Annotated in this window: 45 protein-coding genes (1 of these 45 running past the window's edge); 14 read left to right on the top strand and 31 right to left on the bottom strand. The window is 70.1% G+C overall.

The window, feature by feature from the left end; genetic code table 11:
- Both ACFWZ2_RS33690 and ACFWZ2_RS33685 read right to left on the bottom strand, forming a co-directional pair.
- Nucleotides 1–888, bottom strand: partial view of a M16 family metallopeptidase gene (locus ACFWZ2_RS33690; protein WP_384552216.1) — the 5' portion only. It extends 498 nt beyond the left edge of the window; the window shows 888 of its 1,386 coding nt (coding positions 1–888); the start codon lies at nt 886–888; the stop codon falls past the left edge of the window.
- Nucleotides 885–2,225, bottom strand: a complete 1,341-nt coding sequence (locus tag ACFWZ2_RS33685; protein ID WP_384552236.1) for a M16 family metallopeptidase — start codon at nt 2,223–2,225, stop codon at nt 885–887. Before ACFWZ2_RS33685 ends, ACFWZ2_RS33690 begins: the two co-directional genes overlap by 4 nt.
- Nucleotides 2,226–2,445: 220 nt before the next feature.
- On the opposite strand from ACFWZ2_RS33685, the gene ACFWZ2_RS33680 reads away from it, so the two are divergent.
- Entirely contained in the window at nt 2,446–4,899 is a 2,454-nt protein-coding gene (locus ACFWZ2_RS33680) for a DNA topoisomerase (ATP-hydrolyzing) subunit A (RefSeq protein ID WP_384552214.1), read from the top strand.
- Nucleotides 4,900–4,909: 10 nt separating this feature from the next.
- Here ACFWZ2_RS33680 and ACFWZ2_RS33675 read toward each other — a convergent pair whose 3' ends face one another.
- Nucleotides 4,910–6,040, bottom strand: a complete 1,131-nt coding sequence (locus tag ACFWZ2_RS33675; protein WP_384552213.1) for a CobW family GTP-binding protein — start codon at nt 6,038–6,040, stop codon at nt 4,910–4,912.
- Between the two features lie 359 nt (nt 6,041–6,399).
- On the opposite strand from ACFWZ2_RS33675, the gene ACFWZ2_RS33670 reads away from it, so the two are divergent.
- Together ACFWZ2_RS33670 and ACFWZ2_RS33665 are read left to right on the top strand one after the other, a co-directional pair.
- Nucleotides 6,400–6,915: a DUF6082 family protein gene (locus ACFWZ2_RS33670; protein WP_384552211.1), complete on the top strand. Its 516-nt coding sequence runs from the start codon at nt 6,400–6,402 to the stop codon at nt 6,913–6,915.
- Nucleotides 6,916–7,045: 130 nt separating this feature from the next.
- Nucleotides 7,046–7,282, top strand: coding sequence for a hypothetical protein (locus ACFWZ2_RS33665; protein WP_384552210.1), 237 nt, complete (start codon nt 7,046–7,048; stop codon nt 7,280–7,282).
- A gap of 283 nt (nt 7,283–7,565) precedes the next feature.
- On the opposite strand, the gene ACFWZ2_RS33660 is transcribed toward ACFWZ2_RS33665, so the two are convergent.
- Nucleotides 7,566–8,741: a citrate synthase/methylcitrate synthase gene (locus tag ACFWZ2_RS33660; protein ID WP_384552208.1), complete on the bottom strand. Its 1,176-nt coding sequence runs from the start codon at nt 8,739–8,741 to the stop codon at nt 7,566–7,568.
- 106 nt (nt 8,742–8,847) lie between these two features.
- On the opposite strand from ACFWZ2_RS33660, the gene ACFWZ2_RS33655 reads away from it, so the two are divergent.
- The 4 genes from ACFWZ2_RS33655 to ACFWZ2_RS33640 all read left to right on the top strand — a co-directional run bounded on the left by ACFWZ2_RS33655 (nt 8,848) and on the right by ACFWZ2_RS33640 (nt 13,585).
- Nucleotides 8,848–10,104, top strand: coding sequence for a citrate synthase family protein (locus ACFWZ2_RS33655; protein ID WP_384552206.1), 1,257 nt, complete (start codon nt 8,848–8,850; stop codon nt 10,102–10,104).
- Nucleotides 10,105–10,140: 36 nt separating this feature from the next.
- Complete coding sequence (locus tag ACFWZ2_RS33650; protein ID WP_384552205.1) at nt 10,141–11,079, top strand: sucrase ferredoxin; 939 nt, start codon at nt 10,141–10,143, stop codon at nt 11,077–11,079.
- A gap of 191 nt (nt 11,080–11,270) precedes the next feature.
- On the top strand, nt 11,271–12,911 hold the full coding sequence (locus ACFWZ2_RS33645; protein ID WP_384552204.1) for an ATP-binding protein: 1,641 nt from the start codon (nt 11,271–11,273) through the stop codon (nt 12,909–12,911).
- Entirely contained in the window at nt 12,908–13,585 is a 678-nt protein-coding gene (locus ACFWZ2_RS33640) for a response regulator (protein ID WP_384552202.1), read from the top strand. The genes ACFWZ2_RS33645 and ACFWZ2_RS33640 overlap by 4 nt, the downstream gene beginning before the upstream one ends.
- Before the next feature lie 132 nt (nt 13,586–13,717).
- On the opposite strand, the gene ACFWZ2_RS33635 is transcribed toward ACFWZ2_RS33640, so the two are convergent.
- From ACFWZ2_RS33635 to ACFWZ2_RS33610, 6 genes are all read right to left on the bottom strand, one after another.
- Nucleotides 13,718–15,310, bottom strand: coding sequence for a cation acetate symporter (locus ACFWZ2_RS33635; protein ID WP_384552200.1), 1,593 nt, complete (start codon nt 15,308–15,310; stop codon nt 13,718–13,720).
- A complete protein-coding gene (locus ACFWZ2_RS33630; RefSeq protein WP_384552198.1) occupies nt 15,307–15,867 on the bottom strand; it encodes a DUF485 domain-containing protein in 561 nt (186 codons plus the stop codon). Before ACFWZ2_RS33630 ends, ACFWZ2_RS33635 begins: the two co-directional genes overlap by 4 nt.
- 110 nt (nt 15,868–15,977) lie before the next feature.
- Entirely contained in the window at nt 15,978–16,715 is a 738-nt protein-coding gene (locus ACFWZ2_RS33625; RefSeq protein ID WP_384552196.1) for a response regulator, read from the bottom strand.
- Nucleotides 16,712–17,854, bottom strand: a complete 1,143-nt coding sequence (locus ACFWZ2_RS33620) for a sensor histidine kinase (RefSeq protein ID WP_384552194.1) — start codon at nt 17,852–17,854, stop codon at nt 16,712–16,714. Before ACFWZ2_RS33620 ends, ACFWZ2_RS33625 begins: the two co-directional genes overlap by 4 nt.
- Complete coding sequence (locus ACFWZ2_RS33615; protein WP_384552192.1) at nt 17,851–18,363, bottom strand: DUF1453 domain-containing protein; 513 nt, start codon at nt 18,361–18,363, stop codon at nt 17,851–17,853. The genes ACFWZ2_RS33620 and ACFWZ2_RS33615 overlap by 4 nt, the downstream gene beginning before the upstream one ends.
- 192 nt (nt 18,364–18,555) lie before the next feature.
- Complete coding sequence (locus tag ACFWZ2_RS33610; protein ID WP_384552190.1) at nt 18,556–20,679, bottom strand: type IIA DNA topoisomerase subunit B; 2,124 nt, start codon at nt 20,677–20,679, stop codon at nt 18,556–18,558.
- A gap of 442 nt (nt 20,680–21,121) precedes the next feature.
- Here ACFWZ2_RS33610 and ACFWZ2_RS33605 point away from each other — a divergent pair, with 442 nt between their 5' ends.
- Nucleotides 21,122–21,352: a hypothetical protein gene (locus ACFWZ2_RS33605; protein WP_055544920.1), complete on the top strand. Its 231-nt coding sequence runs from the start codon at nt 21,122–21,124 to the stop codon at nt 21,350–21,352.
- A 166-nt stretch (nt 21,353–21,518) separates the two neighbouring features.
- On the opposite strand, the gene ACFWZ2_RS33600 is transcribed toward ACFWZ2_RS33605, so the two are convergent.
- From ACFWZ2_RS33600 to ACFWZ2_RS33570, 7 genes are all read right to left on the bottom strand, one after another.
- Nucleotides 21,519–22,349, bottom strand: a complete 831-nt coding sequence (locus tag ACFWZ2_RS33600; RefSeq protein ID WP_384552188.1) for a S1 family peptidase — start codon at nt 22,347–22,349, stop codon at nt 21,519–21,521.
- A gap of 140 nt (nt 22,350–22,489) precedes the next feature.
- A complete protein-coding gene (locus tag ACFWZ2_RS33595; RefSeq protein WP_384552186.1) occupies nt 22,490–24,034 on the bottom strand; it encodes an RNA polymerase sigma factor in 1,545 nt (514 codons plus the stop codon).
- 456 nt (nt 24,035–24,490) lie between these two features.
- Nucleotides 24,491–25,378, bottom strand: coding sequence for a FadR/GntR family transcriptional regulator (locus ACFWZ2_RS33590; protein WP_384552184.1), 888 nt, complete (start codon nt 25,376–25,378; stop codon nt 24,491–24,493).
- Between the two features lie 162 nt (nt 25,379–25,540).
- On the bottom strand, nt 25,541–27,559 hold the full coding sequence (locus ACFWZ2_RS33585) for an ATP-binding cassette domain-containing protein (protein WP_384552182.1): 2,019 nt from the start codon (nt 27,557–27,559) through the stop codon (nt 25,541–25,543).
- A 188-nt stretch (nt 27,560–27,747) separates the two neighbouring features.
- Nucleotides 27,748–28,509 (bottom strand): NUDIX domain-containing protein, encoded by a 762-nt coding sequence (locus ACFWZ2_RS33580; RefSeq protein WP_384552180.1) that lies wholly within the window; start codon nt 28,507–28,509, stop codon nt 27,748–27,750.
- Between the two features lie 119 nt (nt 28,510–28,628).
- Entirely contained in the window at nt 28,629–30,689 is a 2,061-nt protein-coding gene (locus tag ACFWZ2_RS33575) for a glycogen debranching N-terminal domain-containing protein (RefSeq protein WP_384552178.1), read from the bottom strand.
- A gap of 267 nt (nt 30,690–30,956) precedes the next feature.
- Nucleotides 30,957–32,339 (bottom strand): DUF4192 domain-containing protein, encoded by a 1,383-nt coding sequence (locus ACFWZ2_RS33570; RefSeq protein ID WP_384552177.1) that lies wholly within the window; start codon nt 32,337–32,339, stop codon nt 30,957–30,959.
- A gap of 133 nt (nt 32,340–32,472) precedes the next feature.
- Here ACFWZ2_RS33570 and ACFWZ2_RS33565 point away from each other — a divergent pair, with 133 nt between their 5' ends.
- Together ACFWZ2_RS33565 and ACFWZ2_RS33560 are read left to right on the top strand one after the other, a co-directional pair.
- Nucleotides 32,473–34,662, top strand: a complete 2,190-nt coding sequence (locus ACFWZ2_RS33565; protein ID WP_384552175.1) for a RecQ family ATP-dependent DNA helicase — start codon at nt 32,473–32,475, stop codon at nt 34,660–34,662.
- 217 nt (nt 34,663–34,879) lie between these two features.
- Nucleotides 34,880–35,518 carry a hypothetical protein gene (locus tag ACFWZ2_RS33560; protein ID WP_384552173.1) on the top strand — a complete coding sequence of 213 codons (639 nt, stop codon included), beginning with the start codon at nt 34,880–34,882 and terminating at the stop codon, nt 35,516–35,518.
- Nucleotides 35,519–35,683: 165 nt separating this feature from the next.
- On the opposite strand, the gene ACFWZ2_RS33555 is transcribed toward ACFWZ2_RS33560, so the two are convergent.
- The 3 genes from ACFWZ2_RS33555 to ACFWZ2_RS33545 form a co-directional block, all read right to left on the bottom strand.
- Nucleotides 35,684–36,361 carry a hypothetical protein gene (locus tag ACFWZ2_RS33555; RefSeq protein ID WP_384552171.1) on the bottom strand — a complete coding sequence of 226 codons (678 nt, stop codon included), beginning with the start codon at nt 36,359–36,361 and terminating at the stop codon, nt 35,684–35,686.
- 79 nt (nt 36,362–36,440) lie between these two features.
- A complete protein-coding gene (locus ACFWZ2_RS33550) occupies nt 36,441–37,142 on the bottom strand; it encodes a ribonuclease HII (RefSeq protein ID WP_384552169.1) in 702 nt (233 codons plus the stop codon).
- Between the two features lie 140 nt (nt 37,143–37,282).
- Nucleotides 37,283–37,897 carry a TetR/AcrR family transcriptional regulator gene (locus ACFWZ2_RS33545; protein WP_384552168.1) on the bottom strand — a complete coding sequence of 205 codons (615 nt, stop codon included), beginning with the start codon at nt 37,895–37,897 and terminating at the stop codon, nt 37,283–37,285.
- A 125-nt stretch (nt 37,898–38,022) separates the two neighbouring features.
- Between ACFWZ2_RS33545 and ACFWZ2_RS33540 the strand changes: the two genes are divergently transcribed.
- Nucleotides 38,023–39,579: an MFS transporter gene (locus ACFWZ2_RS33540; RefSeq protein ID WP_384552234.1), complete on the top strand. Its 1,557-nt coding sequence runs from the start codon at nt 38,023–38,025 to the stop codon at nt 39,577–39,579.
- 131 nt (nt 39,580–39,710) lie between these two features.
- Here ACFWZ2_RS33540 and ACFWZ2_RS33535 read toward each other — a convergent pair whose 3' ends face one another.
- The 4 genes from ACFWZ2_RS33535 to ACFWZ2_RS33520 form a co-directional block, all read right to left on the bottom strand.
- Nucleotides 39,711–41,465: a DUF4153 domain-containing protein gene (locus tag ACFWZ2_RS33535; protein ID WP_384552166.1), complete on the bottom strand. Its 1,755-nt coding sequence runs from the start codon at nt 41,463–41,465 to the stop codon at nt 39,711–39,713.
- A 280-nt stretch (nt 41,466–41,745) separates the two neighbouring features.
- Nucleotides 41,746–42,654 (bottom strand): ADP-ribosylglycohydrolase family protein, encoded by a 909-nt coding sequence (locus tag ACFWZ2_RS33530; RefSeq protein ID WP_384552164.1) that lies wholly within the window; start codon nt 42,652–42,654, stop codon nt 41,746–41,748.
- 12 nt (nt 42,655–42,666) lie between these two features.
- Nucleotides 42,667–43,326 (bottom strand): histidine phosphatase family protein, encoded by a 660-nt coding sequence (locus ACFWZ2_RS33525; protein WP_384552162.1) that lies wholly within the window; start codon nt 43,324–43,326, stop codon nt 42,667–42,669.
- A gap of 34 nt (nt 43,327–43,360) precedes the next feature.
- Nucleotides 43,361–45,022 (bottom strand): ABC-F family ATP-binding cassette domain-containing protein, encoded by a 1,662-nt coding sequence (locus ACFWZ2_RS33520; RefSeq protein WP_384552160.1) that lies wholly within the window; start codon nt 45,020–45,022, stop codon nt 43,361–43,363.
- Nucleotides 45,023–45,108: 86 nt separating this feature from the next.
- Between ACFWZ2_RS33520 and ACFWZ2_RS33515 the strand changes: the two genes are divergently transcribed.
- Nucleotides 45,109–45,831 (top strand): TetR/AcrR family transcriptional regulator C-terminal ligand-binding domain-containing protein, encoded by a 723-nt coding sequence (locus ACFWZ2_RS33515; RefSeq protein WP_384552159.1) that lies wholly within the window; start codon nt 45,109–45,111, stop codon nt 45,829–45,831.
- A gap of 4 nt (nt 45,832–45,835) precedes the next feature.
- Here the strand turns inward: ACFWZ2_RS33515 and ACFWZ2_RS33510 are convergent, their stop codons facing one another.
- On the bottom strand, nt 45,836–46,441 hold the full coding sequence (locus ACFWZ2_RS33510; protein WP_384552157.1) for a YdbC family protein: 606 nt from the start codon (nt 46,439–46,441) through the stop codon (nt 45,836–45,838).
- 33 nt (nt 46,442–46,474) lie between these two features.
- On the bottom strand, nt 46,475–47,296 hold the full coding sequence (locus ACFWZ2_RS33505; RefSeq protein ID WP_384552155.1) for an arylamine N-acetyltransferase: 822 nt from the start codon (nt 47,294–47,296) through the stop codon (nt 46,475–46,477).
- A gap of 132 nt (nt 47,297–47,428) precedes the next feature.
- On the opposite strand from ACFWZ2_RS33505, the gene ACFWZ2_RS33500 reads away from it, so the two are divergent.
- The gene (locus ACFWZ2_RS33500; RefSeq protein ID WP_384552153.1) at nt 47,429–47,992 is read left to right on the top strand and encodes a TerD family protein; all 564 of its coding nucleotides are present in this window, start codon (nt 47,429–47,431) and stop codon (nt 47,990–47,992) included.
- Nucleotides 47,993–48,175: 183 nt separating this feature from the next.
- Here ACFWZ2_RS33500 and ACFWZ2_RS33495 read toward each other — a convergent pair whose 3' ends face one another.
- Entirely contained in the window at nt 48,176–51,073 is a 2,898-nt protein-coding gene (locus tag ACFWZ2_RS33495; protein ID WP_384552151.1) for a vitamin B12-dependent ribonucleotide reductase, read from the bottom strand.
- 137 nt (nt 51,074–51,210) lie between these two features.
- Nucleotides 51,211–51,756 (bottom strand): transcriptional regulator NrdR, encoded by a 546-nt coding sequence (gene nrdR / locus ACFWZ2_RS33490; RefSeq protein WP_384552149.1) that lies wholly within the window; start codon nt 51,754–51,756, stop codon nt 51,211–51,213.
- A 496-nt stretch (nt 51,757–52,252) separates the two neighbouring features.
- Here nrdR and lexA point away from each other — a divergent pair, with 496 nt between their 5' ends.
- Nucleotides 52,253–53,038 carry a transcriptional repressor LexA gene (gene lexA / locus ACFWZ2_RS33485; RefSeq protein ID WP_030778599.1) on the top strand — a complete coding sequence of 262 codons (786 nt, stop codon included), beginning with the start codon at nt 52,253–52,255 and terminating at the stop codon, nt 53,036–53,038.
- Between the two features lie 167 nt (nt 53,039–53,205).
- Here the strand turns inward: lexA and ACFWZ2_RS33480 are convergent, their stop codons facing one another.
- The 3 genes from ACFWZ2_RS33480 to ACFWZ2_RS33470 all read right to left on the bottom strand — a co-directional run.
- On the bottom strand, nt 53,206–55,176 hold the full coding sequence (locus tag ACFWZ2_RS33480; protein ID WP_384552147.1) for an ATP-dependent DNA helicase: 1,971 nt from the start codon (nt 55,174–55,176) through the stop codon (nt 53,206–53,208).
- Nucleotides 55,177–55,216: 40 nt separating this feature from the next.
- Nucleotides 55,217–57,085 (bottom strand): IucA/IucC family protein, encoded by a 1,869-nt coding sequence (locus tag ACFWZ2_RS33475; protein WP_384552145.1) that lies wholly within the window; start codon nt 57,083–57,085, stop codon nt 55,217–55,219.
- 58 nt (nt 57,086–57,143) lie between these two features.
- Nucleotides 57,144–57,671 (bottom strand): GNAT family N-acetyltransferase (locus ACFWZ2_RS33470; RefSeq protein WP_384552143.1); only part of this gene is annotated, 528 nt, incomplete at its 5' end.

The raw sequence follows: 57,671 nt of genomic DNA, 5'->3' as shown, positions 1-57,671 counted from the left end.
GGTGAGGGTGCCGCCCAGGCAGTACGTGCCGAGCACCTGGGCGGGCCACACACGGTCGTGCCGGTCGGCGCCGACGCGGCCGATCAGGAGCTGCGTCTGGACAGCTCCGGGGCGGTCCACGATGACGACACGGCCGGTGTCGTCGGCGGTCACCGGGGGCACCGGGCGCGGCTGGGCCGTGTCGCCCGTCCAGGCGCCGACGGTGTCCGTGAGGACGGCGTCCAGGTCGGTGCCCGTGAGGTCGCCGACCACGACCAGGGTCGCCGTCGCGGGCCGAACGTGCTTCTCGTAGAAGGCCCTTACGGCCGCCGAGTCGATGGCCGAGACCGTCTCCTCGGTGCCCTGGCGCGGACGCGACATGCGCGAGGCCGCGGGGAAGAGCTGCCGGGACAGCTCCTTGGCGGCGCGGCGCGACGGGTTGGCGGCCTCGTGCGGGATCTCGTCCAGGCGGTTGGCCACCAGGCGCTCGATCTCGCTGTCCGCGAACGCGGGGGCCCGCAGCGCGTCGGCGAGCAGGCCGAGCGCCTTCGGGAGGCGCGATACCGGGACTTCGAGCGACACGCGTACGCCCGGGTGGTCGGCGTGCGCGTCGAGCGTCGCGCCGCAGCGGTCCAGCTCGGCGGCGAACTCCTCGGCGGAGTGCTTGTCGGTGCCCTCGTTGAAGGCCCTCGCCATGATCGTCGCCACACCGTCGAGGCCCTCGGGCTCGGCGTCGAGCGGCGCTTCGAGGTGGATCTCTACGGCGACGACCTGCTGGCCGGGGCGGTGGCAGCGCAGGACCGTGAGGCCGTTGGCGAGGGTGCCGCGCTCGGGGGCGGGGAACGCCCAGGGCTTCGCGGTGCCCGCCTGGGGCTGCGCGTGGAACTGCATCGTTGCGGCCTCGGTCACTTCGCCGCCTCCTCGTCGTCTTCGTCTGCACCGGCTTCGGGGGCCACCGGCTCGTACACGAGCACCGCGCGGTTGTCGGGGCGCAGGCGGGCCTTGGCGACCTCCTGGACCTCCTCGGCGGTGACGTCGAGGACGCGCTGGACGGCCGTCAGGGCGAGCTGCGGGTCGCCGAACAGGACGGCGTACCTGCACAGTTCGTCGGCGCGGCCCGCGACCGTGCCGAGCCGGTCGAGCCACTCGCGCTCCAACTGCGCCTGGGCGCGCTCCATCTCCTCCGGAGTGGGGCCCTCCGCGGCGAAGCGGGCCAGCTCCTCGTCGACGGCGGCCTCGATCTCCGGGACCTCCACGTCGCCCGAGGTCTTCACGTCGAGCCAGCCGAGCGAGGGCGCACCGGCGAGCCGCAGCAGGCCGAAGCCGGCCGCGACCGCCGTACGGTCACGGCGCACCAGGCGGTTGTAGAGCCGGGAGGACTCGCCGCTGCCGAGCACGGTGAGCGCCAGGTCCGCCGCGTCGCACGCGCGCGTGCCGTCCTCCGGCAGCCGGTAGGCGGCCATCAGGGCGCGGGCCGGGACCTCTTCCTCGACGACCTCGCGCAGCTCCTTGCCGATGCGCTCGGGCAGGGAGCCGTCGCGCGGCGGCTGCTTGCCGTCGTGCGAGGGAATCGACCCGAAGTACTTCTCGACCCAGGCGAGCGTCTCTTCCGGGTCGATGTCGCCGACCACGGAGAGGACGGCGTTGTTCGGCGCGTAGTACGTACGGAAGAAGTTGCGCGCGTCTTCCAGGGTGGCCGCGTCCAGGTCGGCCATCGAGCCGATCGGCGTGTGGTGGTACGGGTGCCCCTCCGGGTAGGAGAGGGCAGTCAGCTTCTCGAACGCCGTGCCGTACGGGACGTTGTCGTAGCGCTGGCGGCGCTCGTTCTTGACGACGTCGCGCTGGTTCTCCATGGACTCCTCGTCGAGCGCGGAGAGCAGCGAGCCCATCCGGTCGGCTTCCAGCCACAGGGCCAGCTCGAGCTGGTGGGCCGGCATCGTCTCGAAGTAGTTGGTGCGCTCGAAGCTCGTGGTGCCGTTGAGCGAGCCGCCCGCGCCCTGCACCAGCTCGAAGTGGCCGTTGCCGTGGACCTGCTTGGAACCCTGGAACATCAGGTGCTCGAAGAGGTGCGCGAGGCCGGTACGCCCCTTGACCTCGTGACGGGAGCCGACGTCGTACCAGAGGCAGACCGCGGCGACCGGGGTCAGGTGGTCCTCGGAGAGCACCACGCGCAGGCCGTTGGCCAGCCGGTGCTCGGTCGCTGTCAGGCCGCCGGAGCCGGCCTCGGCCGTGGCCGTGTGACCCATGGGCATGTACGTCCCTTCGATCGCTAAAACATTGCTGGTTCTGCCAGTCCTGCCACTGTATGCAAGCGAGCCGACACCCGAGGAAGTTCCCGGTCCGCCCTCGGCGTAGTCGGGCGATGACGGCGCCGGAGCACGGGTCGTGGTCGGCGTTGTCAGTGGGACAGTCCACAATGGTCGGCGTCAGAACCCGCACTTGCTTGGTGAAGGAGCCGCAGCAGCGATGGCCCGCCGCAGCACGAAGACCCCGCCGCCCGACGACTCGTTCGAGGAGAAGATCCTCGACATCGACGTCGTCGACGAGATGCAGGGCTCCTTCCTCGAGTACGCGTATTCGGTCATCTACTCCCGCGCCCTGCCGGACGCCCGCGACGGCATGAAGCCCGTGCAGCGCCGCATCGTGTACCAGATGAACGAGATGGGCCTGCGCCCCGACCGCGGCTATGTGAAGTGTGCCCGCGTGGTCGGCGAGGTCATGGGTAAGTTGCACCCCCACGGCGACGCGTCGATCTACGACGCCCTGGTGCGCATGGCCCAGCCCTTCTCGATGCGCCTGCCGATGGTCGACGGCCACGGCAACTTCGGCTCGCTCGGCAACGACGACCCGCCGGCCGCCATGCGGTACACCGAGTGCAAGATGGCCGACGCCACCTCCCTGATGACGGAGTCGATCGACGAGGACACGGTCGACTTCACGCCGAACTACGACGGCCAGGAGACGGAGCCGACCACCCTCCCGGCGGCCTACCCGAACCTCCTGGTGAACGGCTCGTCGGGCATCGCCGTCGGCATGGCGACGAACATGCCGCCGCACAATCTCGGCGAGGTCATCGCCGCCGCCCGGCACCTGATCAAGCACCCGGGGGCCGACCTCGAGACGCTGATGAAGTTCGTGCCGGGCCCCGACCTGCCCACGGGCGGCCGCATCGTCGGCCTGAGCGGCATCAAGGACGCGTACGAATCCGGCCGCGGCACCTTCAAGACCCGCGCGACGGTCTCCGTGGAGAACGTGACGGCGCGCCGCAAGGGCCTGGTCGTCACCGAACTGCCCTTCACCGTCGGCCCGGAGAAGGTGATCTCCAAGATCAAGGACCTGGTCGGCTCGAAGAAGCTGCAGGGCATCGCCGACGTCAAGGACCTCACCGACCGCGCGCACGGCCTGCGCCTCGTCATCGAGATCAAGAACGGCTTCGTCCCCGAGGCCGTCCTGGAGCAGCTGTACAAGCTGACGCCGATGGAGGAGTCCTTCGGCATCAACAACGTGGCGCTGGTGGACGGTCAGCCCCTCACCCTCGGCCTCAAGGAGCTCCTCGAGGTCTATCTCGACCACCGCTTCGACGTGGTGCGCCGCCGCAGCGAGTTCCGCCGCGGCAAGAAGCGCGACCGGCTGCACCTGGTCGAGGGCCTCCTGGTCGCCCTCCTGGACATCGACGAGGTCATCCGCCTCATCCGCTCCAGCGAGAACTCCGCGCAGGCCAAGGAGCGCCTGATGGAGCGCTTCTCGCTGAGCGAGGTCCAGACGCAGTACATCCTCGACACCCCGCTGCGCCGCCTGACCAAGTACGACCGCATCGAGCTGGAGTCCGAGCGCGACAAGCTCAACGGCGAGATCGACGAGCTGACCGGCATCCTGGAGTCGGACACCGAGCTGCGCAAGCTGGTCTCGGCCGAACTGGCCGCCGTCGCCAAGAAGTTCGGCACGGACCGGCGCACGGTGCTCCTGGAGTCCGCGGGCACCCCCGTGGCCGCGACGTCCCTGCAGGTCGCGGACGACCCGTGCCGGGTGCTCCTGTCGTCGACGGGCCTCCTGGCCCGTACGGCCAACGGCGAGCCCTTCGCCGAAGGCGACACCAAGCGCGTCAAGCACGACGTGATCGTCTCCGCCGTTCCCGCGACGGCCCGCGGCGAGGTCGGCGCGGTCACCTCCGGGGGACGCCTGCTGCGCCTCTCCGTAGTGGACCTTCCGCAGCTGCCGGAAACGGCGGGCGCACCCAACCTCTCCGGAGGAGCGCCCGTCGCGGAGCTGCTCTCCCTGGAAGGGGACGAGAAGCTGATCTGTCTGATGACGCTCGACGAGTCCTCGCCGGGCCTTGCCCTCGGCACCGAGCAGGGCGTCGTCAAGCGCGTGGTGCCCGACTACCCGTCCAACAAGGACGAGTTGGAGGTCATCACCCTCAAGGACGGTGACCGGATCGTCGGCGCCGCCGAGCTGCGCACCGGCGAGGAGGACCTGGTCTTCATCACGGACGACGCGCAGCTGCTGCGCTACCAGGCGTCCCAGGTCCGCCCGCAGGGCCGCCCCGCGGGCGGCATGGCGGGCATCAAGCTCGCCGACGGCGTGAAGGTCATCTCCTTCACCGCGGTGGATCCCGCGGTGGACGCGGTCGTCTTCACGGTCGCGGGCTCGCGCGGCACGCTCGACGACTCGGTGCAGACGACGGCCAAGCTCACGCCGTTCGACCAGTACCCCCGCAAGGGCCGGGCCACGGGCGGCGTACGCGTCCAGCGGTTCCTGAAGGGCGAGGACTGCCTGAGCTTCGCCTGGGCGGGCCCGACGCCCCCGCACGCGGCCCAGCGCAACGGCTCACCGGCCGAGCTCCCGGAGATCGACCCGCGCCGCGACGGATCGGGCGTCTCTCTGGCGAAGCCGGTGGCGGCGGTGGCGGGCCCGGTGTGATCGGGCCGCGCTAGCGCCCCAGGTCCGCTTCCTGCTCCGGTGCTTCCTGGACGTATTCCTGCTCCGGTGATTCCTGGACGTACCGCAGTACGCCCCACATGCCGTGTTCATCGGCCTGTGGGGCGTCCTCACGACAGGCTTCGAGCTCCTTCTCCAGGGCGGGTACGTCGATGCCGGACCCGATGAGTACGAGCTGCGTGAGGCGTGGCTCGCCCGGACCCCACGGCTCCGGGTAGAAGCGCAGAAACCGCCCCACGGCGTGCACCGCGTACCGGTTCCCCGGGTCGGACGGGCCGAAATCGACGTACCCCTTGATGCGGTAGAGCCCTTCGGGCCTGCTGTCGAGCAGGGCCATCAAGGGGCGGGGCCCCAGGGGCACGTCGGAGGTGAAGGAGAGGCTTTCGTAGGCGGAGTGCAGGTGGTCGTGGTGACCGCAGCGGCCGTCCGCGCAATCACCGTCGGCCTCTGAAGCGCCGTCGCCGTCCCGAAGATCGTCGAAGGAGAGCTGTCCCACCCTCTCCCCCACGGGCGCGCGGTCGAAGAACAGCTCCACGTCGACGCGCCCATAGGAGGCGGCGACCACGGACGCGCGCCCCGCGAGCCCGCGGACGGCGCCGAGCACGCGCTCACGCTCCGCGTCGGGCACCCGGTCGGCCTTGTTGACCACGACGAGATCGGCGATGCCCAGATGCCGGTCGACCTCGGGGTGCCGCTCCCTGGTGGCGTCGAACTCGGCGGCATCGACGACCTCGACGAGCCCGCCGTACACAATGTGCGGATTCTCGCTGGCGAGGAGCATCTTCACGAGCTCCTGCGGCTCGGCCAGCCCGCTCGCCTCGATGACGATGACGTCGATCCGCGCGGACGGCCGGGCGAGGCGCTCCAGGTACTCGTCCAGCTCGCTCGCGTCCACCGCGCAGCACAGACAGCCGTTGCCGAGCGAGACGGTGGAGTCCCCGAGCTGCCCGGCGACCGACATGGCGTCGATCTCGATCGAACCGAAATCGTTGACGATCGCCCCGATCCGGGTGCCGCCACTGCGGTGCAGCAGATGGTTGAGCAGAGTCGTCTTTCCGGAGCCCAGAAATCCGGCGAGAACGACGACCGGGATCTGCTGCTTGTTCACGTGGGCCTCTCGCATCGACGCTCGTTCCCGTCGCGCCGGATCCCGTCGGGCCTCGTCGGACCTCATCGAATCCCGTACGACGATTGAAGACCGCCCCAGGATATGTGTGCGTGGAGGGGGCTTGGAGTGAACGATTGTTAGCGGCGCTCGCGGGGCACACATTGTGCACGGCGCCCGGATGTGCGACCACTGCTTCCTTCCGTGCGCCTCCTCTCCGCCTCCCCGCCGATCAGAGCCGCTCGGCACCCTGGGAGACGGCAAGCGCACCGCCCATCGCTCGCCGGTCCGCTCCCTGTCGACCCGCACCGACGACCGGCGGAGGGTTGCCCGATTCGGGGGTTGACATGGCCACACAGAATATTTGGATACGGGGGGTGGGTCCGGCCGCGGTGGCGGGGCTCTCGTTCGCGACCGGCATCTGGGCGCTGCTGGCCGCCCAACAGCGGAGGTACGAGGAACTGCGCTCACGGATCGACCGCCTGGAGCAGACCCAGAACCGTCCCGCCGAACTCGCCCAGCAGCAGCGGCTTCAGTTCTACCTGCTCAGCAAGGCAATGGACGATCCCGACCTGGCTGCCGTGCTCAGCACCGTGGAGGCGCCGCCCACGACACGGCGCCAGTACCTCTTCGCCAACGCCCTGTACACAAACGCCCTTCTCGCCTACCGCGTCGGGGTCGTCAATTGGGAAGAGCTGCACGGGCATCTTCGGGTGATCTGCCGGAACCCGGTCTTCCGTGAGTACTGGGAGGCGACCCGTCACCATCGGGCAAGCCTCGGAGACTCGTCGGACGAGTCCAGGGTGGGCCACATGATGGACGGCCTCATCCGCGACCTCGAAGACCCGGACACCGAAGAGTGGTGGGTGGTGGGCGAACCTCCGCCGGAGTAAGGGCCTGTCAACGGGCTAACACCCCTACGGGTAGGACCAGTTGGAGCAAGAGGCGTAAAGAGCACGGTCCCCAAACGGTTAACGTGACCCCGTTCGCGCCCCTACTGTTCCAACAAGGACTGGGATTCCCTTGAAGATCGTGCGTCGTATCGGTGTGCCCCCACGCGCCAGAGGCAGTCTCTCCGGGGAGACATGCCCCGACATCTTCGAGCTGGCCGACGGCAACTTCGCGGTGATCGGCACAGAGGCAACAGATGTGCTCGACAGCGAGCTGCCGTCCGATGCCGCACGTGCCGACTACGAACGGATCGTGGTGGTCAGCCGTGAAACCCTCATCCGCGCCAAGGCCGACATCCCGGATGCGTGAGCAGCGACATGGCCCTCCAGGACATAACTGACGTCATTACGGCAGTAGGAACGTTGCTGATCGGTGCGGGTGCGACTGTCACAGCCGTGATGGCCATCCGCAAGAGCCGCAGCGACTCGCCTCCCGGTCCCGCCGGTCCGCCGCAGGATCCGACCGATTGACGGCCCAGGAAGGCTGATCGAAAGGTCCGACACCCCTCGGTGCCGGACCTTTCTCACACCTCACGGCCGCGCGGGTACCGGAACCAGCGGCTCACGGCCGCGTGGGAACTGGAACCAGCGGCTCACGGTCGCGCGGGTACCGGAACCGGCGGTACCTCCCCCACATAGCGCGCCGCGGGCCGGATGATCTTTGAATCCTCCGCCTGCTCCAAGATGTTGGCGCTCCAGCCGACCACCCGCGCCGACGCGAACGTCGGCGTGAACATCTCGCGCGGCAGCCCGCACAGCTCCATGACGACCCCGGCATAGAACTCCACGTTCGTGTGCAGCTCGCGCCCCGGCTTCAGCTCGGCGAGGATCGCCTCCACCTGTCGCTCCACCTCGACCGCGAACTCCACCATGTCGCCGCCGAATTGCTGCGCGATGCCCCGCAGCATGCGTGAGCGCGGATCCTCCGTGCGGTAGACGGGGTGGCCGAAGCCCATGATGCGGTCGCCCGCGAGGACCCGCTCACGGATCCAGCCGTCGATGCGGTCGGGCGTGCCGATGGCGTCGAGGGTGTCGAGGGCCCGGCTCGGCGCCCCGCCGTGCAGTGGACCGGAGAGCGCACCGACGGCACCCACCAGACAGGCCGCCACATCCGCTCCGGTCGACGTGATGACCCGCGCCGTGAAGGTTGACGCGTTGAAGCCGTGATCAATGGTCGAGATCAGATACTGCTCGATCGCGCGGGCCCGGGCGGGATCCGGCTCCGAACCGGTCATCATGTAGAGGTAGTTGGCGGCGTACGACAGGTCGTCACGCGGCTCGACGGGCTCGAGGCCCTGCCCGAGCCGGTACAGCGCGGTGAGCAGGGTCGGCACCACGGCGGACGCGGCCAGGGCGTCCGCGCGCCGCCGGTCGCCGTCGATGTCGTACACCGGACGGAAGCCCTTCGACGCCCCGAAGAGCGAAAGGGCGGTGCGCAGCCCGGAGAGCGGCCCGGACAGCACGCTGGCACGGGCTATCGCGGGCAGGGCGTCACGCACCTCGTCGGGCAGGTGCCGCAGCAGCGCGGTCTGCGCGGCGAAGGCGGCACTCTGCCCGGCGTCCGGCAGCTCGCCGTGGAACATCAGATGCCATACGTCCTCGAAGCCGCGGCTCTGCGCGAGTTCGACGGCCGAGTACTGGCGGTAGTGGTAGAAGCCCTCGTACCCCCTGACGTCCCCGATTGCGGTCTCGGTCACGACGACACCGGCGAGCCCTCGTGGGACCTCGACCGGCTCGGCGGGGGTGGCGGCGGAGCCATTGATCGGCATGTTCTTCCTCGACTTCCTCCCTGGACTTGATTCGACTGTCCATGCTTGACTGAAGTCCTGTCAATATTGATCCAATCAATATAAAGAAGCGGATACGGTGACGCCTATGACGGATCAAGGAGCCACGCAGGACCGGCGGCTGACCACCAAGGAAGCCGCCGAGCTGCTCGGCGTGAAGCCCGAGACCGTGTACGCGTATGTGAGCCGCGGCCAGCTCAGCAGCAGCCGCGGCGCCGGCTCACGGGGCAGCACCTTCGACGCCAAGGAGGTCGAGGCGCTGGCCCGCAGGAACCGACGGGAACCCGCCGCCCCGACCACCGCCAACGAACTCTCCGTACGCACCCGCATCACATTGATCGACAAGGACCGCTACTACTACCGCGGCGTCGACGCGGCACAGCTCGCCCTGGCCCACTCCTACGAACAGGTGGCCGAGTGGCTGTGGACCGGCGTGCTGCGCCCCGGCATCGGCTTCACCGCCCCCAAGGAGACCCTCGTCACGGCCCGCCGTGCCGTCAACGCGCTGCCCGAGCACAGCGGGCCGACGGACCGCCTGCGCGTCGCCGCCATCTCCGCCGCGGCCGCCGATCCGCTCCGCTTCGACCTCTCAGAAGAAGCCGTCATCGGCACCGCACGCTCCCTGATCCCCACCCTGGTCGCCGCGCTCCCGCCGGTCCTGTCCGGCCACCGGGACGAAGGACCGCTGGCGCGACGCCTGTGGGCGCGGCTGACCGGCCGCAAGCCCGACGCCGCCGCGCTGCACGCACTGGACACCGCCCTCGCGCTGCTCGTCGACCACGACCTCGCCGCGTCGACGCTCGCCGTCCGCGTCGCCGCCTCCGCCCGCGCCCACCCCTACGCGGCGGTCTCGGCCGGACTCGGCGTCCTGGAGGGCCCGCTGCACGGCGCGGCCAGCGGTCTGGCCCACCGCATGCTCCTCGACGTACTCGACCGGGGCAGCGCGACCCCCGTAGTGGCCGATGAACTCCGCGCGGGCCGCCGCGTTCCCGGCCTCGGCCACCGCCTCTATCCCGGCGAAGACCCGCGCGCGCAGGCGCTGTTCGCCCTCCTGGAGGAGATGCCGTCGGCAGGCCCCGCTCTCGCCGCGGCCCGCGACGTCGTGGCCACCACCGCCCGCCACACGAACCTGCACGCCAACGTCGACCTCGCCCTTGCCGTCCTCAGCACCTCCTCGGGGATGCCCGCGGAGGCGGGCGAGACGATCTTCGCGGTGGCCCGTACGGCGGGCTGGATCGCGCACGCCCTGGAGGAGTACGACGAGCGGCCGCTGCGGATGCGCCCCAGCGGCCAGTACGTGGGGCTGCGTCCCCCACAGCCCATGCCGTCCTTCGACGAGGCGTGAACGGCCGAGGACGCAGAGCGGGTTAGGCTCGCCTGCGTGAGTACGTGCGCCACCGCCTCGCGGGACCTGAACGAGCCTCTCGCGGGGACCGCGGCCACCGCCAGGACATGGCTCCTCCTTGAACAGCCGGGCCCCTGGGGCGCCAAGGCGCTGACCTCCAGCCATCTCGACCCGGAGGTCGGCCGCGCCCTGGAGAAGGCCGCCGAGGGCACCGGCGTACGCATCGCCCTCATCCGCCGCCCCGGGCGGCACGCCGACTGCCACGCACCCACCCGGCACCAGGTGTACGTCGCCCACACCGCACCGGGCCGCAGCTGGCTGCGCGGTCAAGTGATCGACGACCCACGGCAGTTGCTGGACCTGGACTTCCCTGCCCTCGGCAGCGGCGACCACGGCGGCTTCGGCACCCCGCACACGGGAGCCCCGCTCGCCCTCGTCTGCACCAACGGCAAACGCGACCGCTGCTGCGCCCTGCTCGGCAGGCCCCTCGCCGCCGAACTCGCCTCGCTCGGCGAAGAGGGCGCCTGGGAAGTCACCCACCTCGGCGGTCACCGCTTCTCGCCGACGCTGCTCGTGCTGCCGTACGGATACGCGTACGGCAGGACCGGGGCGCAGGCCGTCAAGAAGATCCTCGAAGCCGTACGCACGGGCCGCGTGGTCACCGAAGGGTGCCGCGGCAGTTCCGCCTGGGAGCGCCCTGGACAGGCCGCCGAGCTCGCGGTGCGCACCTCGACGGGCGAGGACGCCGCGGGGGCCCTGAGCGTCGTGCACACGGACGGCGCGGCCCCTCGCTGGCAGGTGACCGTCGCCCACGCCGACGGCCGCCGCTGGCGGGTCGTCGTCGCCCAGGGCGCCTCGCTGCCGCCCCGCCCGGAGAGCTGCGGCGCGGCCCTCGCGTCCCCGGCGCGGATGGACGTGGTGACCGTGCGGGAGATCACGCACGAGGCGACGCGGAAGGCCACACTCACTCCGTAGCGCGCTCCGTGGTCACCCCGTAGCTCACTGCATGACCACTCCGTAGAGCGATGCATGATCACTCCACAACGCGGTCCATGGAGCGACAACGCGATCCACGAAGCGCATCACCGGCTACGGAGACCTCGTCCACGAGATCCCCGCCACAGTGACTACGGAGTAGCCCGCCCGCCGCCGTACCGTTCGTATCCATGAGCCCGACCTCCCCTGCGCGACGCCTCCGCCTCGGCCTGCCCCGGCGCGTGTTCTCGCAGGTCCTGCTGATGCAGCTGGCGATAGCCGCCGGGGTCGCGGTGCTCGCCACGGGGCTCTTCCTCGCGCCGCTCAGTGATCAGCTCGACGACCAGGCGATGCGCCGCGCGCTCGCCATCGCACAGACCACGGCGGCCCAGCCACGCATCGCGGAGGATCTGCAGTCCTCGCCTCCCGCGCCGGACGGACCCGTGCAGACCGCGGCCGACCGGATCCGCCGGGCCAGTGGCGCCGAGTACGTCGTGATCATGAACAAGGACGGGGTGCGCTGGTCCCACACCGACCGGGACCAGATCGGCAAGGTCGTCTCGACCGATCCCAGCGACGCGCTCGCGGGCCGCGATGTCATGGAGATCGACAACGGCACCCTGGGCCGCTCCGCCCGCGGCAAGGTGCCGTTGCGGGACGCGGAGGGGCACATCGTGGGCGCCGTCTCCGTAGGCATCGAATACGACAGCGTGCGCGCCCGCCTGGTGCACTCCATCCCCGGTCTGCTCGCCTACGCGGGAGGGGCGCTCGCGGTCGGCGCGCTCGCCGCGTACCTGATCTCCCGAAGGGTGCAGAAGCAGACCCGCGACCTGGCCTTCTCGGACATCTCCGCCCTGCTCGCGGAGCGCGAGGCCATGCTGCACGGTATCCGCGAAGGCGTCGTCGCACTGGACCGAGGGGGCAGGATCAGGCTGCTCAACGACGAGGCACAGCGCCTCCTGGGCCTCGACGGCGAGGCGATCGGACAACCGCTGGATGAGGCACTCGGCGCGGGCCGCACGACCGACGTGCTCGCCGGCCGCGTCACGGGCACCGACCTGCTGACGGTGCGCGGTCAGCGCGTCCTGATCGCCAACCGCATGCCCACCGACGACGGGGGCGCCGTAGCCACCCTGCGCGACCGCACGGAGCTGGAACAGCTCGGCCGCGAACTCGACTCCACCCGCGGCCTCATCGACGCCCTGCGCGCCCAGGACCACGAGCACGCCAACCGCATGCACACGCTCCTCGGCCTGCTCGAACTGGAAATGTACGAGGAGGCCGCGGAGTTCGTCGGCGAGGTGGCGGGAGCGCACCGGGTGACCGCGGAACAGATCACCGAGAAGATCCACGACCCGCTGCTCGCCGCCCTCCTGGTCGGCAAGGCCACGGTCGCCGCGGAGCGCGGTGTGGTCCTCGCGGTGCCGCGCGACACCGCGCTGCCGGACCGGCTCGTCGATCCGGGCGGCCTCGTCACGATCGTCGGCAATCTCGTCGACAACGCCCTCGACGCCGCCGCAGGCACCCGCCACGCACGCGTGGAGGTCGCTTTGCGCGCCGAGGGGCGCGCCGTCGTCCTACGGGTGCGCGACACCGGCCCCGGAGTCCCCGCCGAGCAGCGCGAGACGATCTTCACCGAGGGCTGGTCCACCAAGGAGCCCCCGGCCCACGGAAAGCGCGGCATCGGCCTCGCCCTGGTCCGCAGGCTCGCCGAGCGGCAGGGCGGCAGCGCCCGGGCCGGCGAAGCCCCCGAAGGCGGCGCCGAGTTCACCGTCGCCCTGCCCGAAGCCCTCACCGAGCCCGAGCTCGCCACCCCGGAGGAAGCACGATGATCGAGGTCCTGGTCGTGGACGACGACGTCCGGGTCGCGGACGTCAACGCCGCCTACGTGGCGAAGATCCCCGGCTTCCGGGTGGCCGCGAAGGCCCACAACGCCGCCGAGGCGCTGCGGCTCGTCGATGACATCCCCGTGGACCTGGTCCTGCTGGACCACTATCTGCCCGACGAGACGGGCCTTTCGGTCGTACGTACGTTGCGTGAGCGCGGCCATCAGACCGACGTGATCATGGTGACCGCGGCGCGCGATGTGGCCACGGTGCAGGCAGCGATGCGGCACGGCGCCCTCCAGTACCTGGTCAAGCCCTTCTCCTACGCGGGCCTGCGCGCCAAGCTCGACGCGTACGCGACCCTGCGCCGCACCCTGGACGGCGGCGGCGAGGCCGAGCAAGCCGAGGTCGACCGGATCTTCGGCGCCCTCTCGGCGACCCCTGCGCCCGAGCTGCCCAAGGGGCACTCCCCCACCACGGCGGAGCTGGTACGCCGGGCACTGATGGCCGCTGAAGGGCCGCTCTCCGCCCAGGAGTTGGCGGACCACACACGACTGAGCCGTCAGACGGCACAGCGCTATCTGAAGCTCCTGGAGCGCGCGGGCCGGGTCAGGCTGAGCCTCAAGTACGGCGACACGGGCCGCCCGGAGCACCGCTACGAGTGGGCGGCGAGCGGCTGAGCGGATGCGGCCCGAAGGCGCGCGGGGAACTGCGCGACCAGCCACGACGCACCCGCAGATGCGAACCGAATTTCCCGCGGAGCGCTCAGGCACCCGCCTCCTTCGGGCGAATCGGCCCCCTCGGGGGAATCGTTACGCCGCCCCGGCGCCAGTCAGCGACCGCACTTCCGTCTCCGCATGCTTGGCCTCGTCCGCGGGCTCGCGCGAGGTCACGGTGCCGAGCCACCCGGTGAGGAAGCCCAGCGGGATGGAGACGAGCCCCGGGTTCTCCAGGGGGAAGTACTGGAAATCCACCCCCGGGAAAAGGGAGTTCGGCCCTCCGGAGACCACAGGCGACAGCACGACGAGGGTGAGCGCGGGCAGCAGCCCCCCGTACACCGACCACACCGCGCCGCGCGTGGTGAAGTTCCGCCAGAACAGCGAGTAGAGCAGCACCGGCAGATTGGCGGACGCCGCGACCGCGAAGGCCAGGCCCACCAGGAACGCGACATTGAGATCGCGGGCCAGCAGCCCGAGCCCGATGGCGACCACACCGATCCCGGCCGCGGCGACCCGCGCCACCGCCACCTCACTGCGCGGCTTGGCATTGCGCCGCCGCAAGGAGGCATACAGGTCATGGGCCACGGACGCCGACGAGGCGAGCGTGATCCCGGCGACGACGGCGAGGATCGTGGCGAAGGCGACGGCGGCGACGATCGCGAACAGAACCGTTCCGCCTGTGGAGTCCGCACCGCCGCCCAGATCGAGCGCCAGCAGCGGAACTGCCGTGTTCCCCGCGGCATTTGACCCGCGCACCGCATCGGACCCCACGATGGCGGCCGCGCCGAAGCCGAGCACGATCGTCATCAGATAGAAGCTGCCGATGAGGCCGATCGACCAGACCACCGAGCGACGGGCGGCCCGCGCGGTCGGCACGGTGTAGAAGCGGGAGAGGATGTGCGGCAGCCCGGCGGTGCCGAGCACGAGCGCGAGCCCGAGGCTGATGAAGTCGAGCCGCGCGGTCCAGTCGCCGCCGTACTTCAGTCCGGGCGCGAGGAACCGGTCCCCCTGGCCACTGCGCTCGGCCGCGGTCCGCAGCAGCTGGTCGAAGTCCCCGTGAAAACGCACCAGGACGAGCACGGTCAGCGCGATCGCGCCACACATCAGCAGGACCGCCTTGACGATCTGGATCCAGGTGGTGGCCCGCATCCCTCCCATCGACACATAGATCACCATGAGCGCGCCGACCCCGATCACCGTCCAGGCCCGCGCTGCCCCGCTCGTCCCGCCGAGCAGCAGCGCGACCAGCGATCCCGCCCCCACCATCTGCGCCACCAGATAGAGAACGGACACGGTCACCGAGGAGGTTCCCGCCGCGATCCGCACGGGACGCTCCCGCATCCGCGCCGCGACGACATCTGCGAGCGTGAACCGGCCGCAGTTGCGCACCAGTTCGGCCACCAGAAACAGCACCACGAGCCAGGCCACGAGAAACCCGACCGAGTAGAGCAGCCCGTCATACCCAAACAGCGCGATCAGCCCGGAAATACCGAGAAAGGAGGCGGCCGACATGTAGTCACCCGCAATGGCAAAACCATTCTCCATGGGCGAGAAGAGCCGTCCGCCCGCGTAGAACTCCTCCGCCGAGCCGTGCCGGTTGCGGCTCACCCATGTCGTGATCGCGAGGGTGACGGCCACGAACGCGCCGAACAGCAGCAGCGCGAGCGTCTGGTGATCGCCTCTCATCGCTCCACCCTCTGCTCCCACGCCACATCGCGCTCCCGCCGCTGCTCCTGCTCCCGCGCCTGCTCCCGTTTCTGCTCGAACACGGCCCAGCGCAGATCGAGCGCCGCACGATCCCGGCGCAGCCGCGCATGCCGGGCATACGCCCAGGTCAGCAGGAACGTCGTGAGGAACTGCCCGAGCCCCGCGAGCATCGCCACATTCACGGCACCCGTGACCGGCCGCGCCATCAGCCCGGGCGCCGTCGTCGCGGTCACGACGTACGCGACGTACCAGGTGAAGAAGACGGCCACACCCGGGATCACGAACCGCCGATACCGGCTGCGCACTTCCTGGAAGGCGTCGCTGCGCTGCACCTCCAGGTAGATGTCGGCCGGGCTCGCGCCGGGCTGCTGAGCTGCGGCCCGGGGCGGCGCCTCGAAAGCCGGCGCGCCCGTGCCGTCCAACTCCCCCCAACCGGATGCGAGCGCGTCGTACCAGGGATCCCTCGGATCACCGACCCGGCCCCGGCCCGCACCCGCCCGACCCGACCCGGCGTCGGGCCCGTCGTGCTTCTCCACCGAACTCTCCTTGTCCGCCGCCTTGTTCGGCCGCGTGCCCAAGGATGGGCAGAACAGGAAGATCCCTGACTCTTCTCTCCGCGCTCTTCACCCCTTCAGGTGAAGGGTCCTCAGCTGCGGGCCCTCCCCGGAGGCTTGGCGAGGCCGTGCCTGTAGGCGTAACGCACGGCCTGCGCCCGGTCCTTGAGGCCCGCCTTCGCGAACAGGTTGTTGATATGGGTCTTCACCGTCGCGGTGGAGACGTGCAGGGCCCGGGCGATCTCGTGATTCGTCATCCCCTCCGCGATCAGCACGAGCACCTCGGTCTCCCGCGCGGTGAGCCCATCGGGTGGCTCCGCCACAGGGGCAGGATCCGGCTCCGACAGCCGCTCCAGAAGCCGCCGTTGGATGCCAGGCGAGAGCCCGGCGTCTCCCGACAGCACGTCCTCGACGGCCCGCACGATCTCGTCCCCGCCCGCGTCCTTGGTGAGATATCCCCGCGCGCCCGCCTTGAGCGCGGGGAACAGCGAGTCGTCGTCGGCATACGTGGTGAGCACGACGACCTGCGTCCCCGGATACTCCGCACGAATACGCCGCGTAGCCTCCGCACCGTCGCAGCGGGGCATGCGCAGGTCCATCAGCACCACATCCGGGGCGAGTTCGGCCACCAGGCGGACGGCCTCCTCGCCATCGCCCCCTGACCCCACCACCTCGATACCGGGCAGCAGCCCCAGCAGCATCACGATGCCCTCGCGCACCACGGTCTGGTCGTCGACCACGATCACCCGCGCGGGCGGCTTCGCCCCGGCCGCTTTCGTCTCTCCCGCTGCGTCGCCCGCGGTCCCGGCGGCGCCGTCGTCCACTGTCATCCCGGCACCCTCAGTGTCACCACGAAGCCCTCCTCGCCCGGCCCTGCCTGCAGGGATCCACCCAGCAGCTCGGCCCGCTCACGCATTCCCAGCAGACCGTACCCGGCTCCGGAAGCGGCCAGCTCCCCCGCAGGCCCACCCGAATCCCTTACATCCAGCCTCACTTCACTCTCTCCGTACTCCAGGCACACCTGCACCTTCGCGCCCGGAGCGTGCTTGCGTACGTTCGTCAGGGCCTCCTGCGCGACTCTGCGCACCGCCTGGGACGCCTCGGCCGGCAGCGCACGCCGCTCCCCCGTCACGGTGACCGACGCGCGGTCCGCCGTAACCAGTTCGCGCAGGAAGTCCTCGACCGGGGTCATCTCCCCCCGCAGCGCGGAGAGCGCCTGTCTGGTCTCGGCGAGTCCCTCACGCGCCATGGTCCGCGCCGCCACCACCCGGTCCAGGATCTGCTGTCTGGTCGCGTCCCCCTCGATCAACAGCCGCGCCGCCTCCAGGTGGACGAGCTGCGCGGACAGGCTGTGCGCGAGCACGTCATGGATCTCCCGCGCGATGCGGGCCCTCTCGGCGAGCGCGGCCGACTCGGCCTCCGCGGCGCGCGCGGCCCGCTCCTGCGCCAGCAGCCGATGGGCGTTCCCTCGCGCCTCGGCGTCCAGTCTCAGGGTGTATCCGGCCAGCACGAGACCCACGACGGTGAGCGCCGTGACGAGCCAGCTGTCGTCGTTGTACACGGCGAACCCGGTCATCGCGGCGAGCACGCAGGGGGCGCCCGCGACCAGCGGCAACCGCTCCAGGGCGGAGACGGCCGAGCCGCACCACAGCACCACGGCGAGGACCCTCCACTCGCCGAGCTCCGCGACGAACGCGGCCCCCAGGAGCAGCGCCATCAGCGCCAACGCAGGCCACAGCCGATGGGCGAACGAGACCCGGAAGAACGCCCAGCCGATGAGGGAGACCGCCACGACCACGGTCACCCCGGCCGCCAGATGCCAGCCCCGGTCCTTGTGGAAGGCGTCCCACAGCAGGCTGGCGAGGATCACCACGCGCAAGACCCTGACAAACCACAGCCTGGCAAGGCTCAGCCCCGCCCAGGTGAGCGCCTCCCGCGAGGGCCATCTCGTCCATCGGTCCCAGGTCACACGGGGTCCTTCCGCAGGGGCTCGTACGCCGCGTCGGCAACACCGTACGTCCGGCGTCCCGCACCGGCCCGGTGCAGGAGCAGCCCGCTGCGCACCAGCAGTGTGGCCGCGAGCGCCAGCATCAGGGCGGCGCTGCCCTGGCGCACGTCCAGCATCACGCCGACCCCGAACAGGCCGAGCCGGAGCCCGATTCCGACGGCCCAGACCAGCGCGGTGGCCTTGGTGCCCTTGCTCCACACGGTGCCGTCCGCCTCGGCCCAGACGTGCGAGGTGCGCGCCCAGCCGACTCCCATGGCCAGACCGACGAACAGCTCGGCGACGAGCAGCGCCACGGACACCGCCTGGTGCCGGTGGTCGATCAGATCGGGCTCGCGCACGGCCATGAAGACCAGGACCGCCGGTATCAGCCACCAGCGCCGGTCCGTGTCGATCGGCTGCGCCTTGAACTGGCGCACGATCACCAGCAGCACAACGGCGCAGATCACCACAGCGTTGGCGAGCCCGGACATGTCAGCCTCCGCACGACGAGGAAGGACGAGGCCGATCCGAGGAGGATCGACGCCTTCGACGCTACGGAAATCGCCTGGTCGGGAGATCGGAGCAGGGGTGGAACATGGGTGGACCCGTGCGCTCCACCCACGGGTGGAGCGCACGGGTCGGACTACGCGGAGGACCGGACCGGCTCGGCAGTCCGGCCCACGTCACGCGTCGATGCGCGAGCGGTCCAGCGTCGCCGCGGACTTCGTGATGAACTCCTTGCGCGGCGCGACGTCGTTGCCCATCAGCAGATCGAAGACCTGCTCGGCCGAGTCCAGCTCACCGATGTTGATCCGACGCAGCGTGCGATACCGCGGGTCCATGGTGGTCTCGGCCAGCTGGTCGGCGTCCATCTCGCCCAGACCCTTGTAACGCTGGATGGAGTCCTTGTACCGCACGCCCTTGCGCTGGAACTCAAGCAGCGTCTCGCGCAGTTCGCGGTCCGAGTACGTGTAGACGTACTTGTCCTGGCCCTTCTTCGGCTGGATCAGCTCGATCCGGTGCAACGGCGGCACGGCGGCAAAGACCCGGCCCGCCTCAACCATGGGCCGCATGTACCGCTGGAACAGCGTCAGCAGCAGGATGCGGATGTGCGCGCCGTCGACGTCGGCGTCGACGAGCAGAATGATCTTGCCGTAGCGCGCCGCGTCGATGTCGAAGGTCCGGCCGGACCCCGCTCCTATGACCTGGATGATCGCGCCGCACTCGGCGTTCTTGAGCATGTCCGAAACGGATGCCTTCTGAACGTTGAGGATCTTGCCGCGGATCGGCAGAAGGGCCTGGAACTCGGAGTTCCGGGCGAGCTTGGCCGTGCCGAGTGCGGAGTCTCCCTCGACGATGAAGAGCTCGCTGCGCTCCACGTCGTCGCTGCGGCAGTCGGCGAGCTTCGCGGGCAGCGAGGAGGACTCCAGCGCGGTCTTCCGACGCTGGGCGTCCTTGTGCTGACGGGCCGCGATCCGGGTCCTGGCCGCCGCGACGGCCTTCTCCATGACAGCACGGGCCTGCGCCCTCGCATCCCGCTTCGTGGAGGCCAGGAATGCCTTCAACTCCTTGGCGATCACGTTGGCGACGATCCGATTGGCCGCCGAGGTGCCGAGCACCTCCTTGGTCTGCCCCTCGAACTGCGGCTCCGCAAGACGGACCGTGACGACGGCTGTGAGGCCCTCCAGGGCGTCGTCCTTGACGATGTCGTCCTCGGCCACCCGCAGCAGCTTCTGGCTGCGCAGCACCTCGTTCATCGTCTTGGTGAGCGACCGCTCGAAACCGGTCACATGGGTGCCGCCCTTGGGCGTGGCGATGATGTTGACGAAGGACCTGATCACCGTGTCGTACCCGGTGCCCCACCGCAGAGCCACGTCCACTCCGAGTTCCCGGGTGACCTCGGTCGGCGTCATCTGACCGTGGTCGTCCAGAACCGGCACCGTCTCCTTGAAGGTGCCCTGCCCGGAGAGGCGGAGGACGTCGCAGACCGCCTTGTCCTGTGCCAGGTACTCGCAGAACTCGCTGATGCCGCCGTCGAAGCGGAAGGATTCCTCACCCTTCGTGCCGCCCTCGCCGAGGCCGAACTCATCACGTACGACGATGGTGAGACCCGGCACCAGGAAGGCGGTCTGGCGGGCGCGCTGGTGCAGGTTCTCCAGCGAGAGCTTGGCGTCCTTGAGGAAGATCTGGCGGTCGGCCCAGTAGCGCACGCGCGTGCCGGTGCGGGTCTTGGGGATCTTCTTGACCTTGCTCAGCTTGGCCGACGAGTCGAAGGCCGCCTCGGGCCCCGGCTTGGCGAAGGCACCCGGGACGCCACGCCGGAAGCTGATCGCGTGGGTGTGCCCCGCGCGGTCCACCTCGACGTCGAGGCGCGCGGAGAGGGCGTTCACCACGGAGGCGCCCACTCCGTGCAGACCGCCGGAAGCGGCGTACGAGCCGCCGCCGAACTTCCCGCCCGCGTGCAGCTTGGTCATGACGACCTCGACTCCGGAGAGTCCGGTCTTGGGCTCGACATCCACCGGGATGCCTCGGCCGTTGTCCCGGACCTCCACGGAGGCGTCGTCGTGGAGGATGACCTCGATGTGGTCGCAGTACCCGCCCAGGGCCTCGTCGACGGAGTTGTCGATGATCTCCCAGAGGCAGTGCATGAGGCCGCGACTGTCCGTCGACCCGATGTACATGCCCGGACGCTTGCGGACGGCCTCGAGCCCCTCCAGGACGAGCAGGTGCCGCGCGGTGTAGTTGGAACCGTCCCGGTCTGCTCCGGTCAGCAACGCTGTGGACGGCACGGACGTCTCGGCGGTCACGCGGTTCGCTCCTCGCTGAATTTCAAAGGGAGTCCTTTGGGGTAAGGACGCGGCTTCGGTTGCCGGTCAGAGGGTACCGATGCCTGGTAGAGCCGTTGTCACGCCACCCTCGTCTCAACTCAGACTAGTCCAGACTCGCATACGTGTTCGATCCCTCAATGGAGTGAAGCGCACGTCACGTTCCCTTCGAGGCATGAACCATTTAGGCTCCGGGCACGTCCTCATGAACAACCGGCAAGCCAGCCGGGGAGGACCCGACCTGTACACCCAGCGCGAAACCGTAAGACACGTAAGAGACGCAATACGGCACATTCGCCGCCAACCGGCAACGGACAACCTCCTCGAAAAGAAACTTCGAGGAAAAGCCACGAGCGGGAACGTTTTCGGCCTGGTTGGATGTTGACCCTGGTACGACAGCTCGTCGAGCTAGAGAAGAGGCGACGTGACTACTGTTCTGACCCCCGCGAGCCCCCTGACGGCCGCTGATCGCTGCGACCGCTGCGGCGCCCAGGCATACCTGCGCGTCGTCCTGTTGAGCGGCGGTGAACTGCTCTTCTGCGCCCACCACGGCCGCAAGTTCGAGCCGGAACTCAAGAAGATCGCCGCTGAGATACAGGACGAGACGGAGCGCCTGACCGCCGTTCCCGAAAGCGCCACCGAAGAGGAACGCTGACACCTCGCATCCACGACGAGCCAGCACCGGCACACAGGCCGGCGAACGGGCGGCCGCCCCCACCAACAGGTAGGGGCGGCCGCCCGCTCTCGTTACACGGGCATCTGGGCCCCTTCTCGGGCGCCCTGGACCGGCCTCCTCGGCCGGTCCAGCACCAGAACCCGCTTCAGCCGTACACACGCATCACTCTGGCAACGTCCGAAAGCCGCGTATACACACCGGGACTCCCGGCACGCCCGCAGCCGCTCCCCCAGGACACCAGCCCGATCAGCCGCCCGTGCGCGACCAGCGGTCCTCCGCTGTCCCCCTGGCAGGCATCCCGCCGACCGTCCATCTCGCCCGCACACACCATCGTGGCGGCCGTGTACGTCCCGTCGGCACTGCCCGGGTACGCCTCCTCGCACACGGCGTCGGACAGCACCTGCACCCGCGCCGAGCGGAGCGTACGGGCGTAATTTCCCGACCCCGTGGTGTCTCCCCAGCCGTAGACGGCGGCACCCGTACCCGCCTCGTACGCAGGGTCCGCCCGTCCTGCCACGGGAATCACATAGCCCTCAGGGAGCGGCTCGGCCAGGGTCAGCGCCGCCACGTCGCCGGAGTTCGTGTAGCTGTCGTACTCCGGGTTGACCCAGACGCCGCGCACCGGGATCTCCGCACCGTCGGCCGCCCGCAGGTCACCGCGGCCCGCGATGACCTTCAGGTCCGTGACCTCACTCAGCGGCACGCCGAGCACTTCCTCGCTCACGCAGTGCGCCGCGGTCAGGACCGTCGAGCGCCCGATCACCACACCGCCGCAGAACTGCCCCGCCCGGGTACCCCCGAACCGGTCACGGCTGGAGAGGGCCACGGCCCACGGACTGTCGGACGCCTGCACCGGACCGCCCCCGATGACCACGCTGTCGGCTGACGCCGGGGCCGGGGAGGCCAACGGCAGCGCGGCGGCAGCTGCCATCAGGGCCAGTGCCCCCGTCCACACTCGGGCGAAGGGACGACGCATGCGATCTCCTCACTCTGGGTTGCCATCGCATACCCAGAGTCATTCAGTGCCGCACACCGCGCACCCGCGCGCGGAAGGCCCGAAGTCTCCTGTCTGGAGACTTCGGGCCTTCCGTGGAGTGCACCGGCTGCTGTCGCTGCCTAGTCGAGGTAGTCGCGCAGCACCTGCGAACGCGACGGGTGACGCAGCTTCGACATCGTCTTCGACTCGATCTGGCGGATGCGCTCGCGCGTCACTCCGTAGACCTTGCCGATCTCGTCGAGGGTCTTGGGCTGGCCGTCCGTGAGACCGAAGCGCATGGAGACCACGCCCGCCTCACGCTCGGACAGGGTGTCCAGGACCGAGTGCAGCTGCTCCTGGAGGAGCGTGAAGCTGACCGCGTCGGCGGGCACGACCGCTTCGGAGTCCTCGATGAGGTCACCGAACTCGCTGTCGCCGTCCTCGCCCAGAGGGGTGTGGAGGGAGATCGGCTCACGGCCGTACTTCTGGACCTCGATGACCTTCTCCGGGGTCATGTCGAGTTCCTTGGCCAGCTCCTCCGGAGTGGGCTCGCGGCCCAGGTCCTGGAGCATCTGGCGCTGGACGCGGGCCAGCTTGTTGATGACCTCGACCATGTGCACCGGGATACGGATGGTGCGGGCCTGGTCGGCCATCGCGCGGGTGATCGCCTGACGGATCCACCAGGTGGCGTACGTGGAGAACTTGTAGCCCTTGGTGTAGTCGAACTTCTCGACCGCGCGGATCAGACCGAGGTTGCCTTCCTGGATGAGGTCCAGGAAGAGCATGCCGCGGCCGGTGTAGCGCTTGGCCAGCGAGACCACCAGACGGAGGTTGGCCTCCAGGAGGTGGTTCTTGGCCCGGCGGCCATCCTCGGCGATGATCTCCAGCTCGCGCTTGAGCTTCGGCGCGAGCTTGTCGGCGTTGGCCAGCTTGTCCTCGGCGAACAGGCCGGCCTCGATGCGCTTGGCGAGCTCGACCTCCTGCTCGGCGTTGAGGAGCGGGACCTTGCCGATCTGCTTCAGGTAGTCCTTGACGGGGTCGGCGGTGGCGCCGGCCGCGGCGACCTGCTGCGCGGGCGCGTCGTCCTCATCCTCGTCGGAGAGCACGAAGCCCTGGGCGCCCTCCTCGGCCGGCTCGCCCTCGCCGGGCTTGCCGGTGGCGGGTGCCTCCTCGGTGCCCTCTTCGTCCAGGAGCTCGTCGGCGTCCTTCTTGGAAGCGGACTTCTTGGCCGCCGTCTTCTTGACAGCGGTCTTCTTTGCGACGGCCTTCTTGGCCGTCGTCTTCTTGGCAGCGACCTTCTTCGCGGGCGCGTCCTCGGCGGCACCGTCCGCGGTCGACGCCTCAGTGGCGGCAGTGGCGGTGGGCTTCACCGTGGCGGTCTTGGCCGCGACCGTCTTGGTCGCGGTGCGCTTGGCCGGACTCTTTGCTGCGACGCTCTTGCGGGGGCGCTTGGGCTCCGCGGCACTGACCATCAGCGTCACACCCTCTTCCTCGAGGATCTGGTTGAGGCTGCGCAGAACGTTCTTCCACTGAGTGGCCGGAATCTGGTCAGCTTCGAAGGCACGACGCACGTCATCGCCGGCGATCTGCCCATCAGCCTTTCCCCGCTCGATGAGCGCCATGACAGAGACGGATTCGGCGATCTCCGGCGGGAGCGTACGGGATGTGCTGGCCGACACGAACAACCTCTCGGAACGTTGGAAAACGACTTCCGGCCCCGTCCATTGTGGACCGGAGCCGACGACCGGCGGCTGGGGATTGGGCCGACGGCGCGGGCGGAGCCGGGGAGCTGCACAGCGTCACGAACGACCGCTGTATTCCCTCCTCGGCTATCACCTCTTAGGTCATCGCGCTGCTCCTAGGAGCGTTACGCCCAATCTACGTGGCCCGAGTCACACCCCGTAAGTGCTCAAAAACGGCTAGATACGGTCAGAAGCGACCGACGCATCTGCACGAATGGTCCCACGGTGCCCTGCACAGCACCCCTCACATTCGTGTCGCCGGATCCCCACCGAGCTCCTGAGGAGCCCGCGGGGATCCGGCGACACAGGCCGCGGCAGAGGAATCGTCGATGGCGTACGGGACGACGAAGCGATGCCGCGAGGCGCACACACGTCGGCCTCGCCGACGCGGATACGCGATCAGTGCTCGCGAGGGGCGGGCACTACTCGCTCCACCTCCGGGTGGACGGTGAGCAGCTGCCGCATGGCGGCCTCGGCACCGGATCCGTCGCCCGCCGCGAGGGCGTCGACGATGCGGGAGTGGTGCACGAGGGAGCCTTCACTGGGGCGGTCACAGCCGGTGATCGGCCCGCCCGAGACCTGGAGGGCGGCCGAGACGATGCCGGACAGGTGCTCCAGCATGCGGTTGCCCGCGACCTGGATGAGCAGTGAGTGGAACTCCGCGTCGGCGCGGGAGAACGTGATCGAGTCACCCTGAGCCAGCGCGTGGCCCATGATCTCGACCATGTCCGCGAGGCGCTGCTGCACCTCCTCACGACCGTGCCCGGCGGCGAGACGGGCGGCGAGCGGCTCGATCATCCAGCGCAGCTCACCGAGCTCGCGGCGCTGGTCGTCGCGCTGCGGCCCGAAGGCCCGCCACTCGATGATGTCCGGGTCGAGCAGGTTCCAGTCGCTGACGGGGCGCACGCGCGTGCCGACGTTGGGCCGGGCGCTGACCAGGCCCTTGGCCTCCAGTACGCGCAGGGACTCGCGTACGACGGTGCGGGAGACCTCGAAGCGCTGGCCGATCTCCTCGGGGACGAGCGGGCGGTCGGCGCCCAGGTCACCGGAGACGATCATCTGACCCAGTTGCTGGACGAGTTGGCCGTGCAGCCCACGGCCGCGGCTGCCGGCGGTGCGCCGGCCCACACGCCCCAGGTCCTGGTCGGCGCCGTCCCAGACGGGGGCGACGACGCGATCCCCGCCGGGGGCCTCGGCGTAGGGGTATCGGTCGAGTTCGCCCGGGCCTGCGAGACCGGAGTCGGCGGAGCGGGCGGTGGTCATCATGGTGTGCGCAAGGGTACTCACGGATCAGTTGTCGGCGTGGCCCCCAACTCCCTTGAGGTCTTTGGTGAAAAGCACACGAAAGGGTGATCGCTAACCCCGCCGCAATTGACGCCTTATCGGAAAGAAATGGGCGTTATCCGGGGAGTTGCGCACAGCACCGCAACGGAAGGCGCCGGACGGTCCTCAACGGACCCTGCCGCGCATCGCCGTGAGCAGATATGCGCAGAGCAGAGCGGTCAGCGACAACATCAGTGCACTGCCCACGGGTTGGGCGATCATGCGGACTCCACCGGCCAGATATCGCTCGGCCCCGAAGGGCCACTGCACCAGCGCGAGGTCGCGCAGCCTGGCCGGAAGCCCGGCCGCCGATCGCACAGATGGTCCCTCCAAGGCCTTCTGTACGAGGGGTACGACGATGATCGGCACCGCGAGCACCGCGGCGAGCCCCGCGGTGGTGGACCGGAAGACGCCGGCGGCCAGCACCCCCGCCCACGCACAGCCGGTCACCAGGGCCAGCCAACTGGCGCTCAACGAAAGCCAGTCAGCGGGAACTCTGGTGAGCTCTTCTCCGTATACAAGGTGGAGCAGCGCGGCGTCGGAGGCCACCGCGAGCAGGCACAGCAGCAGTGCCGTGGCGGCGGCGACGACCAGCTTGGCGCCGAGCAGTCCCAGTCGGCGCGGGACGGTTCCCCGGTCCGCGGCGAGGGCGGGGTGGCGGAACTCGTCTCCGAAGGCGAGGGCGCCGAGCAGTCCGGCACCAAGAGCCGCGGGCGGCAAGGGGAGTTCCTCGGGCCACGCGGCGAGGAGGCGCGCCTGCGGCGTGTGACCGGCCCTGGCCAGGAAGACGCAGAGCACGGCGGAGACGGCGACAACGGCGGCCGCCGTGAGATAGCCGCTGCCGACGCCCACGGCGCGACGCAGCTCGTAGCGCAGGGGCCGCAGAGGGCTGCGGCTCGGGCGGACCGTGATGGGGGGTGGCAAGGAGGACACCGGCTCCTGGGGAGCGGGAGAGGGCGCGGTGGCGTGCGGCGCGTCATCGGTGTCTTCGAGCGGGATCAGTGGGGTCAACACGATCTCGGCCTGGTCTGCGGACGCGGCGTCTTCGGAGGCTTGAAGCCGGGCGTCACTCCGGCCTGCGGGCACGTCTCGGGACGGCTCGTTGAGCTGCCCTCCAGCCAGACCTGCGAATTGCCCCGCGGCCCGATCTTCGGACGATCGCGCTGCAGCACGTGCTTCGCCGTCACCCTCGGACGACTCGGCCCCGGCCCCGGAGCCCACAGATCCGGATTCCGCACCCCTCCCACCTCTCGCGCCCAGCGAAGGCGACGGCCCCGCATCCCCGACCTCATCGGCGAGTTGGTGGACGAGAATGCCGTGCCGATACGCGGTCTCCCCCACATCGGCACAGTTGCTGCCGTACACGGAGAGCCTGTTGCCGTCCTCCTTGACCACCTCCACAGAGCGCCGTCCCGCGCGTGCCTCCTTGGCCAGCAGCGCGCCGAGACGGGCCGCGTGCGGGCTCTGGACGGCGACCCGGGGGCGGAGCCTGGTGCGCGCGAAGTCCGCGACCTCTTGGTCGGCGACGAGCCGCCCCGCCTCCAGCGTGACGACGCGATCGGCGGTCCTGGCGGCCTCCTTGGGGTCGTCCGTGGTGAACAGGACGGTGCCGCCCTGGCGCGCATGGGCCCGCAGAATGCCGTGCAGCCACGCTCCTTCTCGGGCGGAAAGCCCGTCGGCAGGCCCGTCGAGGACGAGTGTGTGCGGGTCGGCAAGCAACGCGCAGCCCAATCCGAGACGACGGTCCATGCCGCGCGAGAGCGTGCCGAGACGCTGATCCCGGAGGCTGACGAGACCGACGACCTCCAGGACGTCGTCGGCACGTTGAACGGGCACTCCACTGGCCGCGCACAGCATGCGCAGATGCCCGCGGACCGAGCGGGCCGGGTGCCCAGGGACGTCTCCCAGGAGGACGCCCACCTCACGCGACGGATGGGCGATGCGGTGCAGTGGGCGGCCTCTGAAGTACGTGATGCCGCGGCCCTGTTGGAGTTCGAGCATCAACCGCAGCGCCGTGGTCTTGCCGGCTGCCTCGGCGCCGAGCAGCGCTGTGACACGGCCGGTGCGTGCCTCGAAGGACACGTCGTCGACGGCGGGCGGGAGCTCCTGGCGGGGATTGCTGGTCAGTCCGATGGCCTGGATCATCGCTTCTCTCGCAGGATGTGCGACCGCTCGGCGGCCGGGATCCGTCCGCCGGATCGGGGACGGACGAACCCCGTGGGTACTTCAGCAAGATAACGCGACATTTCCGGCTTTTCGGGCAGGGCATGGGCCACCGGTGTCCCCGGGCCGCCCGGACCGACCGGATCAGCAGGTGGCAGCGAGCACGGGCGTCAGACCTCGGGACGCAGCATCGGCGGGTTGAGCAGCGTCGCGCCACCCGCGCGGAAGAGCTGCGCAGGACGGCCGCCCTGCCGGGTGGTCGTGCCGCCGGTGGGGACGAGGAAGCCCGGCGTGCCCGTCACCTTGCGATGGAAATTGCGAGGATCGAGGACAACGCCCCAGACGGCCTCGTACACGCGTCGCAGCTCGCCCACGGTGAACTCCGGCGGACAGAAGGCCGTGGCCAGCGAGGAGTACTCGATCTTGGAGCGGGCACGCTCCACGCCGTCCGCCAGGATCTGTGCGTGATCGAAGGCGAGCGGCGCGGCCTGTTCGTCCTCTCTGCCGTAACCACCCTGCTTGAGCAGTGCCTCGACCGGCGCCCAGCGCGCACTGTGCGCGTCGCCGCCCGCCCGGGGCGCGGGCAGGTCAGGAGCCAGGGCGAGGTGCGCGACGCTGACCACACGCATCCGCGGATCGCGCTTGGGGTCGCCGTAGGTGGCGAGCTGCTCGAGGTGCGCCCCATTCGCCTGGGCCGGGGCGTCCGGGTCGTGCGCGCAGAGGCCTGTCTCCTCGATCAGTTCACGCGCGGCCGCGGCCGACAGATCCTCATCGGGACGTACGAATCCTCCGGGGAGCGCCCAACGTCCCTGGAACGGCGGCTCACCGCGCCGGACGGCCAGCGCACAGAGCGCGTGACGGCGCACGGTCAGCACGACCAGGTCGACGGTGACAGCGAAGGGCTCGAAGGCCGACGGGTCGTAGGGCGACATGACGCGATCATAGTCGTCTGCCTGACGATAAACACCTCCTTCGCCATGCCCTCCCCAGCTCGGTTCACCGGGCGCGGACGACCGCTCCACGGCAGGCCCTCGCCCAGGTCGCATCAGGGTCACGCCCCCAACTGCAGCCCATCGGCTGCCTCCTCGACCATGGCCAGGCCGAGCCGGCTCACCCGTACCGAGAACGGACCGCCCGCGACGCTCAGCGCCGTAAGCCCCAGCTCCCCCAGCGGCGCGCTGCGGATCGGCCGCAGGGTCACCGTGCCCGTCGGCGCGTCGGGGCGGATCCCGGCGAGCGCCACGAGGAGGTGCACCCCGGCGGCCGCCGCGGTGGCAGCCGGACGACAAGCAGCGGGATGAGGCAACGGAACCGCCCCCTCCGTGCGCTGCTCCCCCGCGTACATCTCCGGCAGCCGATGCCCGAAGGACTCGGCTGCCGCCAGCACGCCCCGCAGGAGTGAACTCGCCTCCTTCTCGTACCCCGCGGCAGCCAGGCCCGCGACGGCGACCGCCGTCTCCTGCACACGAACCGCCCCGCCTCGATGCCCGAACGGGTTGTACGAGACCTCCTTCGCGCCCAGGCTGCGCAACCCCCAGCCGGAGTCCATGGCGGGCCCGCCGAGCAGCCGGGCGAGCTGTTCCGTCTGGACCTTGTCGAGCAGCCCGGGCGCCAGCGCGCCCGCTCCCAGCAGGCCGGTGTCCAGAAGGTGAGCGGCTCCCGAGGTGAGCTGCGGCAGCAGCCGTCCGTCAGCCAGGCGGGCCGCGGCCGGCCTGCCGCCCGCACGGTCGTCCGCCCAGAACTCCTCACGGAATCCGGATCGGAGACGCTCCGCCCACTGCCGCAGCCCTGCGGTATCCGTGCGGCCGTGCGCGTCGAGCAGGTCGGCGCCCAGCAGGGCCGCCCGATGCGCATGCGCCTGGATCTCGCAGCGAGCCAACCCGCCCGGGTGCGCATCCGGCAGGAACACCCCTTCGCCGACCGCGGTGCACAGCCACCGCAAGCACTTCTCCGCGGCGGGCAGCAATTCCTCGACCTCCTGCGCAGGCAACCCCCAACGCCAGGCCTCCGCGAGGAGCACCGGGAAGAGCAGCGTCGCCTCCGTGCCGGTGCAGCCGGGCGGCAGGTGCGGTCCGGAGTCCCGGAGCGGACCCGGAATCATGCCCGACCGCGGCCCCGGACCCGCGAGTTGGCTGCGCGCGAGGGTGCGCAGCGTCCCGGCGGCCAGCCGGGTCCCCAGCGGCAGCGCCATGCGGGCGGCGGCCAGCGCCTCGGCCGGGGCGAGTCCACAGCGCCAGGGGGCTCCCGCGGCCGGGTACATGTCGGTCGGGCACTCGGAGTCACGCAGCAACAGCGCTTGGAGATCCTCGACGGACCGGTGGAGAAGCGGCTGGACCCTCGGATCGTCGCCGACGGCTCGTGCTCCGGCAACGGAGCGCGTCGTGCCGTGCCCCACCCCGCGGATGGGTCCCGCGCCGTCGGGCCGCACCCGCAGTTCGACGCTCCGAGAGGCGCCGGGCGGCAGGTCCACCTCCCAGCGCAGCAGTCCGGCCGATGCCAGGGCGTCCTCGGGCGGCGGGTTGGCCGTGACCACGCAGTGGCCCGTGGCCGACGACCACCGCATGCCGGAGTCGTGGACGCTGGCGGGCAGTTCGGGACCGGCCCTGCCGGAGGCCACCATGCCCACCTCGGCCAGATCCGTGCCGAGTGACACCTCGACGGGGAGCCTCAGGTGGCGCCCGGCCGCGCTGTGCAGCGTGATCCGTTCTGTACCGTCCGCGTACCGGATCCGCTCGACGACGACCTCCGGGTCGGGGCCGCCGTCCGTCGGCAGGCACACGGTCGCCATGAAGCGGGCGCTGTCGGCCGACAGCATCCGGGCCTGCACCGCGACCGGCTCGCGCCCGGCCACCCGCACGTGGCAGCGCGAGAGGATCCGACGTCCCCCGCGGTAGAAGCCCTCCAGCCCACGCCCCGTCAACTGCCCCTGGTCCGTGGAGATCGCGAGGGCCGGCAGCGCGACGCAGATCAGCGCGGCATGCGCAGGCGGGAGCTCCACGGTGCGGCGCGACACCGGACCGGGCGTCGGCCCACTGGGCGGGCGCCCAGGGGCCGGCGCGGCCCGTGGGGGACCCTCTCTGCCGGAGACAGGAGACAGGGCGGAAAGAGACATGGGGCGGCTTCTTCTGCGTTGTCTGCGTCGACTGCGTCGTCTGCGCTGCGGAGGATCGGAGGCGGTGCGGCGGCGCGACCCGGCCACGGGTACCGCCACTCAGGTGAACGGACCGAACCCGCTCCAAGTCACGCCCGCGCATCGGGAAGCCGACCATAGGGCGCCAACTCCCCACGCGTGCCGCGGCCGTGTGGAGCCAATGTCCTATGAGCGCCACGCCTGCCGACAACCGCGCTGCCTGCCTCGCCCACCACCGGACCGGCGCGCTCATCGGCCGTTCCTCGCGCCGCGCCGGATCGTGCGACGACGGTTGCGCGGCCCCGTTCCCGGACCGCTTGAAGTCCAGGTGTCGCCCGAACCCCGACCACCACCGCCTCCGGCAGCACGCGGCAAACGGCGACGGCGCCGACGAGACGTGCCCTCTGCCGCCGCCGAGGACCCCAGAACCTCCGCACGCTCGGCGGCCGCCATCCCCAACACCTCCTCAGCACTGAGCAGTTCGGATTCCTGATCGTCGCTCCCCCTGCGCAGAAGGCGTCGAATCGGCTCCGGATCGAGGTCGTCGTTGCAGGCATGGCTCAGAAGCCGGGCGAAGAGATATCCCGGGTCGGCGCGGAGCGCCATCTCCAGCGCCTCCTGTCCCTCCCCGAGATCTCCGAGGGACCAGGCAACCCACCCGGCGAGCGCAAGCGGCGCGGCAGCGTGCTCTCCGTAGGCACCGACGCAGCGACGGGCCAGCGCCCGCCACAGTCGCAGCGCGGCAGGCGCGCCGTCACCCTCCATCCACGCCGCCGCGCGATCCCGCGTCGCCCTGACCTGGAGGCCGAGGATCAATGCGGCCGCCTCGTCGTGCGCGAGCAGCTCATCGTCCCTGTTGTCCGCCTCCAGCGTGCACGCTGGAGGCGGCGCGGCGGACAGGCGCGCCATGATTCGACGGGCCAGATCGAGTGTGCCGATGGCCACGTCGCGCCCCTCCTCGCCCAGCATCTTCGGGATGAGCGCGAGGCCGGCGGCGTCGAGCGCACGCTCCTGGTCGACAGCCGCAGCGGTTTGCCACGGCGCGAGCCGCGCCCTGATCTCGCTCTGTGCGCCGCCCACTTGGACTCCCATGTAGGTCGCGGCGGCGGCCAGGACCGAGGTGCCCGGCCTGAGCAAGGGGATTCCCTCCGGCGGGCAGCATCGGGTGTCCGGGCAGCAGTACGTCCAGAAGCGGCCCCCGGTGATGCACACGACTTCGATCACGGGGACGTCGAGGGCGCCGCACGCCGTGCGCAGCACCTGGGCCAGCGGCCGCAGGCGGGCCACGACCTGCTGCCCCGACTCGCCCTTGCGGGGTTCCTGGCAGAGGAAGGCAACAATGCCGTCGGGCCGGGCTCCCCTCCGCTCGCATCCGCCCACCAGGCACTGGGCCAGCTGGTCCGCGACGCACGGCCAGTCCTCCGCGCGCTCGGGAACACCGAGGCGCACCCGCCCGCCGAACTGCCCGCGCTCGCCGTGCAGGGCGATGAGCACGATGCTGTTCTCGGGCTTGAATCCGAGCAAGTACGGCAGGGCGTCCGCCAGTTCGGCGGGGGTGCGCAGAGTGACCACGGGCTCGTCGATCGATGCGCTGGGGTCGGTCGGACCGATGGCTTCGCTGTGATTCGTCATGCGCCGACTCTCCCGCGGATCACAACGCTCCGGTTGACCCTGTGGATAACTGCGATCAGGGGCACGCCAAGAGTTATCCACAGCCTCGCGGCCTCGTTCGCGTAATGTCCGACCCATCGGGTTGCATGGGGGCATGAGCAACGAAGAGCTGCGCACGGCGGCCGACGCCGTACTCTCCCGCCTGGTCGGCGGCCCCACTCCCGCATCCGGCGACACACCCTCGTCGAGCGGCGTCCGGCTGCGCGAGGACCAGTGGCGCGCCATCGAGGCACTGGTCGCCGACAAGCGCCGGGCGCTGGTCGTGCAGCGCACGGGCTGGGGCAAGTCCGCCGTGTACTTCGTCGCCACGGCGCTGCTGCGCGAGCGCGGCAGCGGCCCCACCGTGATCGTCTCCCCGCTGCTCGCCCTCATGCGCAACCAGGTCGAGTCGGCCGCCCGCGCCGGAATTCACGCGCGCACGATCAATTCCTCCAACACCGAGGAGTGGGAGACGATCCAGGCCGAGGTCGCCGCGGGCGAGGTCGACGTGCTGCTTGTGAGCCCCGAGCGGCTGAACAACCCGGACTTCCGCGACCAGGTGCTGCCCAAACTCGCCGCCGCCACCGGCCTGCTCGTGGTCGACGAGGCGCACTGCATCTCCGACTGGGGCCACGACTTCCGGCCCGACTACCGCAGGCTGCGCACCATGCTCGCCGACCTGCCGCCCGATGTCCCCGTCCTGGCCACCACCGCGACGGCCAACGCACGCGTGACGGCAGACGTCGCCGAGCAGCTCGGCACCGGCGGCGGCACGGACGCACTCGTGCTGCGCGGCGCACTCGACCGCGAGAGCCTGAGCCTGAGCGTGCTCCAACTACCCAACGCCGCACACCGTTTGGCCTGGCTTGCCGACCACCTCAACGACCTGCCGGGCTCCGGGATCATCTACACCCTCACCGTCGCCGCCGCCGAGGAAGTGACCGCCTACCTGCGCCAGTGCGGCCACACCGTCACCTCCTACACCGGAAAGACGGAAAACGCGGACCGTCAGCAGGCCGAGGAAGACCTCCTCGCCAATCGCGTGAAGGCCCTGGTCGCCACCTCCGCCCTCGGCATGGGCTTCGACAAACCCGACCTGGGCTTCGTGGTCCACCTCGGCTCCCCTTCGTCGCCGATCGCCTACTACCAGCAGGTGGGCCGCGCCGGCCGTGGCGTCGACCACGCCGAGGTGCTGCTCCTGCCGGGCAAGGAGGACGAGGCGATCTGGAACTACTTCGCCTCGCTCGCCTTCCCGCCCGAGGAGCAGGTGCGACGCACCCTGGACGCCCTGGCTCAGGCCGGCCGGCCCTTGTCGCTGCCCGCCCTCGAGCCCCTGGTCGAGCTCCGCCGCTCGCGGCTCGAGACGATGCTCAAGGTCCTCGACGTGGACGGCGCGGTCAAGCGCGTCAAGGGCGGCTGGATCTCCACGGGCGAGCCGTGGGCGTACGACACCGACCGGTACGCCTGGGTAGCCAAGCAGCGGCAGGCGGAGCAGCAGGCGATGCGCGAGTACGCGTCGACACCGGGCTGCCGCATGGAGTTCCTGCGGCGTCAGTTGGACGACGAGGGGGCGGCACCGTGCGGGCGTTGTGACAACTGCGCGGAGGCACGGTTCGGCGATGAGGTGTCCCCTGCGGCCCTGGACGCGGCGCGCGGCGAGCTCGGGCGCGCGGGGGTCGACGTGGAGCCGCGAAGGATGTGGCCCACCGGTCTGGCCGCGGTCGGCATGGACCTCAAGGGACGCATCCCTGCGGGCGAACAGGCAGCGCCCGGACGGGCCTTGGGGCGGCTCTCCGACATCGGCTGGGGCAACCGGCTGCGCCCCATGCTCGCTCCGCAGGCCCCGGACGGACCGGTGCCCGACGACGTCGCGAAGGCCGTGGTGGGCGTGCTCGCGGACTGGGCGAAGGGGCCCGGCGGCTGGGCGTCGGGCGGGAGTGAGGCGCAGCCGCGCCCGGTCGGCGTGGTGACCATGGCCTCGCACACGCGGCCGCAGCTGATCCAGACGCTGGGCTCGCGGATCTCCGAGATCGGCAGGCTTCCGCTTCTCGGGTCCATCGAGTACGCCGCGGGGGCCGAGTCCGCACGCGTGGCGAGGAGCAACAGCGCACAGCGCCTGCGCGCTCTCGACGGCACGCTGACGGTGCCTCCGGCGCTCGCCGCCGCGCTCCAGGAGGCGGACGGACCGGTGTTCCTCGTGGACGACCTGACCGACAGCGGCTGGACCCTCGCGGTGGCCGCGCGGATGCTCCGTCGCGCCGGAGCCAGGGGGGTGTTGCCGCTGGTCCTGGCCGTACAGGGATGACACGCGTCGACGTACGGCGGGCTGGGCAGGGATATAGACGGCGCATCGGCCGATACCGGCGTGAGGTCTCGATTGCTCGTTGCCGCAAGCCACTACGGCGGGAAGAATTGGAACCGCTCCCCGCGCGGCTACTCGCGGTCCGGTAGGGCTGTGCCGCGGTGCGCTCCCCCAGTCCGACCCCCGCCCGCAGTATGGGCGCGTAGCCGAAGGGAGGACCGTGACCTTCGGATTCGCTCCGTCCGCTGCGGCATCGAAGCCGGAGTCCTCGACGTCGGCCGAGATGTCCACCGATTCCGCCCAGCGACTGATCCGGATGCTCGAACCCGCGGAGTGGTCCGCCGCGGGAATCCCCCTGCTGCGCAACCCGCGTGAAGTCGTGAGCGGCCTCCACTCACGCCACCGGCCGACCCCGCTGACGGCCATCGTCGCCGTACTGGATCCGGACGAACGCCTCAGGGCGAGCGCCTCGTTCAGTCGGCGTGCGACCGCGACGGACGGCTGGGTGTTCCGCAACGCCCTGCTCACGCAGTTGCGTCGGGTCATCCCGCACGATCTGCGGCGCCGCACCCCGATACGCACCGCCGTGCTGCTCTACTGCCGTGACGGGGACGCGCGTTGGACCCAGGAAGACGGGGCCTGGATGTGGGGCCTGCGGGACGCCTGCACGCTGCACGGGCTGCGGTGCGGCGCGTACATCACGCTGACCCGCGATGGTTGGCAGGTGCTGGGCGAGGGACGCGGCGGTCGGCGGCCGAGCGCCGATTCACGACCCGAGTCCTTCACCGAGACCGATCCACCGGCGGTTCGCACCGGAGGCGCGGCCTCGGACGTCCTGCGGCGCGCGGCGGCACGCTGAGGCACCGCTCGCCGCCACCGTCCACTGGCGGCGGCACCACCGCCCGCGCGGTAGCGCACGCACGGCACAGCACGGATCGGCGCGCGGCCGAACCAGCCGTGCCTCGCGCGACATGCGTCGGACGCCCCAGGACCGGCAGCGGACAACCGCTGCCGGATGCGGACGTCAGACGCCCGCGCCCAGCATCGAGTTGATCCGCTGCGGGTCACCGCAGACGATCAGCAGGGCGCCTGCCCGGGTGAGGGCCGTCGGCAGGGCGCCGACCGCGATCTCCTCGCTGCCGCCGTTGAGGGCGACGACGACCACGGGACGGGCCGCGGCACGGGCGAGAGCGGCGGCGTCGGCGTAGAAGACGTCGTCGCCCGCGTCGTGCTGAGCCCAGTAGGCGGCCTCGCCGAAGGACAGCTCATGCGTGGCCCACGGGTGCGGTTCGCCGGTGGTGATCACCAGGACGTCTCCGGGCGCGCGCCCGGAGTCGAGGAGCAGGTCGACGGCCTCTTCGGCCGCGTCCAGCGCACCCTCGACCGAGGCCGGGATCAGCTGGATCTGCGGGACCGAAGCGGTGGCAGCACCGTCGGCGGACGCTCCGGAGGTGGAAGGACCGGAAGTAGAGGGACCGGAAGCAGCCGGGGCGGACGGCCCAGGCTTGGCGGCCGAGTCGCGCGACGTGCGCTGCGCGGGAGGCATCGGCCGGGCAGGACCCGGACGGCCGGGACGCGGCGGAGCCGCGGGACGCGGGCCGGGTACGGGGCGGGGGGTCGGCGCGGTGCGGCCGCTGGCCGGCGTGGCGCGGGGACCCTGGGCACTCTCGTGAATCTGAGGCTCCTCGGGAATGAGAGGCATGAAGTGTTGTCTATCAAACGCCGATGCGACTCGCGTCGGCGGGTGGCACATGAGTGCGACCGGAAGTGCCGGAAAAGCGTCAGAACTCAAAGCCGAGCTGACCCTCGATTTCCGGAACTTTTCCGTCCGCCCAGCTGCGGGCCTTCTTGAGGTGCCGCCACTGGGGCAGCGCATCAAGATACGCCCACGAAAGCCGGTGGTACGGGGTGGGGCCCCGCTCCTCCAGCGCGGCCTTGTGCACCGGCGACGGATAGCCGGCGTTGGCCGCAAAACCGAAGTCTGCATGTTCGATGCCCAGTTCGGCCATCATTTTGTCGCGCCGGACCTTGGCGATCACTGAAGCCGCGGCGACGGCGATACAGGACTGGTCGCCCTTGATCACCGTACGAACCTGCCAGGGAGTCCCCAGGTAGTCGTGCTTCCCGTCGAGGATGACCGCGTCCGGCCGGACCGGCAGCCCCTCCAGAGCACGCACCGCGGCGAGCCGCAGCGCGGCCGTCATCCCCAGTTCGTCGATCTCCTCGTGCGAAGCGTGCCCGAGAGCATGCGCCGTGACCCAGCTCTCCAGCTCCTCCGCGAGCGCGGTGCGCCGCTTGGGGCTGATCAGCTTGGAGTCGGTGAGCCCTTCGGGCGGCCTGCGCAGTCCCGTGACCGCCGCACAGACGGTGACCGGGCCCGCCCACGCGCCGCGCCCGACTTCGTCGACACCGGCGACGATCTTCGCTCCGGTGGTGGCGCGCAGGGAGCGCTCGACGGTGTGGGTGGGTGCTTCGTACGGCATGGCGCCAGACAGCGTACGCCGCCGGACGCCACCTGCGACACCCAGGCTTGCCGAGTCGCTCCGGAGCCCGCGCCGACACCTCCCGCGAGAGACCCCGACCGACACCTTCACCGCTCGCCCGGAGCAGCGCGGCCGACGCCTCAGCGACGCAGCATCGGCACCATCACCTGGTCGATCAGAGCCTCGAATTCCTCGTCCGACCATTCGCTCCCGCACACCTTGGAGCGGTACATGAGCATGGCCGGAATGACATCACACACATAAGAGTCTCCCCCTCCGGAACGCACCTCTCCGCGCTCCATTCCGCGCCGCACGACCTCCTTGATCAGCTTCACGCTCGGCTCGATGACGCCTTCGAAGATCACGTCATGGAAGCGCTCAGCCGTTGCCGTGTCGCATTCGTGAAGCACCGCACGCAGGGCGAATCCGGGGCGCGAGTACATCGTCTCGCGCATCTGCCTGCACAACTGAAGAAGATCTTCCCGGACACTTCCGAGGTCCGGAACACTGTCGAACCGGGGCAGTCCGGCCTGCAGCGCATGCACGACGAGATCTTCTTTGGACGGCCAGCGGCGGTACACCGCGGCCTTCCCCGTCTGCGCGCCCGCGGCCACGCCCTCCATGGTCAGCCCGCTCCAGCCGACCGTACTGAGCTGATCAAGGGCTGCCTCGAGGATGGCTCGCTCGAGGACGGGCCCCCGGCGACGCGGCGAAGCCGTCCGAGCGGGAACAGCCGTCCAGCGCGAAGTAACCATCTTTTTCTCTCCGTTGAGCGAACGAGGAAGCCGTAGTGAACGCTTGCGTTCACTGAGGGGGAGTCACTACCGTAATTCAAGACAGTGAACGGAACCGTTCACTAAGGCGCTTGCGGGGGATCATGATGACCACCTCTCAATTGACGCACGATCAGAAGCCCGGGGCCGCCCGCAGAGAAGGCCACCCCGGCATAGCGCTCACCGTCATCGCGGCCTGCCAACTCATGGTGGTCCTGGATGCGACGATTGTGAACATCGCGCTGCCCCACATTCAGGGCGCGCTCAAATTCTCGACGACCGACCTCACTTGGGTCGTCAGTGCCTACACCCTCACCTTTGGCGGCCTGCTGCTGCTCGGCGGCCGCGCGGGCGACATCCTGGGCCGTCGCCGTGTCTTCATGACCGGCATCCTCCTTTTCACCCTCGCCTCGCTCCTCGGCGGATTCGCCCAGGAGCCGTGGCAGTTGCTGGCCGCGCGCGTCCTGCAGGGCGTGGGCGGTGCGATCGCGTCTCCCACCTCGCTGGCGCTCATCACCACGACCTTCCCCGAAGGCCCGGAGCGGAACCGGGCATTCGGCGTTTTCGCCGCCGTGTCCGCGGGTGGCGGAGCCATCGGCCTGCTCGCGGGCGGCATGCTCACCGAGTGGCTCAACTGGCGCTGGGTCCTGTTCGTGAACGTGCCCATCGGCATCCTGATCGCCGTACTCACCCCGCTCTACATCAACGAATCCGAGCGCCACCCTGGCCGCTTCGACTTCCTTGGCGCGCTCACCTCGACGACAGGCATGGCCTCCCTGGTCTACGGATTCATCCGCGCGTCCGAGGAAGGCTGGCGTGACGGGCTCACCCTGGCGTCGTTCGGAGCGGCGGTCGTCCTGCTCCTGGCCTTCGCGCTGGTCGAGAACCGGGCGAAGGAACCGATCACTCCACTCAGGATGTTCGCCGACCGCAACCGTTCGGGCACGTACGTGATCATGCTGAGCCTGGCCGCGGCGATGTTCGGCATGTTCTTTTTCATCGTGCTCTTCGTGCAGAACGTCCTGGACTACAGCCCGATCGAAGCAGGCCTCGCCTTCCTGCCGGTGACGGTCGTGATCGCCGTCGGCGCCGCCCTGTCGCAAAAGTTCCTTCCGGTGCTCGGTCCCAAGCCGTTCATGGTGAGTGGTTCGATCATCGTCGCCGTCGGACTCGGCTGGCAGACCCTGATCAGCCCGGACAGTTCGTACGTCGGTGGCGTGCTCGGCCCGATGCTGCTGTTCGGCTTCGGCATGGGTCTGAACTTCGTGACGCTGACCCTGACAGCGGTCTCCGGAGTCGCCCCTCACGAAGCGGGCGCAGCATCCGGCCTGCTCAACGCCACACAGCAGGTCGGCGGTTCGCTCGGCCTCTCCATCCTGACCACGGTGTTCGGTACCGCCAGCCGCAATGAAGCCGAGAAGCAGGTGCAGGACTTCATGGCGCATGCCTCGCCCGAACAGAAGGCCGCATTCGCCAAGACCCACGAACTCCCGGCCCCTTGGAGCCACGAGGTCCTCTCCGAGGGCATCTCGACCGCCTTCATACCCGCTGCCGCGATGGCCGTACTCGCCCTGGTCACCGCCCTGTTGGTGATCCGCGTACGCAAGAGCGACCTCGACGCACTCGCCGGCACTGCAAGCGCGGCAGGCCCTGCGGGCGGCTGACGGGGCGGACCCGAAACCTCGGGTGCCGGGCCGACGGCGGAAGGCAGGCCCGGCACCCGCAGGCACTCTCAGGCTCCATCCGATGCCATCGGCATCGGGTGGCGTCATGGGCAGTACGCAGTGGTGCGCTCCTAGCGGTAGGTGCTGTCGGTGCTCGTCCCGTCGCAGAATCCCGGAGGCGCCGAAGGCGGCCGTTCCTCCACGATCCGCCGGGCCCGGGACTCCCCCAGGCTCGTCGCGTACCACGGGCCGCTCTCCGCCCCGAGGCCATCCATGACGGCCTCGATGGCGCAGGAGCGCTGGGGCTCCGGCAGCTTGTCCAGGGCCGGGACCGCATCGGCGGACAACTGCCGCGCGTAGTCGAAGTCGAACTTGCCGGTCTCCGTATAGCGCTGCACATTGCGTTCGGCGATCAGTGCGTCGGGTGACAGCAGGCCGAAGGCCAGCACACCGGCCGCCGCGCTCGCGGCGACGGCACGCGGCAGCCACCGGGCGCCCCAGACCCCCGCGGCCATGATCAACAGGATGACCACGCCGAGCCAGAGCTCTCCGGCCACCACCGAGATCCTCAGCCTGGTCAGGCCGTACGCCTCTACGTACATGTCCATGCGGCGCACCGCGGACGCCACCACGACGAGCGTCAGTACGCAGAGGGTGCCGAGCACCCCGCGCACCAGCGTCCGGTCCCGGGCGTCGGAGCGCGGGGCCCAGCGCAGCGCGAAGACGATGACGAGGAGCGTCAGGAGGGTGACGAAGAGCAGCTGCCAGAATCCCTGCCGCGCATAGGCGGAGTACGACAGTCCGGTCTTGTCGAGCACCGCGTCGTACCCGCCGAAGAGCACGGCCAGTTGGACCGCGTTGAACGCCGCGAACAGCACGTTGAGCACGATCAGCGGCAGCGCCCACTCGACCCGGCCGCGCGCCCGGCCTGGATTCACCACGAGCCGGTCCCAGCGCACCGGAGAGGCGGCCGTGTGTGCGGCCGCCAACGCTCCGACCACACCTACGACCAGGAGCAGAAAGCGCCAGGGGCTGCCCGCGACGGAGGCGTCGGGTATCAGATCGCCGAGCAGATCCGCGAAGGCGGCATCGGCACCGGCGAACAGTGCTCCGAAGACCAGGAGCAGCACAGCGGCCACCGCGATCGCGCGCAGCACGGGACCGAGGCCGCGCGCACTCCCCGCGCGCTCACGCAGCCCGCGCCAGCCCCACCGGACTCCGGTGAAGACAGCGTCGAAGATGCCGAGAGGGCTCAGGAGCACGCCGAGCCAGGTCCGGCAGCCGTGGAGCGCGAGCGAGCCGAGGGCGATCGCGGAGACGATCGCCAGGAACGACGGCCATCCCGCGTCGCGCAGCGCGGGCACGATCAGCAGCGCGAGGCCACCGATGGCCCACGTCAGCGACCAGGCGCGCGGTCTGCGACCAGCCGTCTGCGCGGCGAAGTAGGCGGCGAGCGTGGCTGGCACGGCGACGATCAGCAGGTTGAGCGCCAGCCCGTCGCCGAGGAGCAGCATGCTCAGGACACCGGTGGCGAGCACCGCGCAGAGCGTCGCCGCACGGACAGGGCCGGGCGGGTCGGCCCGCAGATCGGCGAGCAGCGGCGTACGAGTGGACGCCGGGTAGTCCCACCCGGGGCGCGGGCCAGGAAATGTGTATCCCGGGGTCGGCCATGGAGCGGGGCCCGGCGCGGGGTTCCCTGGCGCGGAGCCCGGCACGGGGTTCCCTGGCGCAGAGTCCGGCACTGCGTCCTGGGGTTCCCCCTTGCCACCTGCACCGCCGGCGGCCTCGCCACCGCTGGCGGCGGCTGTGGCAGCTGTGGCGGCTGCCGATTCGACGCGCGGCTCTTCGACACCTGACGGCGCCGGCGCATCGGACAGAGTTGGCACATCGGACAGAGCTTGCGCATCGGACGGTTCAGATGCGTCTGAACCGTCGTGTCTGGTTGGTGTGTCGGACACGGGACCCCCTCCCGGCCGGCCCGCACGCGCACCTCACGCCACGTACACATGACCGCGGGCCGTGGGGACCGGCATCTCGTTCAACGCACGCAAGTCAAGATCAACTCGCGGCCCGTCCCAGACTAGCTGGGAGCCGTCGACGCCTTCCTTCCCGGGCTCCCCTGTGGCAGGACCGTGACGGTACCTCCGGGCCACCCACGCCCGAGGTTCAGCCCGCGCCGACAGGAACCCAGTCGGGCAATGCCTCGGTCCGCCGGAGCCACTCGGCGGGCGGCGCTCCATCGTCGGCGGCTGCGATCACGCCACCCACGATGGCGCACGTCGTGTCCATGTCGCCGCCGACCTGAGCGGTGTCCCAGATGGCGCGCTCGTACGCACCGAGACCGCGGGCGGCCGACCACAGCGCGAAGGGCACCGTGTCATGGGCCGTCGTACGGCGGCCGCACCCCAGGACTGCGGCGACCGTCGCCGAGTCCCCGTAGTCGAGCATGTCGCGCGCCCGGCGCAGCCCCGCCGCCACGGCACTGCGCGGCACCAGAGCGATGACGCCGTCGAGCAGCGCCTTCGGTGTGGGCGGCCCCGCGGGCGCGGCCGTCAATGCCGCGGCCGCGGCCACTGCCATGGCCCCCACGACGGCCTCGCGGTGCTGATGCGTGGGGTAGGCGGAGATCTCCGCCTGGTGGGTCGCCTGCTCCGGGTCGTCCGCGTACCAGGCCCCGAGCGGCGCGATCCGCATGGCCGCGCCGTTCCCCCAGGACCCCTGCCCCTTGAAGAGTGCGGAGGCCAGCTCCCGCCAGTCCCCGCCCTCGCGGACCTGCCTCAGCAGCCGGTTCACCGCAGGGCCGTAGCCCCGGTCGAAGTCGTGGTGCTCGGCGAAGGACAGGGCAAGCGCGTCCTGGTCGATCCGGCGGTGCTTGATGAGGACGGCCAGCACGGAACAGGCCATCTCGGTGTCGTCGGTCCACTGCCAGGGGGCGTCAGGCAGCTGTCGGTGCTTGAGCAGTGGGTAGTGCGCCGGCACGAAGAACTGTGAGCCCAGCGCGTCCCCCACCGCCAGTCCGCGCAGGCTGGCCAGAGCGCGCTCCAGGCGCCGGTCGGGAGAGGAGTCAGCGGTCATCGCCCTGCCACTCTATCCGGTGACGCCGTACGGCTCGGGTTCACGCCAGCGTTCGAACGGCCGGTCCAGCGTGTACTTGCCGTCGTCCCCGAGCACGAGCATCCTCATCTCGCCGTTCCCCGGGTTGGACAGCGACTCGAACTCGGCCACCGACCAGTGGAACCAGCGCATGCAGAAGAGCCGCATGGTCAGCCCGTGGGTGACCAGCAGGACGTTCGGCGGATGGTCCGGGGCTTCGAAGCTCCGGTAGAGGCTCTCCAGGAAAGCCCCCACCCTGTCGTAGACGTCGGCTCCGGACTCGCCCTGCGCGAAGCGGTAGAAGAAGTGTCCGTACGCATCGCGATAGGCCTTCTGCAGCCGTACGTCGTCCCTGTCCTGCCAGTTGCCCCAGTCCTGCTCCCGCAGCCTCGGCTCCTCCCGTACGCGCACCAGCTCCGGGTCGAGCCGCAGCGCCTGGAAGGTCTCGTGGGTGCGGCGGTACGGCGAGACGTACACGCTCACCCGTTCCCGGCCGATCACCTCCCGCAGGCGCTTTCCGGTGTCGCGCGCCTGGGACCACCCCGTCTCGGTGAGCGCGAGAGCGTGGTCGGGCTCGCGCTCGTACACGGTGTCGTCGGCGTTTCCGGCCGACTCGCCGTGCCGGACCAGGATGATGCGCCGCGGGCGTGCCATAGGGAGACCCTAGATCGGCTGCCTGCAGAGCGGCTCAGTCGGGTAGCCGTCCGGACTCCATCCGGCGTATTCGGCCTGTGAAGCGTCGCCGCAGCAGTCGGTCGTGCGAGACGACGACGAGGGCTCCCGTCCACTGGTCCAGCGCCGCCTCCAGTTCCTCGACCAGGCCGAGCGCCAGGTGGTTGGCCGGCTCGTCGAGCAGCAGCAGGTCGGCGGGCCTGGCGAGGAGCCGGGCGAGGGCCAGCCTCCGGCGCTGCCCGGCGGAGAGCGAGCCCACCGGGACGTGGAGGTCGCGGGGCCGGAACAGTCCGTATGACAGGAGCAGTTCCGCCTGCTCCTCCTCGGTGAGCGCCAGACCTCTGCCGAACACCTCAAGGACTCGTTCTGCAGGTCCGCGCACCGGTATCTCCTGGGCGAGATACCCGATGCGGCCTCTGCGGACGACCGTGCCTTCGTCCGGTTCCAGTACACCTGCCATCGTCCGCAGCAGCGTGGACTTGCCCGCTCCGTTGCCCCCGTGGATCAGCAGGCGTTCGCCTGCCGACACCGTGAGCTCATCCACGGCGAGGCGCTCGCCCACTCGTACGCCCCGCAGGGTCACCAGCGCTCCTTCGGCCGCTCCCGCGACCGGGCGCGCGGTGAAGCGCAGCGGCTCGGGCGGTGTGGCCACGGGCTGCTCGCGCAGCCGACGAAGTCGTTCCTGTGCGTTGCGCACCCGCCCGGCGACCGAGGCCTGGACACGGCCTCCGGCCCGGTCGTACGCCATTTTGTTGTTGTCCTTCATGCCGCGGCCCCCGGCGACGGCATGGGCGGTGGTCGCCATGAACTCCTGGAGGCGGCTCGTCTCCGCGCACCAGTCCGCGTACTCCTGCTCCCAGCGCAGCCGTGCGGCGGCCCGTTCCGCCAGCAGGCCCTGATAGCCGCCCCCGTGGCGCACGACCGAACGGCGGTCGGCGTCCACTTCGAGGATCGCGGTGGCGACGCGTTCCAGGAAGGTGCGGTCGTGGGAGACCGCGATCACCGTCCCTCGATGGGCCGAGAGCGCGTCCTCCAGCCAGTCCAGCGCTCCCTCGTCCAAGTGGTTGGTCGGCTCGTCCAGGAACATGACCTCGGGGGCCGCGGCGATGAGGCAGGCCAGGCCGAGCCTGGCCTGCTCACCACCGGACAAGCTGCCCAGGATCCGGTCCCGGTCGATGTGCCCGAGCCCCAGTCCGTGCATCGCCTTGTCCACGCGCGCGTCCGCCTCGTAGCCGCCACGCAGTTCGAAGGCCGTGAGCAGTTCTCCGTACTCGGCCAGGGCCTGCTCGGCGGCGGAACCCAGGTCGGCTTCGAGCTCGCGCAAACGCTGCTCCATGGAACGCAGTTCGCCCAGCGCGGCGTCGATCGTGTCTCCGACGCGGCTGTCCGGAGGCAGTTGCGGAGTCTGCGCGAGAAGCCCCGTCCCACGCTCGGCGACGGTCACCACCTCGCCCTCGTCGGGCAGTTGGTGTCCGGACATCAGCTGGAGCAGCGTGGACTTCCCTGCGCCGTTCTCCCCCACGACACCTATGCGCTCGCCCGGGCGGATCGCCAGGGACACATCGTCGAGCAACAGCCGTTCACCGCGCGCCTTGGTCACCCCATGCAGCGAGATCTGAGTAGGCAAGAGCACCCCCGAATTCGCATCCACCTCAAGCAAACGCAACGTTCGTCGCATTACGATAAGTGTGACACGGTGACCGCACTAACGCAACAGCAGTAGCGATTGAATGTCTCGCGTGAGACGGCGAAGAAGGAAGATCAATGACGGACAAGCCTGTTCCAGCTGGTCACAGCGCTCGAGGGGCGAGCCACGACGAGGTATCGGCGGCTCGGCCGTCGTCTCCCGGGGAAGCGACGGCGCCCACCGAGCCCGGGTCGGCGACGCCCGCGCCCGGCACCCGGCGCCCGGGCGGCCGCACGGCCCGCACCCGTGCCGCCGTCCGCGACGCCGTGCTCAGCGGCCTCGCCGACCACGGCTATCCGGGCCTCACCGTCGAGTACGTCGCCGATCACTCCGGCGTGCACAAGACCACGCTGTACCGCCGCTGGGGCAGCCTCGAAGGGATGGTCGCCGACGCCCTGGACATGGCGGGCGAGGACGCGTGGGTCCCGCCGGACACCGGGAGCCTGGAGGGCGACCTGCGTGAGCTCGCCCGCGAGGTGGTCGACTCGTTCTCCGACAGCGCGGCGGCCTCGGCGCCCACCGCGTTCGTCGCGGCGGCCTTCCAGTCGCAGCGGGCCGCGGATGCCCTGCACGCCTTCTACGCCGAGCGGTTCACCCGCTGCGAGGCGGTGGTCGCCCGCGCCGTGGAGCGCGGGGAGGCGGACACGGACGTCGACGCGGCGGCCCTGGTCCGCGCGGTGTCCGCACCGCTTCTGCTTCGTGTGTTCATCACCCGCGAGCCGGTCGACGCGGAACTCGCCGACCAGTCGGCAGCGGCAGCCATCGCCGCCACTCGCGCCGGTGCCTACAACAGGCACTGAACGGTCACACCGTCCAGGACGGCTCCAGCTGAACGATGTCACCCGCGAGAGCCGAGACATCGGCGGCCGTCTGGGCCCGCAGCGAAAGACGCTCCACCCGCTCGGCCCGGTACTTCCCGTGCTCCGCGGCCGACTGCCACATGGAAAGCACCAGGAACTCATGTCCGGGCGCCTCTCCGAAGAAGCCGCGCACCATCCCCGGCGATCCCGCCATCGCCGGGTTCCACACCTTCTCCTGCATCAACGCGAAGTGGTCGACGCGCGCTTCACGGACCCGGCAGTGCGCCACGCGCACCACGTCGGCGTCCGTGAAGCGCGGTTCGAATCCCGTCTTCACATCGAAGCGGTGGTCGAAGAGCTTGGCCTGGAGGTTCTTGTAGGTGCCTCCCTGCGCTGCCGCAAGGCGGTCGTGCGCGCGGGCCATGAAGGAGTCGTAGAAGGCGCGGCTCTCCCAGAAGGCGAAGACATGGGCCACCCCCGGCCGTCCCCGGCTCCACCCCCCGCCCTGCCCTCGGAACCCCGGCTCCCCCAACAGCCCCGCCCACTTTCGCTGCCCTCGCTCGAACCCCCGACGGTCGACAACGGTGCAGCGAATCCACTTGACCAGCACCGCGCCATCGTACGGCGCGGAGCGTGGCCCGGGTCACGCTCCGGCGTAGTGCACCCGGATCAGCTCGGCCGTCTCCTCAGCATCCAGTTCGATACCGAACTCCCGAACGAGAACATCCGTCAATTCGTCCACAGGAACGCTTCGTTCGTCCACCGAACCGCCCGGACGCGCCACCGTCAGCTGATCACCCACCAGCCCGCGCCGCACGTCCGGGGCGGCCCTCTGCACCACCGGGCGGCGGATGAACGACGACCTGGGGTGGGTCGAGGTGTAGTGGTTCATCACTACGTAGTCGACGGGCAGGCGCCGTTCCTGCGTGTACGCGTAGAGGTCGAACCATCCGCCGGACTGCCACGTCCGCAGCACCAGAACCCCGTCGGCCTCCCCCTCGATCGAGAAACGCCACTCTCCTTGCCGCACTTCGCCCCCTGCACGCAGCGGGATCGGCTCCAGCAGCCCGTCGGCACCGAAGCCGACGTCGCAGTGCCACTCCTCACCGTCCGCCTCGACCTTGAGGAGCATGTGCGTCACCGCGCGCGTGGACGACGCGCCGGCCCTGACCCGGGCGCCAAGTCCCGTGACCGTAAAGCCGATGCGCTCCAGGGCCGCCGCGAAGAGCAGGTTCTGTTCGTAGCAGTAGCCGCCCCGCCGTCGGCGCACCATCTTGTCCTGGAGCGCCGCCAGGTCCAGCGGGACCGGACGGCCGAGCATCATCTCCAGGTTCTCGAAGGGGATCGCCGCCACATGCGCCCGGTGCAGCGCACGCAGGGTCTCCAGATCCGGCTTCGTCTCCCCCGTGTGCCCGAGCCGCACCAAGTAGGCGTCGATATCGAGCTCTTCCCCGTTCCATGTCATGGAGCAATGATCCATATCGCCGCATCGGGCGCCAACCCGCCCCGCTGCCGGTGCACTTGACCACTTCTGACCAGGGAAGCTACGACGTTGTCAGTCGTAGGTCGTAGCGTGTGCCATGGACTTGCGTGGTGAATGCGCAGCGGCAGGGCACGAGGAGGGGGAAGTCCGGTGAGCAGTGTCAGCAAGGGGATCCGGAAGGTCGAAGTCGGTCTGAAATGGGATCCGAGCCCGGCCGGCGAGCCACAGAACGATCTCGACATCATCGCCGCGACGTACGCGAAGGAAGACCCGTACGGCAGCCCTGTGTATCTCGTGCACTTCGACAGCCGCTCGCCGGACGGCACGATCACGCTCAACCGCGACAGCAGGACCGGACAGGGCTTCGGTTTCGACGAGGTCATGACCCTGGAGCTCGACCGGCTCTCCCCCGCGTACTCCCGGGTCGTGGTCGGGGTGGCGATACAGCAGCACGAGGAGCAGAAGGTGTTCGGCGACATCGCGAACACGGCCGTCCGGATCCGCGAGGGCCACACCGACCTGGCGCTGAGCGACCTGGCCGAGGTCGCCCGGTCCACCGCGTCGACCATCGCCGAGTTCACCCGGGACGAGTCCGGAGCATGGTTGTTCCGCGAGGCCGTCCGGGGCTTCGACACCGACCCGACGTCGTTCGCCGCGCTCATGGGGAGCGAGCTCTGACACGGCGCTGAAGGGGCGTCGCCGTCGCCCTGGACCCGCCGGTGCACCGCTGCACCGATGCACCGCCACGAGCTCTGCGGGCACGACGAAGGGGACCGACGCTGCGTCGGTCCCCTTCATGCGCTGCTGGTCAGCTACCCGCGCGGGCCGGGCCGGAGGCGCATCCGGCCCGACCCCGCAAGGTCAGCTGCAGCCGCTGGTCGAGCCGCAGCCCTCGCAGATGTAGCAGGAGCCGGCGCGCTGCATCTTCGTACCGCAGGAGAAGCAGAGCGGGGCGTCGGCCTGGATGCCCAGCTGCATCTCGACGAGCTCGGCGCTGGTGTGCGCCTGCTGCGGGGCGGGCTTCGGCGCCTCGGCCTCGGCCTTCGGCGTGGAGACCGCCTTCAGGGACTCGGTCTGCCGCGGGGCGGACTGGGCCAGACCCTCGACGTCGACCTCGTCCTCGGCGGGCTCGTACGAACCCGTCTCCAGGTGACGCTGGCGCTCCTCGGCGGAGTGGATGCCGAGCGCGGAGCGGGTCTCGAAGGGCAGGAAGTCCAGCGCCAGGCGGCGGAAGATGTAGTCGACGATCGACTGCGCCATCCGCACGTCCGGGTCGTCCGTCATGCCGGCCGGCTCGAAGCGCATGTTCGTGAACTTGGAAACGTACGTCTCCAGGGGCACGCCGTACTGCAGACCGACCGAGACGGCGATGGAGAAGGCGTCCATCATGCCCGCGAGGGTCGAGCCCTGCTTGGACATCTTCAGGAAGACCTCACCGAGACCGTCGTCCGGGTAGGAGTTGGCGGTCATGTAGCCCTCGGCGCCACCCACCGTGAAGGAGGTCGTGATGCCGGGACGGCCCTTCGGAAGGCGCTTGCGGACCGGGCGGTACTCGACCACCTTCTCGACCGCGGCACGGATCGTGTCCTCGGTCTTCTCGGTGATCTCGGCCTTCTCGTCGTCCTTCTTCTTGGCCGAGAGGGGCTGGCCGACCTTGCAGTTGTCGCGGTAGATGGCGAGCGCCTTGACGCCCATCTTCCAGGCCTCGAAGTAGACCTCTTCGACGTCCTCGACGGTGGCGGTCTCCGGAAGGTTGACCGTCTTGGAGAGGGCGCCGGAGATCCACGGCTGGATCGCGGCCATCATGCGGACGTGGCCCATCGCGGAGATGGAGCGCTCACCCATGGCGCAGTCGAAGACCTCGTAGTGCTCGGTCTTCAGACCGGGGGCGTCGATCACATTGCCGTTCTCGGCGATGTGGGCGACGATCGCCTCGATCTGCTCCTCCTGGTAGCCCAGGCGACGCAGGGCCTGCGGCACGGTGCCGTTGACGATCTGCATCGAGCCGCCGCCGACGAGCTTCTTGAACTTCACCAGGGCGAGGTCGGGCTCCAGGCCCGTGGTGTCGCAGGACATCGCGAGACCGATGGTGCCGGTCGGGGCGATGACGGACGCCTGGGAGTTACGGAAACCGTTCTTCTCGCCGAGGCGGACCACGTCCTGCCAGGCCTCCGTGGCGGCGGCCCAGATCGGGGTGTCCAGGTCGTCCATGCGGACGGCCGAGGCGTTGGCGTCGGCGTGCTGCTTCATGACGCGCTTGTGGGGCGTCGCGTTGCGGGCGTAGCCGTCGTAGGGGCCGACGACCGCCGCGAGCTCGGCGGAGCGCTTGTACGACGTGCCCGTCATCAGCGAGGTGATGGCACCGGCGAGGGCGCGGCCGCCGTCGGAGTCGTACGCGTGGCCGGTGGCCATGAGCAGGGCGCCGAGGTTGGCGTAGCCGATGCCCAGCTGGCGGAAGGCGCGGGTGTTCTCGCCGATCTTCTGGGTCGGGAAGTCCGCGAAGCAGATGGAGATGTCCATCGCGGTGATGACCAGCTCGACGACCTTCGAGAAGCGCTCGGCGTCGAAGGACTGGGTGCCCTTGCCGTCGTCCTTCAGGAACTTCATCAGGTTCAGCGAGGCGAGGTTGCAGGACGTGTTGTCCAGGTGCATGTACTCGCTGCACGGGTTCGAGCCGTTGATGCGGCCGGACTCCGGGCAGGTGTGCCAGGCGTTGATGGTGTCGTCGTACTGGATGCCGGGGTCGGCGCAGGCCCAGGCGGCCTCGGCCATCTTGCGGAAGAGCGACTTGGCGTCGACCTCCTCGATGACGTCACCGGTCATGCGGGCGCGCAGACCGAACTTCGAACCGGTCTCCACGGCCTTCATGAACTCGTCGTTCACGCGGACCGAGTTGTTGGCGTTCTGGTACTGGACGGACGTGATGTCGTCGCCGCCCAGGTCCATGTCGAAGCCCGCGTCGCGCAGGGCGCGGATCTTCTCCTCTTCCTTCACCTTGGTCTCGATGAAGCCCTCGATGTCGGGGTGGTCGACGTCGAGGATGACCATCTTGGCCGCGCGGCGCGTGGCGCCACCGGACTTGATGGTTCCGGCGGAGGCGTCGGCACCGCGCATGAAGGAGACGGGACCCGAGGCGTTGCCTCCGGAGGACAGCAGTTCCTTGGAGGAACGGATGCGGGAGAGGTTCAGGCCGGCGCCGGAGCCGCCCTTGAAGATCATGCCCTCTTCCTTGTACCAGTCGAGGATCGACTCCATGGAGTCGTCGACGGCCAGGATGAAGCAGGCGGAAACCTGCTGCGGCTGGGGCGTTCCGACGTTGAACCAGACCGGCGAGTTGAAGCTGAAGATCTGGTGCAGGAGGGCATACGCCAGCTCGTGCTCGAAGATCTCCGCGTCGGCGGGCGAGGCGAAGTAGTTGTAGTCCTCGCCGGCCTTGCGGTACGTCTTCACGATGCGGTCGATCAGCTGCTTGAGGCCGGTCTCGCGCTGCGGGGTGCCGACGGCCCCGCGGAAGTACTTGCTGGTGACGATGTTGACCGCGTTCACCGACCAGAAGTCGGGGAACTCGACGCCACGCTGCTCGAAGTTGACCGAGCCGTCGCGCCAGTTGGTCATGACGACGTCACGGCGCTCCCAGGCCACCTCGTCGTACGGATGCACGCCGGGGGTCGTGTGGATGCGCTCGATACGCAGACCCTTGCTGGCCTTGGATCCCTTGGCGCGGGAACCTCGTGCCGGGCCGCTCGTCGTCTCGGTCATGCCGCCTCCCTGTATCAGGCTAAAACGCCCTGAAGTGCCACGTTCTTCCCGTGGCACGGATGTGTGTCTGGTGTCGCGGGCATCACAGAGGACACCCGCGACAGGTCTGGTTCGCCGCCGGCCGGTCGGTCAGCCGGTCAGTCGGCGGCGGTGGCGGGCACCGGGACTTCGACAGTCCCGCCGGGCCCGCAGTCGTTCACGACGCGCTCTCCGTCCGCGTCGCGCGGCTCGGCGTCGAGCCGCTGTTCCCTCAGCTCCCCGATGGCAGCCTCGAAGTCCTCGAGCGAGTCGAAGGCCCGGTACACGGACGCGAAGCGCAGGTAGGCGACGAGGTCGAGCTCCTGCAACGGGCCGAGTATGGCAAGGCCCACGTCATGAGTGGTCAGTTCGGCGCTTCCGGTGGCGCGCACCGCCTCTTCGACCCGCTGGCCGAGCAGAGCGAGGGCGTCCTCGGTCACCGGCCGCCCCTGGCACGCCTTGCGGACGCCGTTGATGACCTTCGTACGACTGAAGGGCTCGGTCACGCCGCTGCGCTTGACCACCATCAGTGAGCACGTCTCCACGGTCGTGAAACGACGGGAGCAGTCGGGGCACTGGCGGCGCCTGCGGATCGACGTGCCGTCGTCAGTGGTGCGACTGTCGACAACGCGGCTGTCGGGGTGCCTGCAGAAGGGGCAGTGCATGGAACTCCCAACCCTCCTTCACGGCACGACTCATAAGCTTCAACAGGCCCTCGGGGCCCTCGAAGCAGCCCCAAGCATAGGCGATCCCCAGGACCTCGAAAGACCAGGGACCACAACTTCTGGGCTGCTGTTGCAATCCAACCACTAGATCTGGGGTTTGGCCGCTTTTCCGACACCATCGCGTGTCGCGCCGCCCCGGACCGCGACAGGCATACGAGGCCTTCGCTCGCGCCACCCGCAAAGGGGGCCGGTGCCGGGTTGACGGGGCGCCGGATGGCACTATGGGGGCTCCACCGAGGGGGTCAGCATCCCGGCGGTGAAGCGTACCGTAATGAACCGAATTGCCATTCGGCCCGAGCGCTAGCCATACACCCGGACACATGATCACGTCAGGCAATCTGCGATTTTTCACTCGAACGTGTGTTTGGCGCAACCTTTCGAAAGCAACTACCGTTGGCTAGCTAGGGAGAGAACATCTCGAGAGGGGCCGACCGACGTGACCACCACCGCAGACAGTGCCACCATCACTGCCCAGGACCGCTCCCAGAGCCGACTCGAGCCGGTGCATGCCATGAATGACGCAGCCACGAACCAGGAGGGGCCCAAGCCCACACGCTCCCTGCCGGGCCGCCCTCCAGGAATCCGCGCCGACAGCTCGGGGCTCACCGACCGGCAGCGCCGGGTGATCGAGGTCATCAGGGACTCCGTCCAGCGACGGGGTTATCCGCCGTCCATGCGGGAGATCGGACAGGCGGTCGGCCTCTCCAGCACCTCTTCGGTCGCCCATCAGCTGATGGCGCTGGAGCGCAAGGGCTTCCTGCGCCGCGACCCGCACCGCCCGCGCGCGTACGAGGTGCGCGGCTCGGACCAGCCGAGCAGCCAGCCCACCGACACCACGGGCAAGCCGGCCGCTTCGTACGTCCCGCTAGTCGGACGCATCGCCGCAGGTGGGCCGATCCTCGCCGAGGAGTCGGTGGAGGACGTCTTCCCCCTCCCCCGGCAGCTCGTCGGCGACGGCGAGCTCTTCGTACTGAAGGTCGTCGGTGACTCGATGATCGAAGCCGCCATCTGCGACGGCGACTGGGTCACCGTGCGCCGCCAGCCCGTCGCCGAGAACGGCGACATCGTGGCCGCGATGCTGGACGGCGAGGCCACGGTCAAGCGCTTCAAGCGCGAAGACGGTCACGTGTGGCTGCTGCCGCACAACTCCGCGTACCAGCCCATCCCCGGCGACGAGGCCACCATCCTCGGCAAGGTCGTGGCGGTGCTGCGGCGGGTGTGAGACTCCGCCCCTGACCGGGCCCCGGGACCAACTGCGCCGGTTCCGGGGCCCTGCTGTGTTCCCTTGTCGAAGTGCGGTGCGGTTCCGCGCCCCGCAAGGGGCACGGGGACCTGCGCGACCAGCCACAACCGGCCCGCAGATTCGGCACCGGTCTTCCAGCGAAGCGCTTACGCCTCGTCCGCCTTCGCCGCGGCGTCGATCGCGGCGAGGGAGCGGCGCACCTGATTGCGGTCCGTCGTGTACCAGAAGTCCGGCAGCGAGGCCCTCAGGTAGCTGCCGTAGCGCGCGGTGGCCAGGCGGGGGTCCAGGACGGCAACCACACCGCGGTCCCCCGACGCGCGTACGAGACGACCCGCGCCCTGCGCCATGAGCAGGGCCGCATGGGTCGCCGCGACGGCCATGAAGCCATTACCGCCCGCCTCGTCCACCGCCTTCTGGCGGGCGCTCATCAGCGGGTCGTCGGGGCGCGGGAACGGGATCTTGTCCATGATCACCAGCTGGCAGCTGGCGCCCGGCACATCAACGCCCTGCCACAGGGAGAGCGTCCCGAAGAGACAGGTCTGCGCGTCGGCCGCGAAGCCCTTGATCAGCTCGCCGAGGGTCTCCTCGCCCTGCAGCAGGATGGGCATGTCCAGGCGGCCCCGCAGCTCCTCCGCCGCGCTCTGGGCCGCACGCATCGACGAGAACAGCCCGAGTGTGCGGCCACCGGCGGCCTCGATCAGCTCGGCGAGCTCATCGAGCATGTCGCTGCGCGTGCCCTCGCGTCCCGGACGGGCCAGGTGCTTGGCGACGTACAGAATGCCCTGCTTGCCGTAGTCGAAGGGCGAGCCGACGTCCAGTCCCTTCCAGACGGGGGCGTCCTCGGACTCGGTGCCTTCGGGGGCCAGGCCCAGCGAGGCACCCACGCCGTTGAAGTCGCCGCCGAGCTTGAGCGTGGCGGAGGTGAGGATCACCGAACGGTCGGCGAAGAGCTTCTCGCGCAGGAGCCCCGAAACGGACATGGGCGCCACCCTCAGGGAGGCACCGAAGCGCTCGTGCCGCTCGTACCAGACGACGTCGTACTCGGAGCCGTTCGTGATGCGCTCCGCCACGTCGTGGATCGACTCCACGGAGGCGAGCGCCTGCTTGCGGACCGCGTCCTCGTCCTGGACCGATTTGTCGCGCGTGGAGCCGAGTGCCGTGATGACCGTGCGGGCGGCGTCGCGCAGGGCCATCAGCGCGTACCCGAGGTCTTCGGGGATCTCCTCCAGGCGGCCGGGCAGGGCCAGCTCCATCAGCCGCTCGAAGCCCTCGGAAGCGGTCTGGAGCTGGTCGGCCGCCTTCTCGTTGACGAGCTTGGCGGCGCGGCGCACGGCGCGGTTGACCTGCCCCGGAGTGAGCTCGCCGGTGGCCACGCCGGTGACACGGGAGACCAGCTCATGGGCCTCGTCCACGATCAGCACCTCGTGCTGGGGCAGGACCGGGGCGCCCTCGATGGCATCGATCGCCAGCAGTGCGTGGTTCGTGACGACGACCTCGGCGAGCTTGGCGCGCTCGCGGGCGGCCTCGGCGAAGCACTCCGCCCCGTAGGCACACTTCGAGGCGCCGAGGCACTCCCTGGAGGAGACGGACACCTGCGACCAGGCACGGTCGGAGACTCCGGGAGTGAGGTCGTCGCGGTCGCCCGTCTCGGTCTCGTCCGCCCAGTCCCGCATCCTCAGGAGGTCCTGACCGAGCTTGCTGGTGGGTGCGGCGGCCTCGAACTGGTCGAAGAGGCCCTCCTCCTCTTCCTGCGGCACGCCTTCATGGAGGCGGTGCAGACAGAGGTAGTTCGAGCGGCCCTTGAGCATCGCGTACTGGGGGCGGCGGCGCAGCAGCGGATGCAGGGCCTCCACCGTCCGCGGCAGGTCCCGCTCGACGAGCTGGCGCTGCAGGGCGAGGGTGGCCGTCGCGACGACCACCCGCTCCCCGTGCGCCAGGGCTGGTACGAGATAGCCGAGGGATTTGCCCGTGCCGGTGCCGGCCTGGACGAGCAGGTGGGAGCCGTCGTCGATCGCCTCGGCGACGGTCTCGGCCATGGACACCTGGCCAGGGCGTTCCGTGCCGCCGACAGCGGTGACGGCGGCGTGCAGGAGCTCGGGGAGGGAGGGCTTCGTCATAGCGCGACCACCCTACGGTGCCCCACTGACAATCTCGCGATCACGGTTGATGGAGCGGATTGGGCACGGTCCCGTGCACGGCGGCGTGCGGCCGCTCGGGGCGGTCGCGGTAGCCGTCCAGATGGAGCCGGTTCCGGTTGAGGCACAGCCGCTCGATCCGCGGGGTGAGCAGGTCGAACATCTCGTACCGCTTCTTCATCTCCGGAGCACGCGCCTGATGGCGGAGGATCTCGGCCCGGACGAAGGACCAGAAGTCGGCCTCCGGGACGCCCAGTTGTTCCTGGCACAGCGGCGCGAGGTAGCGGAAGACGCCTACGAAGAGGCCGGAGTGGATGAACTGGGTGAGGAATCCGGGCGGCTCCGTGAGCAGGACATGACGTACGTCGTCCGGCATGAAGTCGTGCTCCGGCAGGGCCTCGGCGCTGACGTTGACGTCGTCCACGAAGTCCTTCACGGCAAGCCGGGCAGGGACGTCGTTGTCGTCGAAGACGACGATGGCGTTCTCGCCGTGGGGGGAGAACACGGTGCCGTAGCGGTAGAGGAAGTGGAGCAGCGGGGGCAGCAAGGAAGCGAAGAGCCGCCGCAGCCATGCCTCCGGAGTCAGCCCCGAGCGTTCCACGAGCTCCGTGACGAAGGCCCTGCCGTCCGGGTCGACGTGCAAAAGGGAGGCCAGTGTGCGGGCACGCTCCCCCGGGGCGAGGTACCGGGCGATGGGCTCGCGCCAGATGGCACCGAGCAGTTCCCTGTACTGGTACGGGACTTCGGGCAGCGCGTCGTACACCGGGTGCTCCACTGCCACCGATGCGACTTCCCCGAGCAGGATCACGCCGCATTCGTCGCGCAGGAAGGGGTCGCCGTCGCGCAGTTCGTGCATCCATGCCGTGACGGCCGGTGCCGCGAGCGTGCGGGCGGTCGGCAGGCCGCGCCAGACCAGGGTGTTGAGGACCGAGAGCGGCAGTTTCACCGTGTGCCGGTCGGGTCGGGACGTGTTGAGGAAGGTGCGGATGGACTGCTGGGGAAGGCGCAGGTCACCGTCGCTGCAGAGCGGCACGATGCTGTTCGCGGCGATGGAGGAGGCGAAGAGCGGCAGCACGATCTCGTCCCACTGCCAGGGGTGCACCGGGAGGTACAGGTAGGCGTGGGGGTCGAGTCCGCGTGCACGCAGTAAGTCGGCGAAGGCTTCCTGTGTGGCGGGGGCGAGTTCGCGGTCGTAGAGCTGCTGCGCGGTCTCCAGTCCTGTGACGCCGCGGTAGAGGCCGAGGTCCGTGTGGACGGCGATCCACGGCAGGGTCGTGGTGCGGCGCGCTTCCGGCGCCCAGCGGTCGGTGTCGCCGGCGGAGAAGCCGATGCGTCCCTTGTTGAGGACGAGCCAGGGGTGACCCGTCTGGTGTCCTTCGAGGTCCGCGTAGCCGAGTTCGGCGAGTTCGGCGGAGGTGATCGCGGCGTGGTCGAGCCGGGTGTCGGCGCAGAGCGTGACGCTCAGCTCGCGGATGAGGTGGCCGAGTGTGGCGCCGTCGAGGCCGAGGGTCCGGCGGGCGAGCGCGAGGAAGCGCAGCGGGTCGCCGAAGGGGGTGGGCTGTTCGCCGCACTCGGAGAGGGCCAGGCTTGCGGGGTCCACGTACCAACTGCCGTACGCGCCGCGGCGAGCGCCGAAGGTGAGGTACGTGCCGTAGTGGCCGATCTGCGCCAGGGCCCGGCCCGGCTCGGTGGGTTCGAGGTCGAGGCGGTAGGTGTCCGCCTCGCCCAGTGCTTCCGGCACGGGCCGGATGATCTCCTCGTACGCGAATTCGCCGATGATCTTGGCGAGCATGCGGCGGCCCGCCTCGCGCCACCTGTCCTGGTTCAGCTCGGGTGGATCGAAGAGCGCGACGGAGGGGTGGGACATCTGGCTGGCGGACGGATTCGGCACGGCGACTCCTCAGGGAGGGAACCGGATCGGGGCGAGCGGTGTACGGGGAGTGATCGGATCAGAGCACGGCGCGCAGGGCCCGGTCACGGACCATGAGCGCGGCTCGTTTGTCGGGCAGGTCCACTTCGGCGGAGAAGCGGAAGCCCGCGCTCAGGAATGCGGAGACGGAGGGGGTGTTGCGCAGGTCGGGTTCTGCCACGACGCGTGCGCATGCGGGGCGATGGTCGAGCACCAGGTCGGCCACGGCTCTCAGCAGTGAAGTGCCGAGCCCACGACCGCGGTTGGCGACACCGCCGATGAGGAGGTGGATTCCGGTGTCGTGCGGACGGGCGGGATAGTGCCGGGCCAACGGGTCGAGGTCGGCCCGGTAGATCTCCCAGTAGCTCATCGGTGTGCCTTCGAGCACGCCGAGGCAGGGGACGCTGCGGCCGTCGCCGTCGAGCTGGGGGCGCAGATGGGATTCGGTGACGGTCTCGGGGCCCGCCAGTTCCCAGAAGGCCGCCACGGCGGGGTCGTTCATCCACCGGCTGATGAGAGGGAGATCGCGTTCGAGACGGACGGGCACGAGTTGGAAGACCCCGGCCTC

It is taken from the genome of Streptomyces sp. NPDC059002 (assembly GCF_042740435.1).
GTDB lineage: Bacteria > Actinomycetota > Actinomycetes > Streptomycetales > Streptomycetaceae > Streptomyces.
The sequence above is the reverse complement of the archived record's forward strand: the minus strand, read 5'-3'. Positions and strand labels throughout refer to the sequence as shown.

Coding starts and splice junctions, on each gene's coding strand:
- ACFWZ2_RS33640 (WP_384552202.1), top strand. CDS start 12,908: ATGATCGAGGTCCTGGTCGTGGACGACGACGTCCGGGTCGCGGACGTC.
- ACFWZ2_RS33500 (WP_384552153.1), top strand. CDS start 47,429: ATGCGCAGCGGCAGGGCACGAGGAGGGGGAAGTCCGGTGAGCAGTGTC.
- ACFWZ2_RS33635 (WP_384552200.1), bottom strand. CDS start 15,310: ATGAGAGGCGATCACCAGACGCTCGCGCTGCTGCTGTTCGGCGCGTTC.
- ACFWZ2_RS33550 (WP_384552169.1), bottom strand. CDS start 37,142: ATGCCGTACGAAGCACCCACCCACACCGTCGAGCGCTCCCTGCGCGCC.
- ACFWZ2_RS33545 (WP_384552168.1), bottom strand. CDS start 37,897: ATGGTTACTTCGCGCTGGACGGCTGTTCCCGCTCGGACGGCTTCGCCG.
- ACFWZ2_RS33505 (WP_384552155.1), bottom strand. CDS start 47,296: ATGACATGGAACGGGGAAGAGCTCGATATCGACGCCTACTTGGTGCGG.
- ACFWZ2_RS33600 (WP_384552188.1), bottom strand. CDS start 22,349: ATGCGTCGTCCCTTCGCCCGAGTGTGGACGGGGGCACTGGCCCTGATG.
- ACFWZ2_RS33525 (WP_384552162.1), bottom strand. CDS start 43,326: ATGGCACGCCCGCGGCGCATCATCCTGGTCCGGCACGGCGAGTCGGCC.
- ACFWZ2_RS33570 (WP_384552177.1), bottom strand. CDS start 32,339: ATGACGAATCACAGCGAAGCCATCGGTCCGACCGACCCCAGCGCATCG.
- ACFWZ2_RS33675 (WP_384552213.1), bottom strand. CDS start 6,040: ATGCGAGAGGCCCACGTGAACAAGCAGCAGATCCCGGTCGTCGTTCTC.
- ACFWZ2_RS33480 (WP_384552147.1), bottom strand. CDS start 55,176: ATGACGAAGCCCTCCCTCCCCGAGCTCCTGCACGCCGCCGTCACCGCT.
- ACFWZ2_RS33580 (WP_384552180.1), bottom strand. CDS start 28,509: ATGTCGCCCTACGACCCGTCGGCCTTCGAGCCCTTCGCTGTCACCGTC.
- ACFWZ2_RS33515 (WP_384552159.1), top strand. CDS start 45,109: ATGACGGACAAGCCTGTTCCAGCTGGTCACAGCGCTCGAGGGGCGAGC.
- ACFWZ2_RS33555 (WP_384552171.1), bottom strand. CDS start 36,361: ATGCCTCTCATTCCCGAGGAGCCTCAGATTCACGAGAGTGCCCAGGGT.
- ACFWZ2_RS33615 (WP_384552192.1), bottom strand. CDS start 18,363: ATGTCCGGGCTCGCCAACGCTGTGGTGATCTGCGCCGTTGTGCTGCTG.
- ACFWZ2_RS33680 (WP_384552214.1), top strand. CDS start 2,446: ATGGCCCGCCGCAGCACGAAGACCCCGCCGCCCGACGACTCGTTCGAG.
- ACFWZ2_RS33520 (WP_384552160.1), bottom strand. CDS start 45,022: ATGCGACGAACGTTGCGTTTGCTTGAGGTGGATGCGAATTCGGGGGTG.
- ACFWZ2_RS33655 (WP_384552206.1), top strand. CDS start 8,848: ATGACGGATCAAGGAGCCACGCAGGACCGGCGGCTGACCACCAAGGAA.
- ACFWZ2_RS33645 (WP_384552204.1), top strand. CDS start 11,271: ATGAGCCCGACCTCCCCTGCGCGACGCCTCCGCCTCGGCCTGCCCCGG.
- ACFWZ2_RS33585 (WP_384552182.1), bottom strand. CDS start 27,559: ATGATCCAGGCCATCGGACTGACCAGCAATCCCCGCCAGGAGCTCCCG.
- ACFWZ2_RS33530 (WP_384552164.1), bottom strand. CDS start 42,654: ATGACCGCTGACTCCTCTCCCGACCGGCGCCTGGAGCGCGCTCTGGCC.
- nrdR (WP_384552149.1), bottom strand. CDS start 51,756: ATGCACTGCCCCTTCTGCAGGCACCCCGACAGCCGCGTTGTCGACAGT.
- ACFWZ2_RS33575 (WP_384552178.1), bottom strand. CDS start 30,689: ATGTCTCTTTCCGCCCTGTCTCCTGTCTCCGGCAGAGAGGGTCCCCCA.
- ACFWZ2_RS33660 (WP_384552208.1), bottom strand. CDS start 8,741: ATGCCGATCAATGGCTCCGCCGCCACCCCCGCCGAGCCGGTCGAGGTC.
- ACFWZ2_RS33625 (WP_384552196.1), bottom strand. CDS start 16,715: ATGACAGTGGACGACGGCGCCGCCGGGACCGCGGGCGACGCAGCGGGA.
- ACFWZ2_RS33565 (WP_384552175.1), top strand. CDS start 32,473: ATGAGCAACGAAGAGCTGCGCACGGCGGCCGACGCCGTACTCTCCCGC.
- ACFWZ2_RS33685 (WP_384552236.1), bottom strand. CDS start 2,225: ATGGGTCACACGGCCACGGCCGAGGCCGGCTCCGGCGGCCTGACAGCG.
- ACFWZ2_RS33540 (WP_384552234.1), top strand. CDS start 38,023: ATGACCACCTCTCAATTGACGCACGATCAGAAGCCCGGGGCCGCCCGC.
- ACFWZ2_RS33495 (WP_384552151.1), bottom strand. CDS start 51,073: ATGACCGAGACGACGAGCGGCCCGGCACGAGGTTCCCGCGCCAAGGGA.